This window comes from Microbacterium mcarthurae (genome assembly GCF_046064585.1).
Classification (GTDB): domain Bacteria; phylum Actinomycetota; class Actinomycetes; order Actinomycetales; family Microbacteriaceae; genus Microbacterium; species Microbacterium mcarthurae.
The window spans coordinates 57672-115342 of sequence record NZ_JAROCE010000002.1 but is presented as its reverse complement, the minus strand read 5'-3'; the positions used below and the strand labels follow the sequence as shown (position 1 = coordinate 115342).

At 68.8% G+C, this 57671-nt stretch carries 46 protein-coding genes and 2 tRNA genes (2 of these 48 cut by a window edge); 33 read left to right on the top strand and 15 right to left on the bottom strand.

Features of this window, described 5'->3' with window-relative positions:
* The 5 genes from P5G46_RS07170 to P5G46_RS07150 form a co-directional block, all read right to left on the bottom strand.
* On the bottom strand, positions 1 to 822 hold the 5' portion of the coding sequence (locus tag P5G46_RS07170) for a glycoside hydrolase family 35 protein (protein ID WP_408905336.1). The gene continues 897 nt to the left of window position 1, outside the view; 822 of the gene's 1719 nt are visible here — the first part of the coding sequence; it begins with the start codon at positions 820 to 822; its stop codon lies beyond the left edge, outside the window.
* A gap of 13 nt (positions 823 to 835) precedes the next feature.
* Positions 836 to 2353, bottom strand: a complete 1518-nt coding sequence (gene arfA / locus P5G46_RS07165; RefSeq protein ID WP_408905335.1) for an arabinosylfuranosidase ArfA — start codon at positions 2351 to 2353, stop codon at positions 836 to 838.
* A 72-nt stretch (positions 2354 to 2425) separates the two neighbouring features.
* Positions 2426 to 3766, bottom strand: a complete 1341-nt coding sequence (locus tag P5G46_RS07160; protein ID WP_408905616.1) for an ABC transporter substrate-binding protein — start codon at positions 3764 to 3766, stop codon at positions 2426 to 2428.
* Positions 3767 to 3856: 90 nt separating this feature from the next.
* On the bottom strand, positions 3857 to 4786 hold the full coding sequence (locus P5G46_RS07155) for a carbohydrate ABC transporter permease (protein ID WP_408905334.1): 930 nt from the start codon (positions 4784 to 4786) through the stop codon (positions 3857 to 3859).
* The gene (locus P5G46_RS07150; RefSeq protein ID WP_375095176.1) at positions 4783 to 5706 is read right to left on the bottom strand and encodes a carbohydrate ABC transporter permease; all 924 of its coding nucleotides are present in this window, start codon (positions 5704 to 5706) and stop codon (positions 4783 to 4785) included. Before P5G46_RS07150 ends, P5G46_RS07155 begins: the two co-directional genes overlap by 4 nt.
* A 110-nt stretch (positions 5707 to 5816) precedes the next feature.
* Between P5G46_RS07150 and P5G46_RS07145 the strand changes: the two genes are divergently transcribed.
* Both P5G46_RS07145 and P5G46_RS07140 read left to right on the top strand, forming a co-directional pair.
* Positions 5817 to 6863 carry a LacI family DNA-binding transcriptional regulator gene (locus P5G46_RS07145; protein ID WP_375095177.1) on the top strand — a complete coding sequence of 349 codons (1047 nt, stop codon included), beginning with the start codon at positions 5817 to 5819 and terminating at the stop codon, positions 6861 to 6863.
* Between the two features lie 159 nt (positions 6864 to 7022).
* Positions 7023 to 10862: a glycoside hydrolase gene (locus P5G46_RS07140; RefSeq protein WP_408905333.1), complete on the top strand. Its 3840-nt coding sequence runs from the start codon at positions 7023 to 7025 to the stop codon at positions 10860 to 10862.
* A gap of 99 nt (positions 10863 to 10961) precedes the next feature.
* Here P5G46_RS07140 and P5G46_RS07135 read toward each other — a convergent pair whose 3' ends face one another.
* Positions 10962 to 12428, bottom strand: coding sequence for an alanine/glycine:cation symporter family protein (locus P5G46_RS07135; RefSeq protein WP_239276677.1), 1467 nt, complete (start codon positions 12426 to 12428; stop codon positions 10962 to 10964).
* A 171-nt stretch (positions 12429 to 12599) separates the two neighbouring features.
* Between P5G46_RS07135 and P5G46_RS07130 the strand changes: the two genes are divergently transcribed.
* The gene (locus P5G46_RS07130) at positions 12600 to 13640 is read left to right on the top strand and encodes an NAD(P)-dependent alcohol dehydrogenase (protein WP_408905332.1); all 1041 of its coding nucleotides are present in this window, start codon (positions 12600 to 12602) and stop codon (positions 13638 to 13640) included.
* Between the two features lie 769 nt (positions 13641 to 14409).
* Here the strand turns inward: P5G46_RS07130 and pgm are convergent.
* A complete protein-coding gene (gene pgm, locus P5G46_RS07125; protein WP_408905331.1) occupies positions 14410 to 16056 on the bottom strand; it encodes a phosphoglucomutase (alpha-D-glucose-1,6-bisphosphate-dependent) in 1647 nt (548 codons plus the stop codon).
* Between the two features lie 202 nt (positions 16057 to 16258).
* Here pgm and pheA point away from each other — a divergent pair, with 202 nt between their 5' ends.
* Positions 16259 to 17221: a prephenate dehydratase gene (pheA, locus tag P5G46_RS07120; protein WP_375095182.1), complete on the top strand. Its 963-nt coding sequence runs from the start codon at positions 16259 to 16261 to the stop codon at positions 17219 to 17221.
* Between the two features lie 112 nt (positions 17222 to 17333).
* On the opposite strand, the gene P5G46_RS07115 is transcribed toward pheA, so the two are convergent.
* A complete protein-coding gene (locus P5G46_RS07115; RefSeq protein ID WP_408905330.1) occupies positions 17334 to 18395 on the bottom strand; it encodes an LLM class flavin-dependent oxidoreductase in 1062 nt (353 codons plus the stop codon).
* Positions 18396 to 18524: 129 nt separating this feature from the next.
* Between P5G46_RS07115 and P5G46_RS07110 the strand changes: the two genes are divergently transcribed.
* Complete coding sequence (locus tag P5G46_RS07110) at positions 18525 to 18770, top strand: hypothetical protein (protein WP_408905329.1); 246 nt, start codon at positions 18525 to 18527, stop codon at positions 18768 to 18770.
* A gap of 121 nt (positions 18771 to 18891) precedes the next feature.
* Positions 18892 to 19320, top strand: a complete 429-nt coding sequence (locus P5G46_RS07105; RefSeq protein WP_239276669.1) for an Asp23/Gls24 family envelope stress response protein — start codon at positions 18892 to 18894, stop codon at positions 19318 to 19320.
* Positions 19321 to 19378: 58 nt separating this feature from the next.
* Here P5G46_RS07105 and P5G46_RS07100 read toward each other — a convergent pair whose 3' ends face one another.
* Positions 19379 to 20749, bottom strand: coding sequence for a cryptochrome/photolyase family protein (locus P5G46_RS07100; protein ID WP_408905328.1), 1371 nt, complete (start codon positions 20747 to 20749; stop codon positions 19379 to 19381).
* A 105-nt stretch (positions 20750 to 20854) separates the two neighbouring features.
* A complete protein-coding gene (locus P5G46_RS07095; protein ID WP_408905327.1) occupies positions 20855 to 22141 on the bottom strand; it encodes a diacylglycerol kinase family protein in 1287 nt (428 codons plus the stop codon).
* A 117-nt stretch (positions 22142 to 22258) separates the two neighbouring features.
* On the opposite strand from P5G46_RS07095, the gene serS reads away from it, so the two are divergent.
* From serS to P5G46_RS07075, 4 genes are all read left to right on the top strand, one after another.
* The gene (serS, locus tag P5G46_RS07090; protein WP_408905326.1) at positions 22259 to 23527 is read left to right on the top strand and encodes a serine--tRNA ligase; all 1269 of its coding nucleotides are present in this window, start codon (positions 22259 to 22261) and stop codon (positions 23525 to 23527) included.
* The gene (locus P5G46_RS07085) at positions 23524 to 24423 is read left to right on the top strand and encodes an HAD family hydrolase (protein ID WP_408905325.1); all 900 of its coding nucleotides are present in this window, start codon (positions 23524 to 23526) and stop codon (positions 24421 to 24423) included. The genes serS and P5G46_RS07085 overlap by 4 nt, the downstream gene beginning before the upstream one ends.
* Positions 24424 to 24774: 351 nt before the next feature.
* Positions 24775 to 25515, top strand: coding sequence for a cohesin domain-containing protein (locus P5G46_RS07080; RefSeq protein WP_408905324.1), 741 nt, complete (start codon positions 24775 to 24777; stop codon positions 25513 to 25515).
* 41 nt (positions 25516 to 25556) lie between these two features.
* Entirely contained in the window at positions 25557 to 27377 is a 1821-nt protein-coding gene (locus P5G46_RS07075) for an amidase family protein (RefSeq protein WP_408905323.1), read from the top strand.
* A 109-nt stretch (positions 27378 to 27486) separates the two neighbouring features.
* Here the strand turns inward: P5G46_RS07075 and P5G46_RS07070 are convergent, their stop codons facing one another.
* Positions 27487 to 28737 (bottom strand): DUF2254 domain-containing protein, encoded by a 1251-nt coding sequence (locus P5G46_RS07070; RefSeq protein WP_408905322.1) that lies wholly within the window; start codon positions 28735 to 28737, stop codon positions 27487 to 27489.
* Positions 28738 to 28913: 176 nt separating this feature from the next.
* Here P5G46_RS07070 and P5G46_RS07065 point away from each other — a divergent pair.
* A tRNA-Ser gene (locus P5G46_RS07065) sits at positions 28914 to 28998 on the top strand.
* Positions 28999 to 29117: 119 nt separating this feature from the next.
* Here the strand turns inward: P5G46_RS07065 and P5G46_RS07060 are convergent.
* The 3 genes from P5G46_RS07060 to P5G46_RS07050 all read right to left on the bottom strand — a co-directional run bounded on the left by P5G46_RS07060 (position 29118) and on the right by P5G46_RS07050 (position 34063).
* A complete protein-coding gene (locus P5G46_RS07060) occupies positions 29118 to 31067 on the bottom strand; it encodes a DUF7380 domain-containing protein (RefSeq protein WP_408905321.1) in 1950 nt (649 codons plus the stop codon).
* 138 nt (positions 31068 to 31205) lie between these two features.
* On the bottom strand, positions 31206 to 32945 hold the full coding sequence (locus tag P5G46_RS07055; protein WP_408905320.1) for an ATP-dependent nuclease: 1740 nt from the start codon (positions 32943 to 32945) through the stop codon (positions 31206 to 31208).
* Between the two features lie 212 nt (positions 32946 to 33157).
* Entirely contained in the window at positions 33158 to 34063 is a 906-nt protein-coding gene (locus tag P5G46_RS07050) for a hypothetical protein (RefSeq protein ID WP_408905319.1), read from the bottom strand.
* A 401-nt stretch (positions 34064 to 34464) separates the two neighbouring features.
* Between P5G46_RS07050 and P5G46_RS07045 the strand changes: the two genes are divergently transcribed.
* Both P5G46_RS07045 and P5G46_RS07040 read left to right on the top strand, forming a co-directional pair.
* Entirely contained in the window at positions 34465 to 35733 is a 1269-nt protein-coding gene (locus tag P5G46_RS07045; protein WP_239279134.1) for an LCP family protein, read from the top strand.
* A gap of 94 nt (positions 35734 to 35827) precedes the next feature.
* Positions 35828 to 35919: transfer RNA gene (locus P5G46_RS07040), tRNA-Ser, on the top strand.
* A gap of 53 nt (positions 35920 to 35972) precedes the next feature.
* Here the strand turns inward: P5G46_RS07040 and P5G46_RS07035 are convergent.
* Positions 35973 to 36980, bottom strand: a complete 1008-nt coding sequence (locus tag P5G46_RS07035; protein ID WP_408905318.1) for a LacI family DNA-binding transcriptional regulator — start codon at positions 36978 to 36980, stop codon at positions 35973 to 35975.
* A gap of 176 nt (positions 36981 to 37156) precedes the next feature.
* On the opposite strand from P5G46_RS07035, the gene P5G46_RS07030 reads away from it, so the two are divergent.
* The 20 genes from P5G46_RS07030 to P5G46_RS06935 all read left to right on the top strand — a co-directional run.
* Positions 37157 to 38521, top strand: coding sequence for an extracellular solute-binding protein (locus tag P5G46_RS07030; protein WP_408905317.1), 1365 nt, complete (start codon positions 37157 to 37159; stop codon positions 38519 to 38521).
* 74 nt (positions 38522 to 38595) lie between these two features.
* The gene (locus tag P5G46_RS07025; RefSeq protein WP_239276415.1) at positions 38596 to 39546 is read left to right on the top strand and encodes a carbohydrate ABC transporter permease; all 951 of its coding nucleotides are present in this window, start codon (positions 38596 to 38598) and stop codon (positions 39544 to 39546) included.
* Between the two features lie 2 nt (positions 39547 to 39548).
* Positions 39549 to 40337 (top strand): carbohydrate ABC transporter permease, encoded by a 789-nt coding sequence (locus tag P5G46_RS07020; RefSeq protein WP_239276416.1) that lies wholly within the window; start codon positions 39549 to 39551, stop codon positions 40335 to 40337.
* A complete protein-coding gene (locus P5G46_RS07015; protein WP_408905316.1) occupies positions 40334 to 41083 on the top strand; it encodes an SDR family oxidoreductase in 750 nt (249 codons plus the stop codon). Before P5G46_RS07020 ends, P5G46_RS07015 begins: the two co-directional genes overlap by 4 nt.
* 45 nt (positions 41084 to 41128) lie before the next feature.
* On the top strand, positions 41129 to 42202 hold the full coding sequence (locus P5G46_RS07010; RefSeq protein WP_239276419.1) for a Gfo/Idh/MocA family protein: 1074 nt from the start codon (positions 41129 to 41131) through the stop codon (positions 42200 to 42202).
* Positions 42202 to 42582: a tautomerase family protein gene (locus P5G46_RS07005; protein WP_239276420.1), complete on the top strand. Its 381-nt coding sequence runs from the start codon at positions 42202 to 42204 to the stop codon at positions 42580 to 42582. Before P5G46_RS07010 ends, P5G46_RS07005 begins: the two co-directional genes overlap by 1 nt.
* A complete protein-coding gene (locus P5G46_RS07000; RefSeq protein ID WP_408905315.1) occupies positions 42575 to 43846 on the top strand; it encodes an endo-1,4-beta-xylanase in 1272 nt (423 codons plus the stop codon). The genes P5G46_RS07005 and P5G46_RS07000 overlap by 8 nt, the downstream gene beginning before the upstream one ends.
* On the top strand, positions 43836 to 45323 hold the full coding sequence (locus P5G46_RS06995; RefSeq protein ID WP_374204595.1) for an aldehyde dehydrogenase (NADP(+)): 1488 nt from the start codon (positions 43836 to 43838) through the stop codon (positions 45321 to 45323). The genes P5G46_RS07000 and P5G46_RS06995 overlap by 11 nt, the downstream gene beginning before the upstream one ends.
* Positions 45320 to 47047, top strand: a complete 1728-nt coding sequence (locus P5G46_RS06990; protein WP_239276423.1) for an IlvD/Edd family dehydratase — start codon at positions 45320 to 45322, stop codon at positions 47045 to 47047. Before P5G46_RS06995 ends, P5G46_RS06990 begins: the two co-directional genes overlap by 4 nt.
* A 16-nt stretch (positions 47048 to 47063) precedes the next feature.
* The gene (locus tag P5G46_RS06985; RefSeq protein WP_239276424.1) at positions 47064 to 48188 is read left to right on the top strand and encodes a zinc-binding dehydrogenase; all 1125 of its coding nucleotides are present in this window, start codon (positions 47064 to 47066) and stop codon (positions 48186 to 48188) included.
* Positions 48185 to 48937: an SDR family NAD(P)-dependent oxidoreductase gene (locus P5G46_RS06980; RefSeq protein WP_239276425.1), complete on the top strand. Its 753-nt coding sequence runs from the start codon at positions 48185 to 48187 to the stop codon at positions 48935 to 48937. Before P5G46_RS06985 ends, P5G46_RS06980 begins: the two co-directional genes overlap by 4 nt.
* On the top strand, positions 48924 to 49805 hold the full coding sequence (locus tag P5G46_RS06975) for an SMP-30/gluconolactonase/LRE family protein (RefSeq protein ID WP_239276426.1): 882 nt from the start codon (positions 48924 to 48926) through the stop codon (positions 49803 to 49805). The genes P5G46_RS06980 and P5G46_RS06975 overlap by 14 nt, the downstream gene beginning before the upstream one ends.
* Before the next feature lie 193 nt (positions 49806 to 49998).
* A complete protein-coding gene (locus P5G46_RS06970; RefSeq protein ID WP_239276427.1) occupies positions 49999 to 51048 on the top strand; it encodes a LacI family DNA-binding transcriptional regulator in 1050 nt (349 codons plus the stop codon).
* A gap of 49 nt (positions 51049 to 51097) precedes the next feature.
* Positions 51098 to 52420 (top strand): ADP-ribosylglycohydrolase family protein, encoded by a 1323-nt coding sequence (locus P5G46_RS06965; protein ID WP_239276428.1) that lies wholly within the window; start codon positions 51098 to 51100, stop codon positions 52418 to 52420.
* On the top strand, positions 52420 to 53427 hold the full coding sequence (locus P5G46_RS06960; protein WP_375095212.1) for a nucleoside hydrolase: 1008 nt from the start codon (positions 52420 to 52422) through the stop codon (positions 53425 to 53427). The genes P5G46_RS06965 and P5G46_RS06960 overlap by 1 nt, the downstream gene beginning before the upstream one ends.
* A gap of 25 nt (positions 53428 to 53452) precedes the next feature.
* The gene (locus P5G46_RS06955) at positions 53453 to 54799 is read left to right on the top strand and encodes an ABC transporter substrate-binding protein (protein ID WP_375095213.1); all 1347 of its coding nucleotides are present in this window, start codon (positions 53453 to 53455) and stop codon (positions 54797 to 54799) included.
* 55 nt (positions 54800 to 54854) lie between these two features.
* Positions 54855 to 55817 (top strand): carbohydrate ABC transporter permease, encoded by a 963-nt coding sequence (locus P5G46_RS06950; protein ID WP_408905314.1) that lies wholly within the window; start codon positions 54855 to 54857, stop codon positions 55815 to 55817.
* Positions 55814 to 56656, top strand: a complete 843-nt coding sequence (locus P5G46_RS06945; RefSeq protein WP_375095215.1) for a carbohydrate ABC transporter permease — start codon at positions 55814 to 55816, stop codon at positions 56654 to 56656. The genes P5G46_RS06950 and P5G46_RS06945 overlap by 4 nt, the downstream gene beginning before the upstream one ends.
* Positions 56653 to 57528 (top strand): ribokinase, encoded by an 876-nt coding sequence (locus tag P5G46_RS06940; RefSeq protein ID WP_408905313.1) that lies wholly within the window; start codon positions 56653 to 56655, stop codon positions 57526 to 57528. The genes P5G46_RS06945 and P5G46_RS06940 overlap by 4 nt, the downstream gene beginning before the upstream one ends.
* A 33-nt stretch (positions 57529 to 57561) precedes the next feature.
* Positions 57562 to 57671, top strand: the beginning of a protein-coding gene (locus P5G46_RS06935) for a choice-of-anchor Q domain-containing protein (RefSeq protein WP_239276434.1). The gene runs 1732 nt beyond the window's last position; 110 of the gene's 1842 nt are visible here — the first part of the coding sequence; it begins with the start codon at positions 57562 to 57564; its stop codon lies off the right edge, out of view.

The window sequence follows — 57671 nt, the reverse complement described above, 5'->3', positions numbered from 1 at the left end:
CACCATGTAGATGTTCACCGACGCTCCGGCGGCCAGCAGGACGTCGAGATCGTGGGCGGATGCCGCGGGGTCGGTCGTGTGGTGGATGCTGCCCCACCAGTCGAACCATCCGTCCCAGAACTCCGAGCACATGAGCGGACCGGTCGGCTGGTGCTCGCGCAGGGTCTCGAGGCGTTCGGCGGAGCGGGAGCCGAACGAACCGGTGAGGTGCAGCTCGGGGAGGCTGCCGTTCTCGAGCATCCACGGCATCGGCTGGTCGACGGTCGTCAGCGGCACCGTGATCCCGGCGTCGCGGGTGACGCGGACGAGCTCACGAAGGTAGTCCTTGTCAGAGCCGTACGCGCCGTACTCGTTCTCGATCTGCACGAGCACGACGGTGCCGCCGCGATCGATCTGGCGGGGCGCGACGATCTCGTACACGCGCTCCAGGTACTCCGTGACGGCGGCGAGGTACTGCGGTTCCGAACGGCGGAGACCGATCCCCGGGGTCGAGGTCAGCCAGACGGGCAGACCGCCGTTGTGCCACTCGGCGCAGATGTAGGGGCCCGGGCGCACGATGGCGTGCAGGCCTTCGGCCGCGACGAGGTCGAGGAAGCGTCCGAGGTCGTTCCAACCCGTGGCATCCCATTCGCCCCGCACCGGCTCGTGCGCGTTCCACGCGACATACGTCTCGATGGTGTTCAGGCCCATCGCTTTGGCCGTGCGGATGCGGTCCGCCCAGTGTTCGGGATGGATGCGGAAGTAGTGCAGCGTGCCGGAGATGACCTGGAAGGGTTCGCCGTCCAGCAGGAAGTCGGTCTCGCCGATGGTGAAGGTGGTCACGTTCTCTCTCGGGTCAGGAGGCCAGCTGCACGCGAACGCGCGCCCAGGCGAGCGGGGGGAGGGTGAAGCGCAGGATGCCGTCGACGACCTCCACCGCCAGAGACGCGGGGGCCACCGGCTCGGCGTCGGCGGAGTTCGTGGTGTGACGGTCGCCGCCCTCGGGGACGGTGAGCACGACGGCCTCGGCGGATGCCACTGGGCCGAGGTCCATCGCGACCTCGGTCGGGGTGTCGAGTGAGCGGTGCGCGAGGAAGACGTGGGCGATGTCGCCGTCGACGGTGGCGATGGCATCGACGGCGTCGACGTCACCGTGCCGGGAGGTGGAGATTCGCGCCCCGTCGACCTCGACGGGGACGACGTGGCCGGTCGCGGCCTCCGCGGTCAGGCGGAAGGGGTGGAACGTCGTCTGACGCCACGCAGGTCCGCCGCCGGGTTCGGTCCGGATGGGGGCGATGACGTTGACCAGTTGCGCGAGGTTCGCCATCGACACGCGGTCTGCACGGCGCAGCAGGGTGATCAGCAGCGAACCGACGACGACGGCGTCGGTGACGGTGTAGTCGTCCTCGATGAGGCGCGGCGCGACGGGCCAGTCTCCCGTGAAGACACGAGGCTTGTCGACCTCGTTCCAGCGCGTCTGGTTCCACACGTTCCACTCGTCGACGCTGATGCCGACACGTGCGCCATAGGGCGTGCGCGCGTCGACCTCGTCGATGATGTCGGCGACCTCGCCGATGTAGCGGTCGAGGGCGGCGCCGCTGGCGAGGAAGCTCTGCGGGTCGTCGGGGTCTTGCTCGTAGTACGCGTGGACCGAGATGTGATCCACGAGGCCCGCCGTGTGGCGGAGCACCGTGCGCTCCCAGTCGCCGAACGTCGGCATCTCGTGGTTGGAGCTGCCTGCGGCCACGAGTTCGATCGCGGGGTCGAGGAACCGCATCATCCGCGCGGTCTCGGCGGCGAGGCGCCCGTACTCGTCGGCGGTCTTGTGGCCGATCTGCCAGGGCCCGTCCATCTCGTTGCCCAGGCACCAGAGCCGGATGCCGAAGGGGTCGTCGCGTCCATTCGTGCGACGCCGGTCGCTCAGCGCGGTACCGGAGGGGTGGTTGGCGTACTCGAGCAGGTCGGCGGCCTCGACGACGCCGCGCGTGCCGAGGTTGACCGCCTCCATGACCTCCAGGCCCGCGGCATCCGCCCACTCGGCGAACTCGTGCAGACCCACCTGATTGGTCTCGGTGCTGTGCCACGCGGCATCCAACCGCACCGGACGCTCGGCGCGGGGACCGACCCCGTCCTCCCAGCGGTAGCCGGACACGAAATTGCCGCCGGGATAGCGCACGACCGTCGCGCCGAGTTCGCGGACGAGGGCGAGGACGTCGGCGCGAAAGCCGGATTCGTCGGCCGTGGCGTGGCCGGGCGAGTGGATGCCGTCGTAGACGCAGCGTCCCATGTGCTCGACGAACGTGCCGAACAGACGACGCGGAACCTCGGCGCCGGGGGTGCGCGGATCGATCGAGATGCGGGTGGGGGAGGTCATGCGGCTCTCCTGGAGCGGGAAGGGAAGGGGCGGGTCGCTCGCGCACGCTGCGACCCGCCCCCGATCATCGGCTTACTTGTTGACGGCGAAGCCCTGGTCGTTGCCGTACTGGACCAGCTGCTCCTGCCAGGCGGCGAGACCCTCGTTGAGGTCGCCCTGGGTGGCGTAGGCCTGACCCACGGTGTCGCCGTAGATGCTGTTCGCGTACACCTGGAACGGCAGGTAGCTCCAGCCCTCGCGGACCTCGCTCGATGCCTGCGTCAGCACCTGGTTGATCTTCTGGCCACCGAAGTACTCCGACTCCTGGTCGACGAACGCCGGGTCGCTCAGCTGCGCGGTCGTGGAGGGGAATCCACCCGACTCGGCGAAGATCTTCAGGCTCTCCTCGTCGTTGTTCAGCCACTTCAGGAAGCCCGCGGCCAGCGCCGGGTTCTTGCTCTGCTTGGTCACGGCCTGGCCACCGCCGCCGTTCTCGGCCGTGACGGGGGTGCCGTCGTACGTGGGGATCGGAGCGACGGCCCACTTGCCCGCGCCGTCGGGAACCGAGGACTCCAGCACGCCCGGCATCCAGGCGCCGATCACGAGCGAAGCGATCGAGCCGTCACCGAGGCCCTTGAACCACTCGTCGCTCCAGCTGGGGGTGTCGGAGAGCAGGCCGCCCTCGACGAGGCGGTTCCAGTTGTCGGCGAAGGTCTTCGAGCCCTCGTCCTGGAGGTCGATCGTGACGTCAGTGCCCGAGGTCTGGAACGGCGTGCCGCCGGCCTGCCAGATCATGCTGGTGGTGAAGCCGGAGTCACCGGTGTCGGCGGTGATGTACTTGGTGGGGTCGGCGGCGTGGAGCTTCTCGGCCGCGGCGACGTACTCGTCCCACGTGGTGGGGACGGCGATGCCGAACTGGTCGAAGACCTCCTTGTTGTAGAACAGGGCCATGGGGCCGGAGTCCTGCGGCAGACCGTAGATCTTGCCGTCGAACTCGACCGAGCCCCACGTTCCGGGGCTGTAGTCGCTGGCGAGGTCGCCGAAGCCGTAGGGCGCGAGGTCGAGGAGCGAATCCGACAGGGCGAACTGCGGGAAGGCGTAGTACTCGATCTGCACGACGTCGGGAGCGCCCGAGCCGGCCTTGATCGCGTTCTGGAGCTTGGTGTACTCCTCGGTGTTCGTGCCGGCGTTGACGTAGTTGACCTTCACGTTGGGGTACTTCTTCTGGAAAGCCTCGACCTGGGCCTCGGCCGACGGCGTCCACGACCAGTACGTGATCTCGCCGCCCTCCTCGAGCGCCTTCTCGATGTCGTCGGCGCTGCCGCCATTGCTGCCGCCTGCCCCGCCGCCGGAGCAGGCGGTCAGGGCGCCCACCGAGAGCGCGGTGGCGGCGAGAGCGAACACGGCCCGCCGCGCGGCGTTGCGCTTGCGCATGAATGTCATCGGGGTTCCTTCACTTCGTTGTTGTGGATGGTGTTGCGGGATTCCGGGGCGGGACGCACCGGGTTCGGGAGGGAGTCGAGGTCACTGCTTGACGCTTCCGGCGCTGAGGCCGGACTGCCAGAAGCGCTGCAGGACGAGGAAGGCCGCCACGATCGGGATGATCGAGAGCAGGGCGCCGGTGATCACGAGGTTGTAGATCGGCTGGGCGCCGACACCCGTGGCCTGCGCGTTCCATTGGTTGAGGCCGACCGTGAGGGGATACCAGGCCGGGTCGCTCAGCATGATGAGGGGCAGGAAGTAGTTGTTCCACGTCGCCACCACCGCGAACAGCAGCACCGTGACGATGCCGGGGGTGAGCAGTCGGATGGAGATCGTGAAGAACGTACGGAACTCGCCGGCGCCGTCCATTCGCGCGGCCTCGAGCAGCTCGGTGGGAATGGCATCCGTCGCGTACACCCAGATGAGGTAGAGGCCGAACGGGCTGATGAGCGACGGGATGATGATCGCCCAGGGGGTGTTCGTCAGGCCGAGCTGGCTGAACAGCAGGAAGGTCGGCACGGCCAGAGCCGTACCGGGGACGGCGATGGCGCCGAGAACGACCGCGAACACGGCCTTGCGTCCGCGGAAGTTGTACTTCGCCAGGCCGTATCCCGCGAGCGTCGCGAGCAGCGTCGCACCGCCGGCGCCGACGACGACGTAGAGCAGGGTGTTGCCGAGCCAGCGCAGGAAGATGCCGTCCCGGTAGCTGAGGGTCTGCGCGATGTTGTCGAAGAGGGCGAAGCTGTTGCCGGGTCCGAGGCCGAATGTGGTGAACAGATCGGGCTGGGTCTTGGTCGCGTTGATGACGAGCCAGAACAGCGGCACCAGGGTATAGAGCAGGTACAGACCCATCACGATGCTGAGAACGAGCGACTTCCTGCTCTGGGTCGGTGAGGTGCGCGCGAGGCCACGGCCGGAGCGCGCCGTGGTGACGGAAACGGTGTCGGTGCGGGGTGCGGTCGCGGTGGTCATCGCGCCTCCTGACGTGAGCCGCGCAGCTGCACGACGTAGGCGATGACGGCGGTGATGACGCCCATGATGATGGCGACCGTGGCCGCGTAGTTGTACTGCTGCCCCGCGAACGAGAGGTTGTAGGCGTACATGTTCGGCGTGAAGAACGTCGTGATGGTGTTGGGCGCCAGGGGCTTGAGGATGTTCGGCTCGTTGAAGAGCTGGAAGCTGCCGATGATCGAGAAAATCGTGGCGATCACGACGGCGCCGCGAACGGCGGGGATCTTGATGGAGAAGATCGTCCGCCAGGCTCCCGCGCCGTCGATGGATGCCGCCTCGTAGAGCTCACCGGGGATCGTCTTCAGCGACGAGTAGAAGATGAGCATGTTGTAGCCGACGAACTGCCACGTGACGATGTTGCCGATCGAGACGAGCATCCACTCGGGGACGAACGGCTGGATGACGGATCCGCCGAGCAGGTCGTTGAGGTTGCGCGTGAGGCCGAACTGGTCGCCGTAGATATAGCCCCACATGAGGACGGCGACGACGGCGGGAACGGCGTAGGGCAGGAAGATGACGATGCGGTAGAACCCCGCGGCGTGCAGGCGTGCGCTGTCGATCGCGAGCGCTGCCGCCAGGGCGAGCAGCAGCATGATCGGAACCTGGACGACGAGGAAGAGCGAGACGCGGCCGAACCCGTCCCAGAACTTCGGGTCGCTGAAGGCCGCGGCGTAGTTGGCGAAGCCGACGAAGGCGTTACCTCCGATGAGCTGGTCGCGGAAGAGGCTCAGGTACAGCGAGTAGGCGAGGGGGGCGAGGAAGACGAGAGCGAAAACGATCGCGAAGGGGGCGACGAACAGCCAGCCGCGGTCGTCGATACGGGCGCGCCGCCGACGGCGCGGGGTGCGCAGGGCGGGTGGGGGTGCCGCGGTGGTCGTCATCGTCCGATTGCCTCTTCGTTGGTGCGCATCTCGGTCGGGTCGCCGCGATGTTGACGTAAACATACCCAGCGACCGCTAGCATGTCAACGTCAACATCCGAGGGGGCAGACATGAGCGAGACGACGACGGTGTCGAGCCCGGCGGCAGGACGCGGGCGGCGTCGCGAGGTGTCGATGGCCGATGTGGCCGCGGCTGCCGGCGTGTCGGGGCAGACCGTGTCACGCGTCGCCAACGATCGCGCCAACGTCGATCCCGAGACCCGTCAGCGCGTGCTCGATGCCATGGCATCGCTCGGCTACCGCCCGAACAGCGCGGCGCGGGCGCTGCGTTCGGGACGCTTCCGCAGCATCGGCGTCATCATGTTCTCGCTGAGCTCGTACGGCAACACGCGCACCCTGGACGCGCTCGCGTCGGTGGCCGCGGCATCCGGATACTCCATCACCCTCATCACCGTGCAGTCGGCCTCGCAGTCCGACGTGTCGGGGGCGTTTCTGCGTCTGCGGGAGCATGCCGTCGACGGCATCGTGATCCTCATCGAGACGCACCGGCTCGGCGAGAACGAGCTGTCGATCCCCTCGGGGCTGCCGGTCGTCGTGGTCGACTCGAGCGCCGACTACCCCTACGCCGTGGTCGACAACGACCAGGCGCAGGGAGCGCGGCTGGCCACGGAGCATCTGCTCGACCTCGGTCACGAGACGGTCTGGCACGTGTCCGGACCGCCGGAGTCCTTCGCCGCGGAGCGGCGGCGCGTTGCCTGGCACGCAGCGCTGGAGGAGCGTGGATGCCGCGTGCCCCCGCCGCAGATCGGTGACTGGACCGCCGAGTCCGGGCATCGGATCGGCGCGGTGCTCGCCCAGGACCCGGAGGTGACGGCCGTCTTCGCGGCCAACGATCAGATGGCGCTCGGGGTGATCCGCGCGCTGCACGAGGCCGGGCGCGCGGTTCCCGGTGACGTGAGCGTCGTCGGCTTCGACGACATGCCCGAGTCGGCCAACTTCTGGCCTCCGCTCACCACCGTGCGGCAGAGCTTCGGCCGGGTCGGCGAGGAGGCCATGAGCGCGCTCATCGCCGACATCGAGGGGGTCGGCGGCACGCACGCGCGCACGCTGGTCCCCACGTCGCTGGTCGTGCGCCAGAGCTCCGGTCCGCGCGGCTGAGTTAGGGCCCGCGCGGCCGCGCTCGGAGGCGGGTCGAGCGGTGGTGGGGCGTTGTGCCCGGGCGCGCTCGTCCGCTAGGTTCGATGTTGACGTCAACATGTTGACGTCAACATCTCCCCTCCTCGAGGGCCGCAACGCTGCGGCCGGATCGGAATGACGATGAAGTCAGCTCGACTGCTGTCGATGACGTGCGCTGCCGCCCTGGCAGCCGGCGGGATCGCCGCCACGGCCTCGGTCGCCCCCGCCCCCGCGGAGGCGGCATCCACGGCCACCGTTCGCATCACCCCCAACCCGGCCTCCGCGGCGGAGCCGTTCGAAGGCTGGGGCACGAGCCTGGTCTGGTTCGCCAATGCCACGGGCAACTACCCCGCCGACGTGCGACAGAAGCTTTTCGACGCCGTCTTCGGCGAGGAGGGGCTGAACCTCAACATCGCGCGCTACAACATCGGCGGGGGCAACGCCTCCGACGTGCCGCCCTACCTGCGGCCCGGCGGCGCGGTCCCCGGGTTCTGGAACCCCGACCTCCCGGCGACCGACACGCAGGGCGAGATCACCTCGAACTACGCCGACCGCGCGCGGTACAAGGCCGCGTGGAACCCCGACGACCCCGCCCACTACGACTTCGACGCCGACTCCGCGCAGCGGTGGTGGCTTGACGCCCTGAAGGACAAGGTCACCCACTGGGAGGCGTTCAGCAATTCCCCGCCGTACTTCCTCACGCAGAGCGGATACGTCTCGGGCGGCATCAACAACGCCACGAGCGAGCAGCTCGCTCCCGCCGACATGGAGAAGTTCGCCGGGTACCTCGTCACGGTCGTGGATGAGCTCGAGAAAGAGCACGGCATCCAATTCGACACGATCGACCCGTTCAACGAGCCGAACACGAACTACTGGTCCACCCAGATCCCGAACGGGGCGACGTGGCCGACCGGTGGGCGCCAGGAGGGCGCGCACATCGGGCCACAGGCGCAGGATGCCATGGTCAAGGCCCTCGCGAGCCGTCTCGCGCAGCCGGGCACGACGACGGATGCCGTCATCTCGGCGATGGACGAGACGAACCCGGGCATCTTCGCCACGAACTGGAACACCTGGTCGGCGCAGTCCAAAGACCTCGTCGACCAGCTCAACGTGCACACCTACGGCACCGGCGGGCGACAGGTCGTCCGCGATATCGCCAAGGCCGCCGGCAAGCCGCTGTGGATGAGCGAGGTCGAGGGCAACTGGACGGATCAGAGCCGCGGCTTCGTCACCAACGACATCGAGAACGGTCTGGGCATGGCGCAGCACATCGTCGGCGACCTGCGCGAGCTCGAACCCGAGGCGTGGGTGTTCTGGCAGCCCGTGGAAGACCTCTACAACATGGAGAAGGTCGAGAAGCTGAACTGGGGCAGCGTCTTCATCGACTTCGACTGCAACGCCGAAGGGAACTCGCTCCGCCGCATCGCCGACGGAGACGCCGACCCGTCGTGCCAGGTGCTGACGAACGAGAAGTTCAACACGGTGCGCAACTTCACGCACTACATCCAGCCCGGCGATCGGCTGATGGCGACCGACAACGCGCAATCGACCGCTGCGCTCGAGGCCGACGGTGAGGGGGCGACCATCGTCCATGTCAACTCCGAAGCCGCCGATCGGACGATCGAGATCGACCTCCGCGATTTCGGAACCGTCGCCCCGGACGCCACCGTCACCCCGATCGTCACGACGGAGTCGACCGCGGAGCAGCCGTCCGTCAACGCGCTCCGGGAGGGCGCGAAGGTCGCTGTGAACGCGGCATCCCGGACCGCCGTCGTCACCGTGCCGGCGAAGTCCGTCACGACGTTCGTGATCGACGGCGTCTCGGGCGTCTCCGACGACGCCGCCGCGTTCCGCGACGGCGACACGGTACAGCTCACGGGCCTGCAGAGCGGCTTGGCGCTGGATGCCAGCGCGGACCTCACGATCGCCGCCCCCGCCACGACGGTCGACGCCGCACGGGCGCAGACCTGGACCGTGCGCAGCATCGACGGCGAGGGCACAAACCGCCACCGCTTCACCCTGCAGAACGGTGAGGGTGCGTTCCTCGGCACGCTCGAGGGCGGCACGAGACTGGTGAACGCCGACCCGGCCACGGCAGCGGCGGATCCCGCACTGCAGTGGATGGCGTCCACCACCGACGGCACGTACTTCTCGGTGCTCAACGTCGCGGCCGAGCGCGTGCTCGACGTCAACGGCGCCAGTACGACACCGGGCGCGTCGGTGGGGCTGTGGACCTCGAACGGCGGGGGCAACCAGCAGTGGCGGGTGGCGAGCGCCCGCATCGTGGGGACCGAGCCCGTCTCGGCGGCGACGGCCGTCGGCGTCGTTCCCACGCTGCCCGGCGACGTCACGGTGCGCTACGCCGGACGCGTGCTGCGCGACGCCGCGGTGACGTGGCAGGTCGACGGGTTCGATTGGTCGCAGCCCGGGACCGTCCAGGTGCGTGGCACCGGCACCGATCTCTTCGGCACCGCGTTCGAGGCCACGGCGACGGTCGAGATCGGGGCGTACACGGCCACTCGGCCCGCCTCGGTGACCGTGCCCGCCGGCAGTGCGGTCGACACGGTGAAGGGGCTGGCCAGCGACAGCGTGCGAGCCGAGCTGAGCCCCTCGGGCGCGGACTTCCGCATTCCCGTCGAGTGGGTCTGGGACGGTGTGACCGACGCCGCCTTCGCGCAGCCGGGTACCGTGACGGTCGCGGGTGTCGCCACCGGGCCGAGCGGGGAGCGTCTGGACGCGGAGCTGACGGTCATCGTCACCGCGGCCTCGGAGCGCAACGTCGCTCCCGAGAGCACGCCGTCAGCGACCTTCACCGAAAGTGCGCAGTACAGCGTCACCAACACCATCAACGGCAGCTCGACCGACAAGGGCTGGTCGAACTGGAGGTCGGGGAGCAAGAACGCCCAGGACACCCTGACGTACGACCTCGCCCAGCGCGAGACCGTGACCGGTGTGTCGGTGCAGTTCTACCGTGACGGCGGCAGCCTCAGCTGGCCCGAGTCGATGCGGGTGGATCACCGCGTCGAAGGCGGCGAGTGGATCGAAGGTGACGTGGTCAGCGTGCCCGCGCCCGCGACCGGGGCACCCCTAGTCGAGGTGCCGGTGGGCGCCGCGGCCGACGAGGTGCGTGTGGTCCTGAACGCCCGGTCGCAGACGCACATGATCGTGTCGGAGGTCGAGATCTTCGCTGCTTCGCCCGCGCCGGCCGGAATCGCCGACCTCGCGCGCCTGAGCGTGGGCGACGTCCCGATCGAGGACTTCGCTTCCGACGTCCTCGACTACACGGTCCCCTCGACGGGGTCCGCGTGGCCGACGCTCTACGCCCTCGCCGTCGACGAGGCTGCGAGCGTCGTGGTGACCCAGCCGGCCGAAGCCGAAGGCATCGGATCGGTGCGTGTCACCGCGCCCGACGGGACCGAGCGCACCTACACGGTGACCATCGCCCGCACGGTCGGGATCGACACGCCGGTGATCACCGGCGAGGCCCGCGTGGGGTCGACCGTGCGCGCGACCGTCGCCACGGATCCGGACGACGCCGCGCTGGCCTACGTCTGGCTGCGCGACGGAGCCCCGATCCCCGGGGCGACCACGGATGCCTATGCGCTCGCCGCCGAAGACGAGGGGCGCCGAATCGCCGTCGAAGTGACCGCCGAGGCGGACGGCTTCACCGCGAGCGCCGCGCGCTCCGGCGAGATCGTTCCCGTCGCGGCATCCGTCGACCCGGGCGATGGCACCGGAACCGGTGGCAGCGGTGGCTCGAGCGGTGGCTCGGGAGACGGTGCCGGGACCGGCGGAGGATCCTCGGCCGGCGCGGGTCCGGGATCCGGTTCCTCGAGCGGGGCGACCGGAGCGAAGTCGGGCGGTCTCGCCGTGACCGGTCTGAACGCCGGCGGCGTCGCGGCCACGTCCATCGGCGCGGTGCTCCTGATCCTCGCCGGAGGGGGGCTGGTGCTCCTGCGTCGGCGCCGTTCGCAGGCCTGAGTTCCGATCACGGGGCCGCTTCGGTCGCCTTCGGGCGATCGGGGCGGCCCCGTCGTTCGCGCTGCCGAGGGCTGGGGCGGCTGTCGAGGCCGCGGGCGGTCAGCGTCGCCGCGACGTCGGCAGATCGATCGGACCCGTGACTGCCAGCTCGTTCTCCCACACCTCGACGCCGCGAAGCCCGGGGAGCCGGGCCTGCGTGAAGACCGGGTCCAGGCCCTCCCGCCGCTGCTGCGTGTAGTCCTTCAGCAGCTTGAAGGCGACGCCCGAGAGCAGCGCGATGGCGACCAGGTTGACGATGGCCATGAAGCCCATCGCCCCGTCGGCGAAGTTCCAGACGACGTCCGCCGAGACGAGCGCCCCGACGAAGACGGCCGCGATGGCGAACAGTCGGTAGCCCAGCAGCACGGACGGGTTCGAGGTGATGAACTCGATGTTGGTCTGGCCGTAGTAGTAGTTGCCGAGGATCGAGCTGAATGCCAGCAGGAAGATGATCACGACCAGGAGGACGTTGGACCAGCTGCCGAGCGCGTCGACCACGGCCCCCTGCGTCAGCCCGATGCCGCGTTCGGCGCCCGCGAGATCGGGAACCGAGACGAGGATGAGGAACGCGGTGATCGAGCACACCAGGAACGTGTCGAAGTAGACGCCCAGGGTCTGCACGAGGCCCTGCTTCACGGGGTGGGTCACCGCCGCGCTGGCGCCGGCGTTGGGGGCCGAGCCGAGCCCCGCCTCGTTCGAGAACATGCCCCGCTTGACGCCCGTGAGGATGATGTAGCCGAGGGCGGCGCCGACGACCTCGTTCGGCCCGAACGCCGAGGTGAAGATCAATGCCACGACGCCGGGCAGCCGATCGAGGTGGATGACGACGATCACGAGACCCAGGAGCAGGTACAGCAGCGCCATGACGGGCACGAGCGTCTGCGTGACCGAGGCGATGCGTCGGACGCCGCCGAAGACGACGAGCCCCATGAGGACCGCGAGCGACGCTCCGATGACCACCGGGAGCCACCCCGCGGCATCGCCGCCGAAGCTTCCGGAGATGGTCGCCTGGATGGTGTTCGCCTGCAGGGAGCTGAAGGCGATGGGGAAGCAGACGATCAGGATCACGGCGAACAGCACGCCCATCCAGCGCGCACCGAGCCCGCGCTGCATGTAGTACGCGGGGCCGCCCAGGAAGCCGTCCTTGTCGCGCGTCTTGTAGAGCTGGGCCAGCGTCGACTCGATGAAGGCGGAGGCGCCACCCACGAACGCCATCAGCCACATCCAGAAGATCGCACCGGGGCCGCCGATCGCGATGGCCGTGCCGACCCCCGCGATGTTGCCGACGCCGACCCGGGAGGCCGCCGAGATCGTGAACGCCTGGAAGGAGGAGATCGACTGCGGCTCTCCGGTGTCGGTGCGCGGAGTCCGATCCCGCAACGTGCGGAACATCTCGGGAATCAGCCGGAACTGCACGACACCGGAGCGCACCGTGAAGTACACGCCGAGGACGACGACGATCGGAAGGACGATCCACGTCCACAGGTTGTCGCCCCAGGTCAGCAGCCAGGCGTTCACAGCATCCATCCGGACAGTCTGGTTGCCGCGGCCGTCATCCGCCACTTCGCCGACGGTCGCGCAACCGCCGCGCGACGCGTTCGCCGAGCCCGGCGGCATCCCTGTTGACCGATCTCGCCCCTCGAGCGGCGAACCAGGGAAGGATGGAGAGGTTCGACATTCCCTCCGGTGAGGAGCCTCATGCACGTCAACGCCTACGCGGCGTCATCCGCGACATCCCCCCTTGAACCGACCACGATCGAGCGGCGGCCGGTCGGTCCCGCCGACGTCCTGATCGACATCGCCTACGCCGGCATCTGCCACTCCGACATCCACACCATCCGCGGCGAGTGGGGCGAGGTGCCCTACCCGCTGACCGTCGGCCACGAGATCGTCGGAACGGTCGCCGAGGTCGGCGCTGACGTGACGAAGTACTCCGTCGGCGACCGTGTCGGCGTCGGCTGCATGGTCAACTCGTGCCGCGAGTGCGAGAACTGCCGCGCCGGCGAGGAGCAGTACTGCCTCAACGGCAACATCGGCACGTACGGCGCCGTCGACCGCGACGGCACCGTCACCCAGGGCGGCTACTCGCAGAAGATCGTCGTCGACCAGGACTTCGTGCTGCGCGTGCCGGAGTCCATCCCCTACGAGAAGGCCGCGCCCCTGCTGTGCGCCGGCATCACGACGTACTCGCCGCTGAACCACTGGAACGCCGGTCCCGGAAAGAAGGTCGCCGTCGTCGGCCTGGGCGGTCTCGGTCACATGGCGGTCAAGATCGCGCATGCCATGGGCGCCGAGGTCACGGTGCTGTCGCAGACGCTCAGCAAGAAGGACGACGGCCTCGCGATGGGCGCCGACCACTACTACGCGACCAAGGACGACGAGACCTTCACGACGCTGAAGAACCACTTCGACCTGATCGTCAACACCGTCAGCGCGCCGCTCGAGCTGAAGAAGTACCTGGGGCTGCTCACCCTGAACGGCACGATGGTCAACGTCGGCGCTCCGCCGGAGCCGCTGCCGATCCAGGTCTTCACGCTGTTCACCAACCGCCGCTCCTTCGCGGGGTCGTCGATCGGCGGCATCCGCGAGACCCAGGAGATGCTCGACTTCTGCGCCGAGAAGGGCATCGCGCCCGAGGTCGAGGTCATCTCGGCCGAGCAGATCAACGAGGCGTACGAGCGCGTGCTGAAGAGCGACGTGCGCTACCGCTTCGTGATCGACGCCGCGACCCTCGCCTGATCCCGGATGCCACGGCCCCGGCGTTCCACGGAGCGTCGGGGCCGCGGCATCCGCGCCACGGGGGCAGCGGGGTCGCGGCATCCCGACGCCCCGATTCACGCATAAACGCGATCTGCGTGCGTAAACGCGCTGTCACCGTGTTTCTGCGCGTGGATCGCGTTTATGCCTGCCGTGCCCATCGCCGAATGTGCGCCGGATCCGCGCTGCCCGGGGCCGGCGGGGCTGCGGCGGGGCTGCGGCGGGCCGGCGGCGCCGCGGCGGGCCGGGCCGCGGCATCCCGACGCCCCGGCTCACGCATAAACGCGATCTGCGTGCGTAAACGCGCTGTCCCCATGTTTCTGCGCGCGGATCGCGTTTATGCGTGCCGTGCCCATCGCGCGACATGTGCCGGATGCCGCACCGCCCGGGGCCGGCGTTCCACGGAGCTCCGGGCCGCCCGGGGCCGGCGGGCCGCGGCATCCGTACCGCCCGGGGCTGGCCATCCGCACCGCCCGACACGCATAAACGCGATCTGCGTGCGTAAACGCGCTGTCACCGTGTTTCTGCGCGCGGATGGCGTTTATGCGTGCCGTGCCCGTCGCGCGACATGCGCCGGATGCGCGTCGCCCGCGGCAGGCGGGGCCGCGGAGCGTCGGGGCCGTGGCATCCCGACGCCCCGACTCGCGTTTCTGCCTGCCGTGCCCCTCGCCGATGCGCGCGGATCGCGTTCATGCGTGCCGCGAAGAAGCGGCGCCGCTCCCGGGGGAACGGCGCCGCTTCACGGGATGCGTCAGGCCTGGCCGAGGGCGGCGGAGACGACCGCGCGGGCCTCCTCCTGCACGGCGCGCAGGTGCTCCTCGCCGCGGAGCGACTCGGCGTACAGCTTGTACACGTCCTCGGTGCCCGAGGGGCGAGCGGCGAACCACGCCGACTCGGTCTGCACCTTGAGGCCGCCGATCGCGGCGCCGTTGCCGGGCGCGTGCGAGAGCTTCGCGGTGATCGGCTCACCCGCCAGCTCGGTGGCGGTGACCGCCTCCGGCGACAGCTTCGACAGTGCCGACTTCTGCGCCGGCGAGGCGGGGGCGTCGACGCGCTGATAGGCCGACGCGCCGAACTCGGCCTCGAGCTCGGCGTACCGCTGCGACGGCGTCTTGCCGGTCACGGCCAGGATCTCGGCGGCGAGCAGGCACAGCAGGATGCCGTCCTTGTCGGTGGTCCAGACGGTGCCGTCCTTGCGGAGGAACGACGCTCCCGCCGACTCCTCCCCGCCGAACGCGACCGAGCCGTCGAGCAGGCCCGGCACGAACCACTTGAACCCGACCGGTACCTCCAGCAGCGTCTTCCCGAGAGCGGATGCCACGCGGTCGATGATCATCGACGAGACCAGGGTCTTGCCGACCGCGGCATCCGTCGGCCATCCCTCGCGGTGCGAGAAGAGGTAGTCGATCGCGACCGCGAGGTAGTGGTTGGGGTTCATCAGGCCCGCGTCGGGGGTGACGATGCCGTGCCGGTCGGCGTCGGCGTCGTTGCCGGTGAGGATGTCGTAGTCGGCGCGGGCGGCGACGAGCGAGGCCATGGCCGACGGCGACGAGGGATCCATGCGGATCTTCTCGTCCCAGTCGAGCGTCATGAACTTCCACGTCGGGTCGACCTCGGGGTTCACGACGGTGAGGTCGAGGTCGTAGACCTCGGCGATGAGCGCCCAGTACTCCACCGACGCCCCGCCGAGGGGGTCGGCGCCGATGCGGACGCCGGCGTTGCGGATCGCGTCGACGTCGATGATGGATGCCAGATCCCGCACGTACGCGTCACGGAAGTCGTACTGGCCGAGGCTGTCGAGGTCGATGTCGGCGTGGCGGGTGCGCTGCATGCCCGTGAGTCCCGCGGCGATGAGCTCGTTCGCACGGTCGGCGATCCAGCCGGTGGCGTCGGTGTCGGCGGGGCCGCCGTGCGGCGGGTTGTACTTGAAGCCACCGTCGCGGGGCGGGTTGTGGGAGGGCGTGACGACGATGCCGTCGGCGCGGCCCGGGTCATCGATCGAGCGGCCGCGGTTGTAGGTGAGGATCGCGTGGCTGAGCGCCGGGGTGGGCACCCACGAGTCGCGGGAGTCGACGCGCACGTCGACGCCGTTCGCGACGAGCACCTCGATGGCGCTGCGCTCCGCCGGCAGCGACAGGCCGTGCGTGTCGCGCCCGAGGAAGAGCGGTCCGGTGATGCCCTGCGACGCGCGATAGTCGACGATCGCTTGGGTGGTGGCGAGGATGTGGTCCTCGTTGAAGCTCGTGCTCAGCGACGAACCGCGGTGGCCGCTCGTGCCGAACGCGACGCGCTGCTCGGGCACCGCGGCATCCGGTTTGCGGTCGTAGTAGGCGGCGATCAGTTCGTCGATGTCGATGAGATCGGATGCCTCGGCGGGCTGTCCTGCGCGACTGCTCATGCCCACAGTCTGCCCGGTGCGGAGCCCCGGCGCACACGCGCCGGCCCATTCGCGGCGCAGAACATCCCAAGAATGTGCCCAGACCCGGTTCGGGGTAGCCGGCGGTGGGCCGCGGGTTCCTCGCGGCCCCGGTCGGGGCGGGCCGTGGACGGGGGCGATCCCGAGGCTTCCGCGGCGCCACCCCCGGTCTAGGCTGTACGCCGTGCTGCCCGACACCGACACCCCGCCCGCCCGCCGTACCTACAGCTACCTGGGCCCGGCGGGGACGTTCACCGAGGCGGCCCTGGCGCAGGTACCCGAGGCGCGGGACCAGATCTGGCGACCCGTGCGCAACGTCGGAGAAGCGCTCGCCGACGTCGTCGAAGGACGCTCGGATGCCGCGATGATCGCAATCGAGAACTCGGTGGACGGCGGCGTCTCGACGGCGCAGGACGCTCTGGCCACCGTGCCCGGCCTGCGGATCGTCGGCGAATACCTCGTACCGGTCAACTTCGTGCTGGTCGGGCGTCCCGGGATGACGCTCGCCGACGTCTCGCTCGTCGCCGCGCACCCCGTCGCCTACGGCCAGTGCCTCGGATGGCTCCGCGATCACGTTCCGGCCCACGCTCACCTGCCCGCGGCGAGCAATGTCGCCAGCGCGCTGGGCGTCCTCGACGGGTCGAGCGGGGCGGATGCCGCGATCGCCGCGCCCGGGATCGTCGCGCACCACGAGCTCGAGGTCCTCGCGGAGGAGATCGGCGACAACCCGAACGCGGTGACGCGGTTCGTGCTCGTCAGCCGCACGGTGGCCCCCGCGCCCCCCACCGGCGCCGACAAGACCTCGCTCATCGTGGAGCTGCCCGAGGACCACCCCGGTGCGCTTCTCGAACTCCTCGAGCAGTTCGCCACGCGGGGGATCAACCTGAGCCTGTTGGCATCCCGCCCCATCGGCGATGCGCTCGGTCGCTACCGCTTCGTGATCGACGCGGACGGGCACGTGCACGACGAGCGCATGGCCGACGCTCTGCTCGGCCTCCGTCGCTTCAGCCCGAAGGTGATCTTCCTCGGCTCCTACGCGCGCGCCGACCGCGCGATCGTGCGCTACCCGCAGCGGTACTCCGACGACGTCTTCGTCGAGGCTCGGGATTGGCTGCGGGGTCTGCTCAGCGGCGAGCCGGAGTCCTAGCGAGACCCCCGGCCGGGATCCTGCGCGGCCCGCCCGAGGAAGCGGCGCTCTGACACGCCGTGCGCTGACCCGGTGGCGAGAGACGCCTGGCGGCGCCGTGGGGCCGCCCGTCTCAGGCGGCGGTGACGGCGGACGGGGACGCCACGAGCTCGAGCGTCTGCGTCCGAGCCTCAGAGGTCTCCAGCGACTCGCCGTCGTACGCCCCGGCGACGGGAGACAGCATGATCTCGTCGACACCGTGTCGGGCTGCGAACGCCGCGAGCTGCGACCGCACGTCGTCGCCCGTTCCGACGAACCACTTCTGACGGGTGGATGCCATGATCGACTCGGCCATCGCGTCGAACGGATCGGCCTTCGCCTGCTCGACCGTCTCGAGCGGAACGAGCGGACGGTTCGTGCGCAGCCGCGCCATCATGCGCAGCTGCGGGAGAGCACGCTCCTCGGCCTCCTCGGCGGTAGGGGCGGCGACGACGTTGGCCGTGACGAAGGTGCGGGGCCCCTCACCCGACTCGTTCGGCTGGAACTGGTCGCGGTAGAGGCGCAGGGCGCGGTCGAGCCCTTCGCCGGCGAAGTGGTTCGCGAAGACATACGGCAGGCCGAAGCTCGCCGCGAGCTGCGCGGAGTAGTCGCTCGACCCCAGCAGCCACACCTGTGGCATCCCGGATGCCAGGGGTGTCGCCTTCACCTGGTACTCGGTGCCGGAGGTGAAGCGCACCGTGGCGCCCTCGGGGGAGGTCAGCGCGAGGATGTCGGTGACGTGGTCGGGGAAGCGTGAGACATCGCTCGTCGTGCCCGAGCGGTGCAGCAGCTGCGTGATGACGGGGTCGCTACCGGGAGCGCGACCGATGCCGAGGTCGATACGGCCCGGGGCGAGGGCCTCGAGCGCGGCGAACTGCTCGGCCACGATGAGCGGGGAGTGGTTGGGCAGCATGACTCCGCCCGACCCCACCCGGATGCGCGACGTGCGGGCGGCCGCCGCGGCGATCAGCACGGGCGGCGCCGTCGACGCGACCGCGGGCATGTTGTGATGCTCGGCGAACCAGTAACGGCGATACCCGAGCCGGTCGGCGCGCTCCACCAGATCGAGAGACGCGGCCACGGCCTGTGCGCTGCTCTGGCCCGAGCGCACGGGGACGAGGTCCAGGACGGAGAGGGAGGGGATCGCGTCGGTCACTCTGGAGTCAACCCTTCCGCGATGCCGGGTATTCCGATCGTGCACCCACCGCAACCCCCTCACGGCCCTTTCCCGCACGGCCCTACCGTCACGCCCATGAGTGGGGCACAGACCATGGTTCGAACCCAGATGGCCGTCAACGACGCCGTCTTCGCGCTGGCCCAGGGCCAGGACCTCGAAGATTTGAGGAGGAGGATCGAAACCGCCGTGGATCTCGGCGGGCGGTTCGTCTCGTTCATCGCCGTCGGCAACCGGCAGGTGAGCATTCTTTTCTCCCCCGGCACAAAAGTGGCGCTCTCGGTCGAGACCGTCATGTACGACGAGCGTGACGACGGCAACCTGGATGTGCCGTTCGGGGGATTCTTCGACGAGTGAGGGCCGCCCGGCGACGCTCAGGAATCTCTCAGTCGAAGACGCGTGACGAACCGCCGGCCCGGCACGTCTCCACTGTGACTTCGCGGAACATCCGGTTCCGCAGATCACGGAAGGAAGCGCAATGGCTCAGAACACCACCGCCACCACCACCCCCGTCACGCCCACGAAGGACGGCGGCTCGACCGTCATCGTGGATGCCGTGGTCGCCAAGGTCGCCGGGATCGCCGCGGCCGAGGTTCCCGGCGTGCACGCCCTCGGCGGCGGCGCGGCGCGCGTGATCGGAAACATCCGACAGGCCGTGGGCTCCAAGGACTACGCGCAGGGCGTCTCCGTCGAGGTGGGCGAGACCGAGGTCGCCGCCGACATCGCGATCCAGGTCGACTACCCGGAGCAGCTGCAGCGCGTGGCCTCGAACGTTCGCGCCGCCGTGCACCAGGCCATCACCGAGCTCGTGGGCATGAAGGTCGCCGAGATCAACGTCACCGTCGTCGACGTCTTCATCCCCGGGGACGACGACGAGGACGACGCGGCGGACTCCCGCGTCAACTGACGAATCCCGTGACAAGGGGCGCCGCCTTCGGGTGGCGCCCCTTTCCGAGTGCGGGTGATCAGCCGCCGTGCCGCACCCGGTCGTACGCGTCGAGGGCGCGCTGTCGTGTCTGCTTCAGGTCGACCATGGGCTCGGGGGCTCCGCCGTCGAGATGCTCGGGCGCCCATCGCCGGATGTACTCGTCGTGCGGGTCGAACTTCTCGCGCTGAGTCTCCGGGTTGAACACGCGGAAGTACGGCGCGGCATCCGCCCCGGACCCCGCGACCCACTGCCAGTTGAACGGGTTGCTGGCGGCATCCGCGTCGACCAGGCAGTCCCAGAACCACTGTTCACCGAGGCGCCAGTCGATCAGCAGATTCTTGGTGAGGAAGGATGCCGTGACCATGCGCACCCGGTTGTGCATGACCCCGGTGTGCCACAGCTGCTTCATCCCGGCATCCACGACCGCGATCCCGGTCTCGCCGCGCTGCCATTTCTCCAGGTGCGCGCGGTTCAGCCGAGGCCAGGGGAAGTCGTCGTACTGGCGGCGCCAGTTTACGGTCGCGAGATCGGGGGAGTGGAAAAGCACGTGCCACGCGAACTCGCGCCAGATGATCTCGGACAGGAAGCCGGTCGCCGACTCGGCGTGCTTCCCCGACCCGCGGTGCTCGAGCGTCGCGTGCCAGATCTGGTAGGGGCTGATCTCTCCCCACCGCAGTCGCGGCGACAGGTTCGATGTCGCTCCGCCGGCGAACGCGTCGCGCGAGAAGGCGTAGTCGCCGAGGTCGTCGTCGAGGAACTCGCGGAGCCGCGCGAGCGCTGCGGGCTCGCCGGGCTCCCACGTCTCCCGGAGACCACCCGCCCAGTCCGGTGTGGTGGGCAGAAGCGCCCACGCGTCCAGGTCGTCGGAGTCCGGCCTGCTCGACGGCCCCGGGATCTTCCGCGCCTCCGGGAGCGGCGCGCGCGGCGCGGGCATCTTCTCCACCGCCCGGCGGAACGGCGAGTACACGCCGTAGGGCTTGTCAGCGCCGGTGCGGACGGTCCACGGCTCGAACAGCAGGTTCGCCGCGAACGACGCGACCGTGACGTCGTCGTCGCGCAGTCTCTCCTTGATGCCCCGGTCGATCTCGCGCTCGGCCCCGCCGTAGCGGCGGTTCCAGAACACCGCACCCGCTCCGGTCTCGTCGACCACCGCGGGGAGCACGTCGGACGCGCGCCCTCGTCGCAGCATCAGGGTGGAACCCCGGTCGCCGAGGCGTTCGGCGAGGGATGCCAGCGAGTGGTGCAACCACCACTTCGCCGCCCCGCCGAGGGGACGCACCCCGTCGGACTCGTCGTCGAGGACGTACAGCCCGATGATCGGTTCGCCCCGATCGAGGGCCGCCCGCAGTGCCGGGTGATCGGTGAGCCGCAGGTCGTCGCGGAACCACACAAGAGACGGTGAACCCATCCCCCGACGCTATCCAGCCACCCCCGCCCCCCGCCGGGCTTGACACGCCCCGTCCCGCCCCGCCGCGCCGCGCGCGCCGCCGCCCGGCGGGCGGGCGTGCGGCGGTTACAGCGTGGACGTGTCGTGGCCGGCGGGAAGGGCCACTGCCAGGCCGCCCTCGATGATGCGGGTGTAGATGCGCGTCGCCTCACCGAACTCGTCGCCGTCGAGCTCGATCGGCTGGGCGGGCGCGGTGGCCAGCTCGATGCCGGTGCCGCGCAGGTAGCGCACCGACGAGTCGCGACGGCGTTCGAGCACCCTGCGCCCGGCGCGGAACCGACGCAGCACCGAGTTGTCCCACCAGATCTTGCGCCACACGCCGAGCCAGCCCAGCGGACCCGCGGGCTGGATGACGGCGACGTCGAGGACGCCGTCGGCGATCGAGGCATCCGGGATCAGCGCCACGCCGCCGGGGAGAGCGCCGCAGTTGGCGAAAAGGACGCTCTGCACCTTCGCGGAGTGCAGACGGTGGCCGTCGAGCTGGTACATGACGCGGAACGGCTTGGCGTTCACGAGCGACCGCGCGGCGCCGTCGACGTACGCGACCCACCCCACCGACTTCTTCAGCTCGGGGCGGGTGTTCTGGATCATCGCGGCATCCAGGCCCATGCCCGCCATCACGACGAACCCGTGCTCCTCGACCGTGCCGTCGGCGCGACGGATGCGGGCGATGCCCGTGTCGGTGGGGTGCACCTTGCCCTCGAAGGTCGCGCGGATCATCGTGTCGGCGTCGTCGAGCGGCAGGTTCAGGTTGCGCGCGAGGAGATTGCCCGTGCCGCTGGGCACGATCGTGAGCGGGATGCCGGTGGAGGTCAGCGCCTCGGCCACGGCGCGGACGGTGCCGTCGCCACCGGCCACGAGCACGGCATCCACTTCTTCTTCGAGGGCGGCGCGGGTTGCGTCGTCACCGAGGTCGTCGACGGTGGTCTCGTAGAACAGCGGCTCGGCCCAGTCAGCCTCGGCGGCGAGCTCGCTGACCCGGGGGCGCAGCACCTCGGGGGCCACCTTCGTGGGGTTGTAGATGAGCGCTGCGCGCTTCTTCGTCGTCGGCTCGGCGTCCATGGGCGCGTCGTCGCCGTCGGGCGAGACGCGCTTGGCCTCTCCGGACTCGGCCTCGGAGGAGTCGGGCTCGACGTCCTCCGGCTCGCGGATGACGTCGTCGGGTTCGGCCGCGCTCTTGGGGTCGGGGTTGTCCGAGACGGTGTCGCCGTCGTCCTCGCCCTTCAGGCTCGCGTCATGGAAGTCTTCTTCCGATCCCTCGGAGGCCGCCTTGTCCTGCGCGGCCTCTCCCGAGACGGCGGAGTCCTGCTGGGGGGCGTCCGCGTCGTCACGCGGTTCTTCGGGGTCGGCCATGGCATCCACCATAGGACCGGAACCGCCCGCGAACCCGGTCGATCGGGCGGGGTTGACGCGTGGGCCCTCCAGCGGCACGGCGCCGGATGCCGCGGGGCGCGACCGTAGGATGGACGCGTGATCGACCTGACTCTGCTGCGTGAAGATCCCGAGCTGGTGAAGCGCTCCCAGATCGCCCGCGGGGAGTCGCCCGACTCCGTCGACGCCGCGATCGACGCCGACCGGGAGCGCCGCAAGCGCATCACCGAGTTCGAGGAGCTCCGCGCGGCGCAGAACGCGCACGGCAAGAAGGTCGCGCAGGCCCCGAAGGAGGACAAGCCCGCGCTCGTGGCCGAGGCCAAAGAGCTCAGCGAGAAGGTCAAGGCCGCACAGCATGCGGTGACCGCCGCCGAGGAAGCAGCGGAAGAGGCCCTCGCGAAGATCGAGAACATCGTGCTCGAGGGCGTTCCCGCCGGCGGCGAGGAGGACTTCCTCACGCTCCGCACCCACGGCGACGTGCCGACATTCGACTTCGAGCCGCTCGACCACCTCGCCCTGGGCGAGAAGCTCGGCGCCATCGACATGGAGCGCGGCACCAAGGTCTCGGGCAGTCGCTTCTACTTCCTCACCGGCATCGGGGCCCGCCTCGAGCTCGCGCTCATGACGCTCGCGCTCGACCGGGCGCTCCAGGCCGGGTTCACACCGATGATCCCGCCGACGCTCGTGCGGCCCGAGGTCATGCGCGGGACCGGCTTCCTCGGCCAGCACGCCGACGAGGTCTACCACCTCGACGAGGAAGACCTGTACCTCGTCGGTACGAGCGAGGTGCCCCTCGCCGGCTACCACATGGACGAGATCCTCGACCTCGGGCGCGGCGCCAAGCGGTACGCCGGGTGGTCGACGTGCTACCGCAGCGAGGCCGGCTCGTACGGCAAGGACACCCGCGGCATCATCCGCGTCCACCAGTTCAACAAGCTCGAGATGTTCGTCTACACCGACCCCGCGGATGCCGAGGCCGAGCACGACCGTCTCGTCGCGATGCAGGAGGGCATGCTGCAGGACCTCGGCCTGTCCTACCGCGTGATCGACGTCGCCGCGGGCGACCTCGGCTCCAGCGCCGCGCGGAAGTTCGACATCGAGGCCTGGGTGCCGACCCAGGGCGCGTACCGCGAGCTCACGAGCACCTCGAACTGCACCACGTATCAGGCGCGCCGCCTCGACACGCGGTTCCGACCGGCCGACGGCGGCAAGACGCAGCCGGTCGCGACGCTCAACGGCACGCTCGCGACCACCCGGTGGATCGTCGCCCTGCTCGAGACGCACCAGCGCGCCGACGGATCGGTGACGGTGCCCGAGGTGCTCCGCCCGTACCTCGGCGGACTCGAGGTCATGGAGCCCATCGCGTGACCGACGAGGCCGCCCTGCCGCGGATCGGTGACGTCGACGCGTCACCTCAGCACGAGGCGGCCGACGTCGTCGCCGAGCTCGCCGAGGATGCCCCGGTCGGGCGCATGCTCATCGCCCTCGACATCGACGGCACCGTGCTGCTCGAGGACGACTCGTTCAGCCCCGGGGTCGTGGATGCCGTGCGCGCCGCGCAGGACGCGGGGCACGAGGTCATGCTCGCCACCGGTCGCAGTTGGGACAGCACCCGCACGGTCATGGAGCGCCTCGGTATCCATCCCGAATACGCGGTCTGCTCAAACGGCGCCATCGTGATGCGGCGCGTGGGCGGACCGGATGCCACCGACTACGAGCGCGCCCACGTCGAGACGTTCGATCCGACGGAGGTGCTGACGCTCCTGGGCGAGCATCTGGCCGACGCGCACTTCCTCGTCGAACTGCCGGACGGTCAGCGCCTGTTCACCGACTACCTGGACGACTGGAACCTGCAGGGCGGCAACAAGGTCTCGTTCGCCGAACTGTCGGATCAGCCCGTGTGCCGCGTGGTCGTCGTCGCGCCCGAGAAGACCGACCAGGACTTCCTCCAGCTCGTGGAGCGCATCGGCCTCAGCCAAGTGTCGTACGCGATCGGCTGGACGGCGTGGCTCGACATCGCCCCGCAGGGGGTGAACAAGTCCACCGCGCTCGAGCTCGTGCGCGCGTGGCTCGACATCGCCCCCGAGAACGTGCTCGTCATGGGCGACGGTCGCAACGACATCGAGATGATGCAGTGGGCGGTGTCGCACGGCGGGCGCGCGATCGCGATGCAGCAGGGCCCGCCCGAGGTGCACGAGGCCGCCGGCGAGGTGGGCCTGTCGGTCACCGAGGGCGGCGTCGCCGCGGTGCTGCGCGCGCTTTAGGTCCCGCCCACCCACCGGGCACGGCTTCCCCGCCTGTCAGCGCCGATCGTGTGCTTTTGCGGGGCGTGGGCGCGTGGCTGGGCAGACTCGCACCGTCTTCGTGAGCATGCCGGCCTCCGGTAAAGGACGTCTCGACGCATGCACCCGCTCCGGTTCGGTCGAGACGCGCGTCCCAGCGGCCGTCTGACACCGTTGTCCCCGCGTGTCGTCGCCGCCGACACGCTCCGGAAACGCCGCGTAACTTGTCTGACATGCTGACCTGCCATGGTCGGGGCACCCCAGCGATCCCGAGCCGAAGACCCGTGCGGCTTGCGGTCGCGCTCGCCCTATGCCGAGGAGCTCGAATCGCGCATGTCTGCACACGTCCCCGCTTCACCCCCGAAAGCGGCTCGCCGCCTGAGGGTCGCACTGATCGCGGCCCTGGCCCTCTTCGGGCCGCTCGCGGCCGCACCCGCGGCGCACGCCGCTCCGCCCGCCGCGACGTTCACGTTGGAAGTGACTCCCACCGATGCGACGGAGGGGGACACCCTCATCGCCACCGTCATCGGCACGGGCGTCAGCGATGTCTACGCGTTCGACCTGGTGTTCGCCGTGACCGAGGGCGTGCTCGCGTCGGCGAGTGAGACGCCGGCCGGGCCGGCCGGTGGGTTCACCTCGGCGGTGGACGGCCCCGGCACGATCACCGTGTCGCACACCCGACTGGGAACCTCACCGGGGTTGTCCGGTGAGGTCGTTCTGGCGACGGTGCCGTTGCGCGCGACGGGCTCCGGCGCTGCGCGTGTCGAGCTGACGTCGGTGCGCCTGGTCTCATCGACGAGCGAAACCGTGACTCAGACCGCTGTGGCGTCTGAAACCGTCGACATCGTCGCCCTCCCCACACCGACGCCGACGCCCACGCCGTCCGCGACGCCCACGGCATCGGCCACCGCCTCGCCGTCCGCGTCGAGCGCGCCCGCCGCGAGCGGTCCGGACGACCTCGCGACCACCGGTGTCGACGCCACCCCATTGCTCATCTCGGGTGCCGCCGGCGTCGCCCTCATCGCCGCGGGTGCCGTCTTCGTCGCTCGCCGCCGACAGGGGGTGCGCGAATGATCTCGCTCGTCCCGTCTGCCACGACTCGTGAAGGAACGCTCATGACCCCGCTGTCTCGCCGTGCACTGGCCATCGCCGCGACCGTCGGCGTGGTCGCCGCCGGGGCGTTCGTCGCTCCGGCTGCTGTGGCCGCTCCGGCCCCCGCGCCGACGGCGGCTCCCTTCCTAGCGCCGTACTACACCGAGCTCGACGTGACGAGCGACTCCCAGGTCACCACCGCTGACCTCGAGGTGCTCGCCGGTGAGATCGGTGAGACCTCCGGCGGCGCCAGCTGGGCCGAGGTCGCGCATCTCGACCTCGACGATGACGCCGCGATCACGGCATCCGATCTGGCCCTGCTCTCGGAGCGGATCATCTACGACGACGGCCCCTTCGAAATCGTCGAGGCCGACACGGTGGGGATGCAGGCCGCGATGAACGCGGGTGTGCTGACCTCGGTTCAGCTCACGCAGCAGTATCTCGACCGCATCGCCGCGTACGACAAGGTCGTGCGGCAGGAAGGCGGCCGTGCGCTGAACTCGATCATCACGACGAGCGACGTGGCTCTGAAGGCCGCACAAGCGGCCGACGCGATCCGCGCCGAAAAGGGCATGACGAGCATGCTTCTCGGCATCCCGGTGGCGCTGAAGGACAACTACAACACCGTCGACATGCCGACCACGGCCGGTTGCGGCTGCTGGAACGAGAACCAGACGACGACGGATGCCACCATGGTGAAGGGTCTGCGCGCCGACGGCGCTGTCATCGTCGCCAAGGCCAGCATGGACGAGTTCGCCATCAACCTCTCGTCGCAGTGGTCGGCGTTCCAGCCCGCCGGTACCGCCCTGACCGTGTCGAGCCCGTACGACACGACGAAGAGTTCGGGCGGATCCAGCGGGGGCACGGGTGCTGCAATCGCGGCCAACCTCGCCGGCATCGGTTTCGGAACCGACACCGGTGGCTCGATTCGGATCCCCTCGACCTACAACCAGCTCGTGGGTGTCCGCCCGACCGTGGGTCTGGCCAGCCGCGACGGCATCGTGCCGCTCGCGCTGTCGCAGGACACCGGGGGGCCCATGGCTCGGTCGGTCCTCGACGCGGCGGTTGCCCTCGACGCCGTCGTGGGCGAAGACGCGGGCGACCCGGTCACAGCGCGTTCGGCAGGGAAGATCCCCGAGACCTACACGGCGTTCCTCGACGCGGACTCGCTGAAGGGGAAGAAGATCGGGTACATCTCGTCGATGGTCGGGACGAACCCCATCACCCAGCGGCTCTTCGCCGAGGCGCGCGAGACGTTCGAGGCGCAGGGCGCCACACTCGTCGAGGTTGCTGCGCCGGACGGATTCGCGGCGATCGTCGGTGAGGGCAGCGGAAGCGGACCCGAGTTCCGCCACGACCTCCAGGACTACATCGCGAAGTACCTCAACCCGGCGGTGACCACGAACAGCCTGCTGGCGATCTCGCAGTCCCCGAACATCGTGCCGGGCCGCGCGACCAACCCGTACGGCACGCGCGCCGCTGTGACCGAGGAGGCATATCAGGCCTGGGCGGGTCCGCAGGGTTCGCACACGCTCCAGTTGGCGAAGGGGAAGGAGATCATGACTGCTCTCCTGAACGACCAGGGTCTGGACGCCCTCGTATATCCGACGGCCAACCCGTACGGCACGATCGGCACCAACATGCGCCTGAGCCCGAACACCGGTCTGCCTGCGGTCACCGTCCCGATGGGGCAGGGAACCATCGATGAAGGTTCGACCGGGGGCGTAAACCTGGAGTTCCTCGGTCGAGACTTCGCGGAGGGGTCGCTTCTCGGCCTGGCGTACGGCTTCGAGCAGGCGTCCCACGCCCGCACCACGCCGGCAGCCTACGGTCCACTCGGCTGATCGTGACGCGGCGGCGGCTCCGGACTCACGGGTTCGGAGCCGCCGCTGTCTGCGTGTGGGCGGGAGGGCTCGTCTCGCGCTGCACCGTCGCCGCGGTGCTGCGCGCGCTCTAGATTCCCGCCCACGCTTCCCGGATCGCCGCCTTCAGCGTGCTCGTGTCCGTCCGGTCGAGGTCGCGCCGACTGCGCTCGAACGCCGCGCGGGCGGCATCCCGGAAGACCTCCGCGTGCCGGGGAGCGGATGCCGCGAGCGAGGCGAGGCACTTCTGCAAGCGCACCTGCACCTCGATGTGCGGCGCCCCGTCGCGGGCGAGCGGACGGAAGGCGTCGGCCGCGAGGTCGCGCAGCTCGGCAGGCGCGATGAAGACGCGCGCGTAGCGCACCTCGGTGTCGGGTTCGATGGCGATCGCGCGTGTCAGCACGCGCTGCAGTGCCGCGATCACCTCGATCGCGGTGCCGGGGTCGTTCGTCGACGGAGACAGCGCGCGGCTGCCGATCTCGGTCAGCGCGATGACGCCGAAGCGGGGGTCCTGCTCGAAGGTGCGGTGATTCTCGATCCGGAAGGCGGCGCGTACCGCGGTGGTGAGGTCGTCGTCGACCGCCCCCGAGACGCGGGCGAGCGGGATGCGCGCGTCGGCGACCCGGCCGGGTGTGGCCTCGACGTAGATGCGCACGTCGCGGTCCTCTGCCACCCGGTTGAGCGCGGCGACGTCGAGGTAGGTGACGTAGCCGACCCGGTCGGCGTGCACGGCTCGGGCTCCCACGGGCACGGCGCGCAAGACCTGCGCGCCGAGCGCGGGCGAGGTGGCGTGGATCTCGAGAGCCGCGCTCGCCGCTTTCTCGACGCGGTCGATCACGTCGGCCATCCGTCCGAAAGTCGACAGGTGCGAGATCCACCGCAGCAGCGTGACCACGACGATGGCGATCACGACGAGCGTCCCGACGAACAGGATCGTCCGCCCCTGCTCGGTGTAGTACGGGGTGGACAGCGCCACGATGCCCACGAGCGAGTAGGTGAACGCTCCGACGAAGGTGGACACCGCGTTCTGCGAGGTGGTGTCGGTAATCAGCAGGGGAGTGGACCGCGGTGTCGCGGTCGTGGTGGCGGACGAGAACGCGGTGACCATCGCCGTCACGGAGAACGTGCTCACGGTGAGCATCGCCGTGGCGATGATCTGCAGGAGCGAGCCGACGGCGTTCTGGCCGAGGTCGATCGTGACGCTGAACGGCAGGAGCGGCCCGACGAATCCGGCTACCAGGGCGACGGCGATCCCGATGAGCGTGAACAGCGCTGCCCGCACCCACACCTTCTTGCCGAGCCGGAGGAAGAAGGATGCCACGGACCCGCGGTGCGTCGTCATCCCCCGACGCTAGCCGTCCCGCCGCGCGTGGGCGCACGGTTGCGAACGGCTCCCGTCTCGGAGAAGCGCCCGCAGGTCCCGCTGCGGTATCGGCCCGCCGGGAGCGCGGTCGGCTCCGACGCCGGAGTCGGCACGCGCCGTGCTTCGAGCCGCGGCTGGGTAGACTCGCACGGTCGGGAGGGTTGTCCGAGCGGCCGATGGACCTGGTCTTGAAAACCAGTGGGCAGAAATGTCCCGTGGGTTCGAATCCCACACCCTCCGCAAAATGAAGGTACGCGACGGCATTCGAACCCTACGAAGGCGATGAGGCCGCGCGTGCGCGTTCTCCGTGCCGCGTCCGATCCGGCTCTCAGAGTCGCTGGCCGTGATTGCTGAGTAGTCTAGGCCGGCCCGGTAGCGTCGTCGGAAGGCTCTGCGGGTTTTGACGCCGCCGTTGTTCCTGTGTCGTGGCTCCGGTTCCAGAACTGCAGAAAGACGATCCGGAGCGCGAGCCACCACGTGTATAGCGATTCCGCCCCTTCGCCGGTCCCGTCGCTGAGCAGACCGTGGGCGACTTCGTTGCGGAGGTTTGGGCCGGCGGCATCGAGGTAAAGGACGCGAAGCTCGTAAGCAAGATCAGCACCGAAGATCTCGTCAACCTTCTCACTCTCAAGCAAGCTTGACAGTCCCTTCTCGTTCTCGACGCCCTCCTCCGTGCGCGTGGTCGTGAGTACGCCTGAGTTCTGCAGATGGTGACGAACGAAGTGCTCGATCTGAAGTGTGAGGAGTTGGGCGGCGGTGGAGAAGTCTCCGGTGTAGCCGTAATACAGCCCGCGCGCGAACTGTCTGACGTGATCGAGTGGCACGGTCGAAGATCCCGCCGTGACGGCGATGAAGTCGCCGACGGTCAGGTGATGTTCGTTGGTCAGCGTCTCGAAGGCAGGCCAGAGTCGTCCCGCTGCGAGCAGTTGTATGCGGAGGACATGCGCCTGGACCATCTGTCGCCATACCGCTGGGTCAACGCCGAAGACCGGCGTGCCACCTGAGCCGGCGGAGCGCTTCACGACCCGGCCGTCTGCTGAGTAGGTCGTCAGCGAGAATAGGGCTGTGAAGGGGTGCCGCTTTAGGCGTTCTTCTGCGTCGGCTCGATTGTGCGAGAACGATGCAAAGTCGTGTAGCAGCGCAAACATCAGCAGCGCCTTCTCGGGTTCGAGGCCAGAGACCTGCCTTCTCGCTTCCCGTGCAGCTTCGCTTAGGTCCACCGGGTCCGACTCGTACCGGTGCATGCTGCCGAGTCCGGCCACGCCTACCTCGCGGATCCGGCGGCGCAACATAGATGCGGTGTCACTGAGGCCGAGCTTGTCGCGATCGGCGCGAGGGATCTTACGAAGATCGCGAAGCGCGCGCTCCAGCAGATAGCCCGCACGGGCCAAGTTCCCGTCCTTCTCACCTGCGAGCGCTTCCGCCTCCGCAATGTAGGACTGAATGACCGTCGCGTATGCCGCTCCGCCGGCGTCCATGTCGCCGTCGGCACCGAACCAGTCCCCGGCGCCCTCGTAGTAAATCCGTGCCTTGTCTGCGTCATCCGCAAATGAATCTCCGATGTCCTGGAGACGGCGAGCGATGTCTTTGGCTCGTGAACGGCCGAGGCCGTGCCTCGAAAGAGCGTCCGCCAACTGTACTTGAAAGTAGTCCTCGATCGGCTCATCGAGGAGATTGCGCAGGAGTTCCTTCTGGAAACCTGCAAGCTCCGTGCTCGTGGACTTACCAAAGCGCTTCGCCGTCTCTATCGCACGGTCCCACATGTCGCGTTCACCAAACCACCGCTCGGAAGCGATACCGACACGAAGCAGCAGGTGGAGGTGGGCGTGGATGTGATCCATTCGGGCGCGGCCACCGACGCGAATGGCCAAAACGTCATGCACGCGAGCGCGAAGGAGGTCGTGAGGCACGTGTTCTACGACGTCCTCCAGCAAGGACACGCTCTCGTCGGTCAGGTCGGTGGGTACGAATGTCCGGCCTTCCCCGGATTGGTACATAGGGCCGTAGCCACGGTTCCAGTCATCTGGAATGACGTAGAGCGAGGCGATGGCGCTCAGTGCCTCCAAGGCCTCCTTGGCGAGCGCGTCTCCTTCGGACGCTGCCGCCTCGCGCAGGGGGAACGTCAGCAGAGTGACGCCGTTGCGTTCGGCCTCGAAGGATTCAAGTAGGGCTGGCGACTTGAACAGGAGGTCCCAGTTGGGTCGAGCCGCTTCGTCGACGTTCGATTCATCGTCCTTCGCGCTTCCCTGCATCCTGTCGTCATCCTCCTTGGCCACACATTCGCTCTGATCCAGCGCCAGTTCAGCCACGCCATCCGTTGAGGATTGATAGTCTTGAAATGGCAGCGCATTGATGCTTGCGGGCAGATGCTCCTTCGCTCGTTCGGGGAGCGACGCGTTATTCTGGTTGCCCGGCGGATCGGCTCGTTGCCGGGGTTTCGGAGCAGTCTACGGCTGCCAGATCGAAGATCGAAGCGCTTCAAATCCGACCATAGCCGTCGCTTTTGCAGGGTTGGATACCGCCGCTCGAACGGCCTTCGAAACGGCAATCTTCGCGCTCTTGAGGTTTTCGCTCTGGTCGCCCGCGACACCGAGTGCGTCAGCTGCTTTGGTGAATTTGTCGCCCCATTTTCTTTTAGGGTCAGCAAAATGAGAGGCCTTGAAGGTTCGACCAAACAGTGAGCTGATCTCATCAAGATAGACGCCTGGGTCAATTAGGTCCTCGATCTCGGAAGGCTTGTGACCGGCGTTGCGCAGGATGAAAACACTTTTCTGGTCCAGAAACCCCTGGCTGATGAGGAGTGCCGCTTCGTCTTCTCCCGCCTTGTCGTTGTCAAGGACAACTATGATTCGGCAGCCAGTCGACTTCTCGCGCTGGAGGTGTGAGCGAAGCTTCCCGGCGCCGGTGGTTGGCTTGAACACAATCCTGCCTGTCAACAAGTCCTCCTGAGTGGTGCTCTGCACATGCTTCAGTACGGAAGGAATGATCTCTGCGTCAGTCACTCCCTCAGTGAGTACAACGATTTCAGCGGAGTCGAGATTATCTGCGAGCTGGATTCCAAGCGTGTCTCTAATAGTGCTAACGGACCTCGCGGGGGAGGCGGCATTCTTCTGGACGAGGATGTTCGCCTCCACAACCTCGCGGTTCACGAAGACTGAATTGTGGGTAGCGAGAATAACCTGCTGGCGCTGTGACAATTTTGTGAACAATAGTTGGAGATCGTGTACTGCCTTTGAATGTAGATGAGCCTCCGGCTCGTCCACCAACAGAATAAAACTATCTTTCGCATCGTCGAGTCGCTCTCGTGCGAGACGCTGTATCAGTGCGAGGGCGAAGAGGCTTTTGACGCCGTCTCCCTTCTGTGAAAGAAGAGTGGCGGAGCCGTCGTCGATCAGTATGTCGCCGATTGAGTCGGATTGAAGAAAATTGCGTGTCGTGATCTCCACGGAGTCTATGGTGGGGAGGTAGGTCGAAATGGAACTTTGAAGGTCTTTCTGCACATCTTGCACTGCCGCCTTGCGAAGCTCATTCACCTGCTGGATGGCCAACTTATATTCGTTGGATTCCGCTAAAGCGGACAAGCGAATGTTGGCAAGCTCATTGAGGATGTTGCGCACCTGCTCCATAGTCCGAACGGCAGGAACCAGTACGTGAGTAACTCGTTGGGCAATGAAGGTTGCTATTTTATGAGCATTCGCCTGGTACTTGGAACCGCTCGGCCCCTGTTTGAGTATTCCTATGGACGTGCTGGTGCGGGAGAGCTGTAGGACGATCGGAAGGTCGCCATTGATTTGGAGTCCAGTTTGCGCCTTAAATTCTTCGCGTTCAGTTTCGTCCAGGACAAACTTCATCCGTATTTCTGTCGGTCGTGTTGACCGCGAGCTTTGTTTGCTGAGCGGATAATCTTGCTGCCAGTTGAATGGGAGGTCGACATCTGGGTCTCCGCGCTCTATGCGGGGATTGACTCCATATATCAACGTGACGCGCTGACCCGACAGTTCACCGCTCTGCGCCAAATCTTCCGGTAGTTGACTCCAGGAGCGAATTATGCGCATTCCTAGGGCCAGGGCGCGGAGGAGGTTAGATTTCCCCTCGTTATTAGGGCCGATGAGCGTGGTCAAATCGTGCACGTGGAACGTAGTCATGATGGACCGATAGTTGGCGACGGATACTTCTTCGAGCCGCATGCTTCCCCCTGTAGGCGCCCGGATCTCGCCATCGTATGCCCGACTCCGACCCTCCTGTATGCGGAAGACGTGGGTGCTCGACGAACCGCGCGGTTGAGGCTGGACGACAGGGATCGGCGTTGACATCGGACCGCACCCGCGACGCTGTCGGGCGTCGCGCAGCCTCGTGTGTCACGCGGACTGCCCTTGCTGGCCCAATCGAACACGCACGCCTATGTTTCGGTTGACGGGAACTGCATCAAACGAAGCATGAGCGACGCCGCGGTGTTGAGAGCGAGCTGAGCGTCCGCCCGCGTCGCCGAGGACGCCCCGTGGGCATTCCCGCGCGCGGAGCGATTGGCGGTGAGCCAGCTCAGCAGGTTCTTGATCGCTTGAAGCAATTGCGAGTCCGCGTTGCTGAGAAAACCACTGTCTTTCGCCGACGCAAAAAGCGCACTCAGATCGTTCCCCTTGGCGCCGAGCGATTGCAGAGCTTCCTGCACCGCGGAGTATGTCAGCGAGACCGCAGAGCCGTAGTTCCCCTGGGCGAGATTGTTGGTGGCCTCACCATATGCCCGCTCAGCCGCGTCGAACCGTGGGTCCGCACTCAGTAGGGCCTCTAGGGGCTGCACGACATCGACGTGAAGAGGCTGGCTCTCGCGCCTTCGGAATCGGTCGTGCAGGTAGAGCCAGCCGACTCGCTCCTCGAGAAGGACGTCATTCGCACCCGTGAAGTACGGCTCCAGGTCGGACAATAGTTCGCCTGCAGAATCGACCATGCCCTGTGCTGACCACTTGCGATCGATGGCCGCGAGAGCGATTGGAATGGCGGCGAGCCAGTCCGCAATCTCCGCGACGGTGACGTACGGGTTCGTGAGCGCCTCGGCGAGCGTATCGGCGCGGGGTGGTATGCGCGAGTGGCGCCGGATCAGGGCGAGAACTTTCTCGTCGAGTTCGCCACTTAGGTAGCCGCCATGTGCTTCCTCGATGACGTCCTCACTAAGCGCCGCCAACTTACGGCGCACTACCTCCGAAAATTCCTCAGTCCAACGGATGCCGCGTTCGTTCTCATACTCCGTGCGGATCCGCACATAGTCGGCGTGAGACGGAAGCCAGTCGCCAGGGTCGAGCTGCACCATGCGGGTGACTATCCCACCGCAGGCTGGCGCGGCTGCGCGGGCCCAGCGCGTGGTCTGCGCAGCCATAGACCTAGAACAACCCGGGATTCCATCTGATGACGTGAGCTACCCAAACCGCGAAGCGATCCAGTCGAGCAGCCGCTGTGTCTCCCAAGAGGGGTTCGAAAGCCATCGCGCAGGCTCCGCCAATGTGATGGACGGGCCCGCGGGTCCGTCCATCACCGCTTTCGGCATCCTCCCGCTCTGCGGTTCCGCGCGGACCCGTCACCGGCTCCCGTCCACACGCCGCGCCCGTTCTTCACGCCATTCACAGGACGTGGTCCCTAAACTGTGTCCGACCTGCGCTTCGTCGAGGTCTCGTGGTGCCGCGCCGCGGCATCCGTCCTCCCGAAAGGACCCGAGTGAGCAAGACCACGACCCCGCGCGGGCGTCGCACGATCGCACGCCACGGGCGCCTGCGTTCGGCCGGACCGCTGAGCCAGTTGTTCCGTGGCCTCGCTGTCGCCCTCGCGGTGCTGCTCGTGTCCGGCGCCGCGGTCACGGCGTACGCCGTCTACGACCTGTCGTCGAGCTTCACGGCCGACGCCGTGGAGCTGAAGAACCAGCCGGCTGTGCCGCCGGACCTCGGCGAGCTCAAGGGCGGTGTCAACCTGCTGATGGTCGGCACCGACGAGTGCGAGCCCGAGTTCGCGGATTACTTCGGCGACCGGTGCACGGGGCCGGATGCCGAGGGCAACCTGAACGACGTGAACATGCTCGTTCACATCTCGGACGCCCCGCGCCGCGTAACGGTGATCTCGTTCCCGCGTGACCTCATGGTGCCGATCCCGTCGTGCACCGACGCCGACGGCAACGAGACCTCGGCGATGTGGAAGCAGCAGATCAACAGCGCCTTCATGTACGGCGGACTGTCGTGCGTGGTCTCGACGATCTCCGAGCTCAGTGGTCAGGACATCCCCTTCGCCGCGAAGGTCAGCTTCGGCGGCGTCATCAACATCACGGATGCCATCGGCGGGGTCGACGTCTGCATCGCCAACGGCATCCAGGACCCGTACACCGGTATCGACTGGCCCGCGGGCATGCGGACGGTCAAGGGACTCGATGCCCTCCAGTTCCTCCGCACCCGTCACGGTGTCGGTGACGGCGGCGATCTCGGCCGCATCTCGAACCAGCAGCAGTACATGTCGCGTCTGACGACGAAGCTCCGCAGCGAGGAGGTGCTCTCGAACCCGGCGACGCTGTACAAGCTGGCCTCGACGGCCCTGCGCAACGTCAGCCCCTCCACGTCTCTGACCAACCCGCTGACGCTCGTGCAGATCGCGATGGCCGTGAAGGACGTGCCCTTCGACGAGATCGTGTTCGTGCAGTACCCCACCTACCCCGACCCGGACGACCCCAACCGCGTGGTTCCCGACGAAGAGGCGGCTGAAGCGCTGTGGGCCGCGCTCGCGGCCAATCAGCCCATCCAGCTGTCCGGCGAGCTCAGTGGCGGCGACGGTGTGATCGTCGACGAGAGCGCCACGCCGGCGCCCGTCGAGTCCGAGGCGCCCGCGCCGAGCGACAGCGCGGCTCCCACCCCGGAGCCGTCCTCCACGGCGATCACGCTGCCGTCGGAGATCGCCGGCCAGACCGCCGCGCAGGCCACCTGCTCGAACGGAAACGCCCGCTGACGCGCGGGGTGTGGCATCCCGATCCCGGATTCGGATGCCACGCCCCGAGCGGCTACTATGGACCGGTGTGCTCGCGCTTCGGCGTCGATCACCTGGAGACGTCGCATAGTCAGGCCTAGTGCACCACCCTGCTAAGGTGGAGTCCCCGTAAGGGGACCGAGGGTTCAAATCCCTCCGTCTCCGCCACGAAAAGCCCCGGTTCTCCGGGGCTTTCGTCGTTCGTGGTGCGCTCGCCGCGACTACGCGGGAGGCGGCGGTGCCGTCGACTCGCGGACGACGAGCTCGGCCGACAGCTGAACCCGTCGGTGGGCGATCGTCTCGCCGCGCGACATGGCCAGCGCCAGGCGGGCGGCCTCGGATGCCATGCCCGCGAGCGGCTGGTGCACGGTCGTCAGCTGCGGGTTGACCCAGCGGCACAGGTCGACGTCGTCGAAGCCGACGACCGAGAGGTCTTCGGGAACCCGGAGTCCCCGTTCCCGCGCGGCGAGGTAGATGCCGTACGCCTGCTCGTCGGAGCCGCTGATGATCGCGGTGGGCCGCTCGGGGGCGTCGAGGAGCTTCCCGCCGTAGGTGATGCCGCCGGAGATGAGCGAGTCGCCCACCTGGACGAGCGCGGGGTCGGGGGTGATGCCGCGACGTCCGAGTGCGGACATGTAGCCGTCGAGGCGGTCCTGGTGGCACTCCAGGTTGAGCGGACCGGTGACGAATCCGATGCGCGTGTGCCCGAGATCGAGCAGATGGTCGGTGGCATCCCGGGCTCCGGACCAGTCGGCGGCGGACACCGTGACGAACGACTCGGTGTCGGTGCCAACGGGGTCGACGAGAACCACGGGCACGTTCAAGCGCGCGAGCTCTTCACGACCGACCGGATCGATCTCGGAGACGACGATGACGATTCCGTCGGTGCCCCGCCCGGCGACGCGCTGCAGCCATTCGGGGGTACCGGCCGGCGAGCCCTCGGTCGCGGTGACGACGAGATCCGCTCCCGCCCGGGCGGCTTCGGCCTGCGCTCCGCGCAGGAGCTCGGTGGCCCACTGGGTTTCCAGGCTCACGATCACGAAATCGAGAAGGGATGTTTCGCGTCGCGCCTTGCGTCGCTCGTACCCCCGCTCCTCGAGGAGCTTCTCGATTTCTTCGCGTTTCGGGGCGGAGATGCCCGGGCGCCCGTTGAGCACACGAGACACCGTCGGCACGGAGACCCCGGCGACGCGGGCGATCTCCGCCAGCGTGGCGGTGCGCTGCGACATGGGTTTCCTTCCCCCCGGAGCCCGCACTCTTGACCGCGGGCGGCGACGGATCTACTATAGCAACCACGCAAGTTGCGTAACAAGTTGTTCCTTACTTCGTTAAAACTTGCGATGCAAGATCATGCGGCTCGCGATGCTGCGAGCTCGCCTCACCTGCAGCACAAGAGGAGAAATCCATGTCGAAGAAGACATCGTCCTGGCGCCGTGCCGGCGCGACGGCGGTCGCCGGTCTCACCCTGCTGTCACTCGTGGCCTGCTCGGGAGGCGGATCGGGAGGCGACGACTCCGGGTCCGCCACCGAGGGGAATCTCGTGTGGTGGGGCTGGACCCCCGACAAGCCCGTCGCCGACCAGCTGATCGCCGCGTTCAACGAGGAGTACCCCGACATCGCCGTCGAGTTCGTCTCGAAGCCGATCGACAACTACGACTCGGTCATGGGTCCCGCCATCACGTCCGCCGACGGGCCCGACATCTTCAACGTCGCCCCGGGCTCGGCGAACGGCGGCGTCGAGACCTTCCAGGCGGGCGCGATCGACCTCGCCCCCGTCGTCGAAGAGGCCCTGGGCTCCGACTGGCGCGACAAGCTGTCGGCATCCGGGGTCGAGGGACTGGTCGTCGACGACAAGGTCGTCGGGCTGTCGGCCGGGTCGGTCTACTCGGGGAGCCTGTGGATCAACAAGGACATGTTCGACGCCCAGGGCCTCACGCCCCCGACGACCCTGGAGGAGTGGAAGCAGGTCTGCGCCGCGTTCCAGGCCGCCGGTCAGGGTTGCTTCGTGCAGGGCGCGGGACAGTGGGCGTTCGACATGGACACCTTCGAGGCGATCATGGAGAACGTCGAGCCCGGGGCCTACATCGAGGCTTCGCTCGGCGAACGTCCCTACACCGACCCCGCGTTCGTCGAGGGGATGGAGATCTGGAAGTCGCTGTTCGACGACGGCATCATGCAGGACGGCGCCGTGGGGCTCCAGCAGTACCCCGACGCCAGCAACGCCTTCATGTCGGGCCAGTACGCGATGGTCATGATGGGCACCTGGTACACCCAGTACACCGTCCGCGACACGATGATCGGAGCGATGGAGGCCGCGGGCGTCTCCAACCCCGAGCCGTTCACCATGATCCCGATCCAGTTCCCGGATGTCGCCGGCACCGGCGAGACGGGCAACATGTTCGGTGACGCCGACTACGGCCTGGCGATCAGCGCGCAGTCCGACCAGCAGGCCGCCGCCAAGACGTTCGTCACGTGGCTGACCACGACCGAGGCCGGGCAGCAGACCGTTGCCAACACCCTCAACGACATCCCGTCGCTCCTGGGCATCCAGCCCCAGTGGGACGACATCGACCTGGTCAACCCCGAGGTCCAGCTCGACGCCCTGAAGGAGTACACCGACGTCGCGGCGTCGTCGACGCAGCCGCGGTTCGCGACGGTCTCCGCCGACCTCAACAGCGCCTTCCGTGACGCCCTCATCGGCGTCGCCACCGGTGACGTCACCATCGACGACGCCCTCGCGGGCCTGCAGTCCGTCGTGGACGCGCAGTAGCCCCGCGCCGAATCCCTCCGTGGGCGGGTCCACTCCCGCCCACGGAGGATCCCGCCCCACTCAAGGAAGAGCACATGAGCACCCTTACCGAAGCCGTTGTGACCGCGGGGCGGTCGCGACGCACCCCGGGCCGCGGTCCACGCCGTGCCGGACAGAGGTCCCCGTACCCGGGCGGCCTCGCGTGGATCCTTCCGGCGCTCGCGCTGGTCGTCGGGATGATCTACTTCTCCATCGGCTACACCGGCTACGTCTCGACCCTCGACTGGAACGGGTTCATCCTCAGCCCGTCGGAGCCGGTCGGCGGCGACAACTACGCCGCGATGTTCGCCGACCCGATCTTCTGGCGCGCCATCGGGCACACCGCGATCTTCTTCGTGGTGACGTTCACGGCACAGACGGTGATCGGGTTCGTCTTCGCGGCGATCATGCACTCGCGGATCCACCTGGCTCCGGTGTACAAGGTCATCATCTTCGTCCCGACGGTCCTCGCGCCCGCCACGATGGCTCCGGTCTTCCGCCTGATCTTCGATGCGAACGGCTCGTTCAACGGCATCCTGTCGGCGATCGGACTGGGGTCGCTCACCCAACCGTGGCTGGCGGGCAACGTCACGGCGATGGTCGTCGTCATGCTCGTGACCATCTGGCAGTGGACGGGGCTGACGTTCATCCTCTTCTACGCCGCGATGAGTCAGATCGAGCCCGAGATCCTCGAGGCGGCTCGCGTCGACGGCTCGGGCAACATCCGCACCCTCTGGTCGATCGTGTGGCCGATGTGCCGCGGCACCGCTGTCGCCCTCGCCGTGCTCGGCGTCATCGGCGCGCTGAAGACGTTCGACGTCCCGTACCTCGTGACACGGGCGGGACCCAACCACGCGACCGAGTTCCTCGGCACCTACATCTTCCAGACCATGGTCCAGGAGAAGCACTTCGGCTATGCCGCCGCGATCTCGGTCGCCCTTCTCGTGCTCGCGATCGGTGCGGGGCTGCTGATGAACCGGATCAACCGACAGTCCGAGAGGAGCTGACCATGTTCGACGTCCGATCCCGCGCCTCGCGGTGGGGCCTGCAGCTCCTCGCGACGCTCATCGTCGTGCCCTACCTGTTCCCGCTGGTCGCCATGGTGCAGGGTTCCCTCGCCGGTCAGGGTCTCGGCAACTACGCCAAGGTCTTCGCCACCGGCATCGTCCACACCTACTTTCTGAACAGCATCATCATCGCGGCGTCCACGATCGCCCTCGTCTACGTGTGCACGATGCTCGCGGCGTTCGGCTTCGCCAAGCTCCGCATCGCGGGCAAGGAGATCTGGTTCTGGCTCCTGCTCGTGGCGTTGACGATGCCCGAGGCGGTGCTGCTCACACCGCTGTTCGTCACGGCGTCGACCTTCGACATGTACAACGAGCTCATCGCCGTGATCCTGCCGCTCGCGGCGCTGCAGGTGCCGTTCACCGTGCTCCTGGCGCGCAGCTTCTTCAACGGCATCCCGAACGAGCTCATGGAGGCGGGACGCATCGACGGCGCGAGCGTCGTGCGCGTGTTCTGGCACATCGTGCTCCCGCTCACCCGTCCGATCGCGGGGGCCATCGTCGTGCTGACCCTCATCAACAGCTGGAACGCGTACCTGCTGCCGCTGCTCATGCTCAACGACCCGAGCAAGCAGGTGGTGACGCTGCTTCCCACGTTCTTCATGAGTCAGTACACCAATGACCAGACCGGTGTGCTGGCGGCGGCGGTCATCACGGCCGTGCCGGTGATCGCGGCCTATCTGCTCTTGCAGCGCTCCTTCGAGCGCGGCCTCGCCGCGGGAGCGCTGAAGTGACCGGCGGACTGCTCGCGGGCCAGTTCGCCGTGGTGACGGCGGGCACCTCCGGCATCGGTCGCGCCGTGGTCGAACGCTTCCTCGCCGAGGGGGCGGAGGTGCTCACGACGGGCATGACCGCGGCCCGAATCGACGAGGCGCGGAACACGTGGGGCGATCGCGTCCACGTGCTGCGGGCGGATGCCTCCCGACTCGACGGTCTCGACGAGCTCGCCGCCGCGGTGCGGGCGACGGGTCGTGGGGTGGACGTCCTGGTCGCGAACGCCGGGCGCGACGTCGACTCGACCCCGGTCGCGGAGACGGATGCCACGGCCTTCGACCACGTCAGCGATCTCAATTTCCGCGGCACGTTCTTCACGGTGCAGCGTCTGGTGCCCCTGCTCAACGACCACGGCCGGATCGTCCTGGTCTCGTCGATCGCCGGCTCGAACGGCGGTCCGGGCCACGCGGTCTACAACGCCACCAAGGCCGCGGTCCGCTCGCTCGCCCGCACTCTCACGGCGGAGCTGGGCGGACGCGGCATCCGTGCCAACTCGGTGAGCCCCGGTCCGACCGCGACGGCCGGATTCGATCAGTTCACCGGCGGCTCCGAGACCGTTGCTGCCGCGGTGGCCGAGATGGTCCCCCTGCGGCGGATCGGCCGACCGGAGGAGGTCGCCGCCGCCGTGGCGTTCCTCGCCACCGCCGAGTCCAGCTTCATCGCGGGCGTCGATCTCGTCGTCGACGGCGGCATGAGCCAGGTCTGACCGCACCCGCCCCTTTTCCCATCCCCCGAGAAGAAAGACCCCCTCTTGAGCACTCCTCTGACCTTCGCCGTCGTCGGTACCGGCTGGCGATCCGACTTCCACATCCGCATGGCCGCGGCCGCGCCCGATCGGCTGGAGGCCGTCGGCGTCCTCGCCCGCAGCGACGAGGCCGCCGAGCGCATGGCCCAGCGATGGGGGATCCCTGTCGTCCGCACGATCGAGGAGATCGTGGCGCTCAAGCCCGACTTCGTCATCGCCTCGGTGTCGTGGCCCTCGATGCCCGGTGTCGTGACCGAGCTCGTCGAGCACGGGGTGATGGTGCTGGCCGAGACCCCGCCGGCCCCGACGGCCGACGGCCTGCGCGAGCTGTGGGCGGCGGTGGGAGCGTCGGGACGCGTCCAGGTCGCCGAGCAGTACATGCTCATGCCGGGTCACGCGGCGCGGCTCGAGGTCGTGCGGTCGGGGGCCATCGGCCAGCCGACGGCGGTCGAGGTGGCCTCGACGCACCTGTACCACGCGACCTCGATCATGCGGTCGTATCTCGGCGCGGGAATGGCGGATGCCGTGGTCTCGGCGCGCACGTTCACGGCGCCGCTCGTGGACCCCCTGACCTTCGACGGCTGGGTCGAGAATCCGCAGCCGCAGCCGCGCACCACCACGATCGGCACGATCGACTTCGGCGACGGCCGCATGGGCCTGTACGACTTCGTCGACAACCAGTGGTGGAATCCGCTGCTGGCTCGGCGTCTCGTCGTCCGCGGCTCGCTCGGCGAGATCGTCGACGACGCCGTCACGCGCCTGTCGGGCGAGGGCGTGCTGACCTCGCCCATCACCTACCGGCGCACGGGCATCGACATGAACCTCGAGGGGAACGAGGTCGTCTCGGCCGCTTTCGAGGGGCGCATCGTCTACCGGAACCCCTGGGTGGGCACACGCCTGTCGGAGGACGACATCGCCGTCGCCTCATTCCTGGAGCTCACCGGTCGCTGGGCGCGCGGTGAGGCCGACGGCCCCTACTCTCTGGCCGACGCCTGCCAGGACCATCTGCTCGGACTCGCCATCGAGGAGTCCGCCCGCAACCGCGCCGACGTGCGCGTCACCAAGGAGGTGTGGGCCTGATGCCCCTCATCACGATTGAAGTCTCCGAGACCGTCCCCGTCGCGCAGCGCTTGGCCTATGCCGAGGCGGTGCACCAGGGTCTCGCCGAGGGCCTGGGCATGGACATCGAGGACCGTTTTCAGGTCATTCACCCGCTCCCAGCCGACCACATCATCGCCGACCCGCACTACCTGGGTGGTGAGCGTCGCGACGTGCTGTACGTCCGCATCCTGATGGTGCGCATGTACGACGACGAGACCAAAGCGCGCGCTTTCCGTGCCGTCGCGCGGCGCCTGGAGGCCGAGGGCGTACGCCCCGACGACGTCTTCCTCGCGGTGACCGAGAACACCATCCAGGACTGGTACCCGGGGGCACGAGGGGAGTCCACCGACGATGTCTGATCTGTCGCAGCGCCGTGTCGGCGGACGTGTGCGCCTCGTCGACCCGACCGGGCGCCCCCTCGCGGGGGCCCGGGCGCGGGTCGAGCAGACGGCGCACGCGTTCGGGTTCGGCAACATCGGGTTCGACTTCATCGAGTGGATCGCCGGTGCGCCCGACATCGAGGGCGCGCGCGAACTCGAGCACTTCGGCGGGGCCCTGGCCCTGGATCCCGAACGGCTCGCAGCCGATTACCTCGAGCTCTTCAACGCGGTCACGCTGCCGTTCTACTGGCGCGGCTACGAGCCCCGCCGCGGTCAGACCGACGAGGCGCGCCTGAAGCGGACCGCCGAGTGGTTCGCCGCGCGCGACGTCCAGATCAAGGGCCACCCGCTGGTCTGGCACACCCTCACGCCGTCGTGGCTGCTCGATCTCAGCGACACCGAGGTCGAGGACGTCCTGCGCGATCGCGTGCACACCACGGTGGCGAACTTCGCCGGGGTGATCGACCTGTGGGATGCCATCAACGAAGCGGTGATCCTGCCCGTGTTCACCGCCGAGGAGAACGCCGTCACGCGGCTGGCGCAGTCCAAGGGACGCGTCGAGATGGTCAAGCTCGCGTTCGAGTCCGCCCGCGAGGCGAACCCCGACGCCCGCCTCGTGCTCAACGACTTCGATCTGTCGGCGGACTACGAGCGCCTCATCGCGGACTGCCTGGATGCCGGCATCCAGATCGACGCGCTCGGGGTGCAGACCCACATGCACCAGGGCTTCCGCGGCGAGGAGCAGATCGCACACATCCTCGAGCGCTTCGCGGCCTTCGGCCTGCCGCTGCAGATGACCGAGACCACGCTGCTCTCGGGCGAGATCATGCCCCCGGAGATCGTCGACCTCAACGACTACATCGTCGACGAATGGCCGAGCACCCCCGAGGGGGAGGCGCGGCAGGCCGACGAGATCGTGCGCCACTACCGCACGGTCCTCGCCCACCCTGCGGTCGAGTCGCTCACCTACTGGGGCATCACCGACCACGGCGCGTGGCTCGGAGCGCCCGCCGGTCTTCTCCGGGCGGACGGCTCGCGCAAGCCCGCGTACGACGCGCTGCATTCGCTCATCCGCGGCGAGTGGTGGGTGGGTCCGACCGACCTGACCGCCGACGCCGACGGCATCGTCGCGATCGACGGGTTCGCGGGCCGGTATCGCGTCGACAGCGGCGCGGCATCCGCGGTCGTCGAGCTGACGGATGCCACCCCGGTCGAGATCGTGGTGGACCCCGATGCGCGGTGAGGCGGCCGAACTCGCACGCGTCGGCGGCAGGGTGAGCGACGTCGTCGCCCTCGCCGCCGACGCGGCCGCGGCCGTGCGTGCGGCGAGCCGCGAGGTCCGGGCCGGGTGGCTGCGCGCGATCGCAAAGGCGGTGGATGCCGCGGCGGACGCGCTCGTCGAGATCGCCGACCGTGAGACGCACCTGGGCGCCGAGCGCCTGCGCGGTGAGGTCGCCCGCACCACCGGGCAGCTGCGGCTGTTCGCCGGAGTCCTCGAGGAGGGCTCGTACCTCGAGGCCATCGTCGACGCCGCCGACCCCGCCGCCGTTCCGCCGCGGCCCGAGCTGCGCCGCCTGCTCCGCCCCCTCGGCACGGTCGCCGTCTTCTCGGCGTCGAACTTCCCCTTCGCGTTCTCGGTCGCCGGCGGCGACACCGCCGCGGCCCTGGCGGCGGGATGCCCCGTCGTGGTGAAGGGGCACTCCGGTCACCCCGAGCTGTCGCGGGCGACCGCGCGGATCGTGACCGACGCGCTCGCCGCCGCCGGCGCGCCGACCGGCGCCTTCGGTCTCGTCGAGGGTCGCCAGGCGGGTCTGGATCTCGTGCGGGCACCGGTCGTCCGCGCCGCGGCCTTCACCGGGTCGCTCGCCGGGGCGCAGGGCCTGATGGACGAGATCGCCCGGCGTCCCGACCCGATCCCGTTCTTCGGCGAGCTCGGGAGCACGAACCCGGTCGTCGTCACCCCCGGCGCGATCGCCGCCCGGGGCGACGCGATCCTCGACGGGCTCGTCGCCTCCTTCACCCTCGGCGGGGGACAGTTCTGCACCAAGCCGGGACTGGTCTTCGTGCCGCGCGGGGTCGCGGACGACCGACGCCTGCACGAGCGCGTGGCCGAGCGCCCCGCGTTCACTCTGCTCACCGATCGCATCACCGAGGCGTTCGCGCCCGGGGTCGCGCGTTTGCGCGACGACGGAGCGGCACGGGTCGTCGCGGGGCACGCCTCCGAGGCATCCGGTCCCGTCCGCGCGATGGTCGTCGCCACCGACATCGGCACGTTCCTCGGACGCTCCGACGTGCTCCTGGAGGAGTGCTTCGGGCCCGTCACGGTGCTCGTGGAGTACGACAGCGTCGCCGAGGTGCCCGCGGCGCTGTCCCGCGTCGCCGGATCGCTCACCGGAACACTGCACGCGCAGCCGGACGAAGCGATCGACGACATCGTGGCGGCTCTCGAGGAGCGCGTCGGACGCGTCGTGTTCGACGGGTGGCCCACCGGCGTCGCCGTGACGTGGAGCCAACACCACGGCGGACCGTGGCCCGCGACCACGAGCGCGTTCACCTCGGTGGGCGCGACCTCGATCCGCCGCTTCCTACGCCCCGTCGCCTACCAGCAGGCACCCGCCGCGGCGCTCCCCGCCGACCTGCGCGACGAGGCTCTCGCCGGCATCCCGCATCGCCGCGACGGCGAGCTCGTGCTCCCGTCGAAGACGGAAGGAACGTCATGACCGGCCCGGAGGGCGGCGCACGCAGCGCCCAGTTCTACGGCGGCGAGGACCGCAACGCCTATCTTCACCGCGCGTGGATGCGCCGGGGCATGCCCGATCACGCGTTCGACGGACGGCCCCACATCGCAATCGCCAACACCGCGTCCGAGCTCACCCCGTGCAACTCCCATCTCGACGAGGTGGCGCAGAGCGTGAAGAACGGGGTCTACGAGGCCGGCGGCATCCCTCACAATCTGCCGATGGTCTCCATCGGCGAGACGACCGTCCGCACGACCGCGATGCTGTGGCGGAACATGGCCGCGATGGCGGCGGAGGAACTCCTCCGCGCCAACCCGGTGGATGCCGTGGTGCTGCTCGGCGGATGCGACAAGACCATCCCCGCCCTCCTCATGGCCGCCGCCTCCGTCGGCATCCCGGCGATCGTCGTTCCCGGCGGGCCGATGCTCAACGGCACCTTCCGTGGACAGCCCCTCGGCTGCGGAACCGACGTCTGGAAGCTCAGCGAGGAGGTGCGCGCGGGAGGCCTCGCGAGCGACGTCTTCCGCTCGACCGAGTCGTCGATGATCCGCAGCCGGGGGCACTGCAACACGATGGGCACCGCCTCGACGATGGCCTTCATGGCCGAGGCCCTCGGCATGACGCTGCCCGGGATCGCCGGCATCCCGGCGCCCGACAGCCGGTTGCTGGAGTACTCGCACGCGACCGGCCGGCGCATCGTCGAGCTCGCCCGCGAGGGACTGACTCCCGCGGATGTCCTGACGAAGGCGTCGTTCCACAACGCGATCGTCGCGCTCGCCGCGATCGGCGGCTCGACCAACGCCGTCGTGCACCTGCTCGCGATCGCGGGACGCGTGGGCGTCGACCTCACGCTCGACGACTTCGACGCGATCGGGGACGGCGTGCCGCTGCTGGTCAATCTCCAGCCCGCGGGCGCGTTCCTCATGGAAGACCTGTTCCGCGCTGGAGGCTACCTCGCGGTGCTGCGCGAAGTGCGCGAGCGGCTCGATCCCACGGCGATCACCGTCGCGGGACGGCCGCTGGTCGACGAGCTCGACGCGCACGAGGTCTGGGATCGTGCGGTGATCCGCACGGCGGACGAACCGCTGCTCCCGGATGCCGGAATCGTCGTGCTGCGGGGAAACCTCGCTCCGTCGGGAGCGATCATCAAACCCGCCGCGGCGACGCCCGCGCTGCTGCGGCACCGCGGACCGGCTGTCGTCTTCGACTCCGTCGAGGACCTGCGGGCACGCATCGACGACCCCGACCTCGACGTCGACGAGAACTCCGTGCTCGTGCTGCGCGGGTGCGGGCCGCGGGGTTATCCCGGCATGCCCGAGGTGGCGAACATGCCTCTTCCGCGGAAGCTCCTCGAGCGGGGGGTGCGCGACATGGTCCGCATCTGCGACGGACGCATGAGCGGAACCGCGTACGGCACCGTCGTGCTGCACGTCGCGCCCGAGGCTGCCGCGGGCGGACCGCTCGCCCTCGTGCGCGACGGCGACCTGATCGAGCTCGACGTGGCCAGCCGGAGCCTGACCATGCTCGTCCCCGACGAGGAGCTGCGCGCCCGGAAGCCGGCGCCGGCCGCCACCGCTGCGTACGCCTCGCCGCGGCGCGGGTGGGAGCAGCTCTACGTCCAGCACGTCCAACAGGCCGACACCGGCGCCGACCTCGACTTCCTGGTCGGGGCGACGGGACCGGCCGTGATGCGGGAGTCGCATTGACCGTGAAGGAGCTTCCATGCCGTCCCTGATCCACGCCGCCGTGCTGCGGCAGACCGGTGAGCCCCCGCGGATCGAGCAGATCGAACTCGCCGACCCCGGCCCCGAGGAGATCCTCGTCGAGATCGAGGCGGCGGGGGTCTGCCACTCCGACCTGCACTACCTCCGGGGAGAGTTGCGGTGCCCCCTCCCCGTCGTTCCGGGTCATGAAGGTGCCGGCCGCGTGCGAGCGGTCGGCGAACGCACGAGCGGTGCGATCCGCGTCGGCGACCGGGTGGCCCTGTTGTGGCGCCCCAACTGCGGGCGATGCCGCCAGTGCATGGTCGGGGCCCCGATCCTGTGTGAGATGGGCGCCGTCCAGGCCCAGTCCGGTGGGCTGTTGGACGGAACGACGCGCATGCGCGACACCGACGGGCCCGTGCACCACCTGCTCGGAGCGTCGAGCTTCGCCGAGCGGGTCGTGGTCCACGAGCGCAGCGTTGTGCCCGTGCCCGACGACATTCCCGCCGAGATCGCCGCGATCGCCGGCTGCGCCGTGATCACCGGGGTCGGCGTCGCGCGCAACGTCATCGGCCGCTGCCTCGGCGAGCCCGTCGTCGTGATCGGCGCGGGCGGTGTGGGCCTTGCGGCGGTCATGGGGGCGAAGCTCTCCGGGGCCCACCCGCTCATCGCGGTCGATGTCGACGAGGACAAGCTCGCCCTCGCCCGCCGTCTCGGAGCGACGCACACCGTGCTCGCCGGGGACGGCGACCCGGTCGACGACGTGCTCGCGCTGGCGCCGGGCGGCGCGGCATGGGTCGTCGAAGCCGTCGGGCGCCCGCAGACCCTCACCACCGCGGTCCGGATGCTGCGGCCCCTGGGCACCGCGGTCGCGGTCGGTCTCGGTGCCGTCGGGCAGACGTTCGACGTCCCCATCAACGAGCTGGTGCAGCGGCAGAAGAAGATCGTCGGGTCGCTGTACGGGTCCTCGGTCCCGGCGCTCGACCTCCCCGCGATCTTCGAGCTCTACCGGGCCGGACTCCTGCCGCTCGACGAGCTCATCGGCACCCGCTACCGGCTCGACGGCGTCAACGAGGCGTTCGCCGCTCTCGCCGCCGGCGCCGTCGGGCGCGCGGTGATCGTCCCGGGAGGTGTGCCGGCATGACGTACGCGAACTATCCGAGCCTGGCGGGACGCGTCGCCGTCGTGAGCGGCGGCGCGACCGGCCTCGGTGAAGAGATCGTCCGCCACCTCGTCGCGCAGGGCGCTCGCGTGGGGTTCGTCGACATCGACGTCCCCGCAGCGGAGGCGCTCGCCGCCGAGCTCGGCGAGGCCGCGCGCTTCCTTCCGTGCGATGTGCGCGACATTCCCGCGCTCGAGGACGCCATCGCGCGTTTCGGTGCCGAGCTGGGTCCCGTGCGGATCCTCGTCAACAACGCCGCGCACGACCTGCGCCACACGATCGACGAGCTCGACGTGGCGTACTGGGACGATCGCCAGGCGGTGAACCTCCGCCACCACTTCTTCGCCGCGCGCGCTGTCGCCCCGATGATGCGGGCCGCGGGCGGGGGCTCGATCATCAACATGGGCTCGATCAGCGCGCACATCGATCTGCAGGATCTCGTCGGCTACATCACGGCCAAGGCGGGGATCGAGGGTCTCACGCGCACGCTCGCCCGCGAGCTCGGTCCCGACCGGATTCGCGTCAACTGCGTCATCCCCGGGTGGGTGATGACGGCGCGCCAGATGCGCGACTGGGTGACGCCCGAAGCGGAGGAGCACATTCGCCGGAGTCAGAGCCTGGCCGACAAGGTGTACCCGGCGGATGTCGCGCGGATGGTGCTGTGGCTGGCCGCCGATGACTCGGCGATGTGCACCGCGCAGAAGTGGGTGGTCGACGGTGGCTGGCTCTGAGCCCCCGACGACGTCTGCGGCCCGCTGGATCGGCGATCCCGCGGTCGACCACGGCGAGGGAGCCTTCTGGGACCCCGTGACCCGGACCCTGCGCCACGTCGACATGCTCGCCGGCGACCTCATCACCGTCGCCGGGGAGCCGGCATCCGTCGACCGAGCTCACGTCGCGGACGTGCTGAGCGTGATCCGGCGTCGCCGCGGTGGGGGCTTCGTCGCCGCGGTCGAGCGCGGGTTCGCACTGCTCGACGACGACCTCGCCGTCGTGGGGCGGATCCCGGTGTTCGATGACCCCGCGGTGCGCATGAACGAGGGCGCGTGCGACGCGGCGGGACGTTTCTTCTGCGGCTCGATGGCCTACGACGTGCGACCGGGCGGCGGGCGCCTGTACCGTCTCGACCCCGATCTCTCCGTCCACGTCGCGCTCGAGGGGGTGTCGATCCCGAATGGACTCGTGTGGACGGATGCCGGCACCACGGCGCTGCACGCCGACACCCTGACCCGCGAGATCCGCGCCTACGACTACGGCCCCGATCGCGGCGAGTTCGGCGCCTCGCGGGTGTTCGCGCGCGCGAGCGCCGACGACGCGGGGTCACCCGACGGCATGGCCCTCGACGCCGAAGGTGGTGTGTGGGTCGCGATGTGGGGTGGTGCCGCGGTGCACCGCTACGACGCCGAGGGGCGGCTCGACCACGTCATTCCGCTGCCGGTCACGAATCCCACCTCATGCGCGTTCGGCGGTGACGACCCGGTCCTCTACGTCACGACCTCGCGTCAGGGCGTCGCCGCGGGGGAGGAGCCCCTCGCCGGTCGCGTGGTGGCGGTGCCCGTCGGGGTAGCCGGGGCTCCGGTCTTCGACTTCGGGGGCTGAGGAGCGCGGACGGCGCCCCCGGAAAGATCCCGGGGGCGCCGTCCTGCGTACCCGGGGCTACGCCGGCCGGTTGATTCTGCACGGGATCTTGACGCTCCATCCCCGCACGTATACTCTCGCATTACGCAAACTAGTTTGCAAACAGTTTGCACTGATTCCACGATCTTGTGAAGTCGTCATGCGGAGGTTATGAATGAGCGCGCGTAAAACCGGTTTGGACGCGACGGGAGATGCGCGGCCCGCCGCCGCCCCGGTCACCATCCAGGCGGTCGCCGCGGCTGCGGGTGTGAGCAAGACCACGGTGTCGCACGTGCTCTCGGGCAATCGGCCGGTCTCTGCTGAGACCCGCCGGCGCGTCGAGAAGGTCATGGACGACCTCGGCTTCAGCCCGAACTTCTTCGCGCAGGCACTGAACCGCAACCGGAGCAACACGATCGCCCTGATCGCACAGGACATCACCAACCCGTTCTACCCGGCTCTGGCGAGGGGTCTGCAGGCCGCGGTCTCGAACCAGGATCAGGTCGTCATGCTCTTCGACGCGGGCGCGGGTGAAGGGGCGCTCACGCACGCCTTCGTGGCCGACGCGATTCAAAGGCGCGCCGATGGCGTGGTGATCGCCGTCAGCGATGTCGATGACGACATCGCGCGCCTCCGCGAAGCCGGCATCCCGGTCGTCGCGGTGGGGTCGGGCGCGTCGAAGCTCCCGATCGATTGGGTCACCGCCGACGACGAGCGGATCGCGGCGGACGCCGTGATGCACCTCCACCTGCTCGGACACCGCCGGATCGCGACCATCACGGGGCCCCTCAACCACACACCCGGGAAGCCGCGATACCTGGGGTATCTGCGCGCCATGCAGGACCTCGACCTCCCGGTCGAGCCGGAGATGATCGAGCACGGCGAATGGACGCGTGAGAGCGGATTCGACGCCATGGCCAGGCTCGCCGCCCGGCACGACCGGCCGAGCGCGGTCTTCTGCGCCAACGACATGATGGCCATCGGGGCGCTGGATGCCGCGCGACGCAGCGGCCTGGCCGTCCCGGAGGATGTGGCCCTCATCGGCGTCGACGACATCGACGCCGCCTCCCTCGTCCGCCCGGCCCTGACGACGGTGCGCATCCCGGCCGAGGAGATTGGCCGCGCGGCCGGAGAGCTCCTGCTCCACCGCATCGCCGAGGGGATGACCACCACCCACCGTCACGTGTTGGTTCAGCACGTGCTCATGACCCGCGAAACATCCTGACGCGCCCCCGGCCGTCACGACCACGCCCTCCCGGGAGAAGGAAGTCCCCGTGCACTCAGCGCTCGACCCCCGCGACCTCGTCCCCGACGAAGCGGAACAGCTCGCCCATTCCGGGTACGTCACCGGCGATCTGACGACGCGAGCGCGTGCCGCGGCGGCCGCATCGGATCTGGATGCACTCGCGCGCATCCGAGAAGAGCTCGCTGGCGCTCCGATGCGAGCGGACTGGTCCTTCGACGAGCCGAGCGACCCGGTGACGCTGGGGCTGCTGGGTTCGGACGTCGCCGCCCGGGCGGTCGACCCCGACGAGCTGCCCGGGCGCCTTCGCGGCGCCTGGCTCGGGCGGACCGTCGGAAACACGCTCGGGAAGCCGATCGAGGGGTTGTCGCGCGGCGAAGTGGAAGCCTACCTGCGCGCCGCGGGACAGTGGCCGCAAACCGGATACGTCGCGCTGCTGGAGCCGCTCCCGAACGGGGTCTCGCACCTGCACGAATCCGCGCCGGTCGCCTCGGCCGGACTGTTCACGGACGTGCCCCGGGACGACGACATCGACTGGACCATCCTCGGTCTGCACCTCATCGAGCGGTACGGCCGTGACCTCACGACCGACGACATCGCCACGGAGTGGCTCGACAGGATCCCGTTCACCCAGACGTTCACAGCCGAGCGGGCCGCCTACCGCAATCTCATCCACGGCTTGCACGCGCCCCAGACGGCGGTCGTGGACAATCCGTATCGCGAATGGATCGGCGCGCTCATCCGGGCCGACATCTTCGGGTACGTTCAGCCGGGCGATCCCGCTGCGGCCGTTCGGCTCGCCCTCATCGACGCCCGCCTCACGCACGTCAAGAATGGCATCTACGGAGAGATGTGGGCCGCCGCGCTGGTGGCGACGGCGTTCTCCACCGACAGTGCGGAGGAAGCGCTCGCCGTCGCGCGTCGGTTCGTGCCCGACGGCTCCCGCCTCGCGGCTACCCTCGACGGCATCCGGGAGCTCCACCGGAGCGGCGCGAACGAGGTCGATGCGCTCGACTGGATCGACCGCGAGCTGGGCCATTACAACTGGGTGCACACCCTCCACAACGCCGCCGCAATCGCTGCGGGCCTCCTCTGGGGGAAGGGCTTCACCGATTCCGTCGCCCTCACCATCGCGGCGGGACGCGACACGGATTCGTCCGCCGCGACGACGGGGAGCGTGTACGGAGCGCTGCACGGCGACGAGGCGATCCCGGCGGAGCTCGTCGGCACGACCCACCACCACGTGCGCAGCAGCATTCGCGACTTCGACCGGGTCACGATCGACGAGCTCGCCGCGCGAACTCTCGCCGTGGCGCACGTGGCGCTGCCGACCGCATGCAAGGCGGTTCTGTGATGAGCCGGCGGAAAGTCATCATCGATACCGACCCGGGACTCGGCGAGCCCGGCAGCGATATCGATGACGGTCTCGCCATCGCCCTCGCCATCCGCGCGCCGGAGCTCGAGGTGCTCGGCCTGACCATCGTGAACGGCAACGTGACCCTCTCCACCGGGGTGCATGTGGCCCGCAACCTCGTCGATCGCCTGGGAGTGACCGACCTTCCCGTCCTCGCGGGAGCCGACGCGCCCTTGACCCGTGACATGGCCTCCGTTCGGGCTCTGTTCGACGCCGTCCCCGGGCACGGCGGGCCGCGCGACCCGGGAGAGTTGCGCGGTCCGACAGCCGAGTCGGATGCCGCCGACTGGATGATCGAGCAGGCAGAGCGCTACCCGGGCGAGATCACCGTGTTGGCCATCGGTCCCATGACCAACCTCGCCGTGGCGATCCGTCGCTCGCCCGCATTCGCGGCGAACGTGCGGGAGTTCGTCCTCATGGCGGGAAGCGCCACCACCTACGCCCAGAACATCACCGTCGTCGGCGACTTCAACGCGTACGTCGACCCCGAGGCGCTCGACGTCGTCCTGCGTAGCGGGGGCCGCATCACCATGGTCGGCCTCGACCAGACGTCGCGGGTCCTGCTCACGCGCGACGACGCGGATCAGATGCTGGCGTCCGTGGATCCCTTCTCGAAATGGGTCGGGGAGTGCACTCACGCGTGGATCGACTACCTCGCACGTGCCTTCCCGAAGCGTGCGGAACACGAGTTCGGCTGCTTCCTGCACGACCCCCTCGTCATCGCCGCGCACCTCGACCCCGGTATCTGCCAGTGGGACACCGCGCACGTGGAGGTCGAACTGATCAGTGACTTGGCTCGCGGCCTGGTCGTCGCAGACCGCGGCCTCTCGCTCACCGTCCCCGCACCGTCGAACGCAACGGTCGCCGTGGACACCGACGTCGACGCCTTCCGCCGACTGTTCCTCGACCGTATCGCCCTCACACCGGCGCCCGATCCGGGCATCTGAAAGAAACAGCAAGGAGTAACCCGACATGCGAACTCACAACGACGTGACCCGCTGGCTTGCCGCCGGTGCCGGAGCCGCCCTCGCGCTCGCGGCGCTGACGGCGTGCAGCGGATCAGGGGGCCCGGGAACGATCGACGGCGTGGCGCCGTCGAGTCTGACCGAGCCGACGGAGCCGATCACGATCACGTACGCGGGCGCCGCCTACGACGCCAAGCAGATTCAGCCGGTGCTGGACGCGTTCCAGGCGGCGCACCCCAACATCACCGTCAACTACGAGGCCGTGCCGTTCGATGACTTCAACAGCGTGCTGGCGGCACGCTTGACGTCGTCGCAGGACGCCATCGACGTCTTCGACGTCGACATGCCGCGAACCGCCGCGTACGCGGCCCGAGGCTGGCTGACCGACCTGACGGACACATTCCCCGACCTCGCCTCCGCCGTCGACCCGGGGAGCCTGGAGGCGGCGACCGTGGACGGCAAGGTCGTGACGATGCCGTACCAGACCTCGACCAACATCATGTACTACAACAAGGCGCTCCTTGCCGCCGCGGGGATCAGCGCGCCCGGCGCCACCCCCGACGACCGCGAGACGTGGGAGCAGATCACCGAGGACGCCAAGAAGGCGCAGGACGCCGGTGCGCAGTACGGTCTGCTGTTCGATCAGATCGACCGCTATTACCAGCTGCAGCCATTGGCGGAGAGCGCCGGCGGCGGCCCCGGTGGGACCGGAGAGGGAAACCTGACGCCGGACGTGACCAACGACGGCTGGGAGAAGGCGTTCAGCTGGTACGGCTCGATCTTCGCCGACGGGCTCTCGCCGCGCGGGGTTGCCGTCGCGGACACGCCCAACCTGTTCGCCGCGGGCAAGGTCGCGTATTACGTGGGTGGACCGTGGTGGGGAACGCAGTTCGTCGGCGAGGCTGGGCTCGACTTCGGCATCGCGCCCTTCCCCGCGTTCGCGGGTGGTGAGGCGGCGACGCCCACGGGGGGCTGGTCCCTCGGGATGAACCCCCAGGCGACCGCGGACAAAGCCAACGCCAGCGCGATCTTCCTGAAGTTCATGGGCATCGACGACGGAGGCTACGCGCAGTACCTCTCCGCGCTGGCGGTCCCCCCGTCGAACCTCGAGGGCTCGGCGAAGTTCTACGACGCCGAGGTGTTCACGGACCCGCGGTTCACGGGGGTGGTCGATCTCATGAAGAGCGAGCTGGCCACCACAGCCACGTTGCGCCTGCAGACCGTCGGGTACGTCGAGTTCGAGGACATCATGACGAAGACGTTCGACGACATCATCAACGGCACGGATGCCAAGACGGCTCTCGCTTCGGCGACTACCCAACTCGACGACGCCTGGGCGAAGTACCGCCAGTAGTCCGCCCCGCCGGTACCGGGGCTCGCCCCCGGTGCCGGCCGTCTGGAGACACACGATGACCTTGGCTACACATCAGCTCGATCACGCCGATCGAGTCGCCGCCCCCACGGCCGACCCCCCACCCGTTCGGCGCGGACGTCACCGGACCGTGCGTCGCGACCTGCTCGCGGCGGTGTGCTTCCTCCTGCCGACCGTGGTCCTCATCCTGGTCCTGCGCATCTGGCCGACGATCGTGGCCCTGGTCAACGCGACGCGCAGCGGTCTTCCCGGCAGTCTCGCCGAACCGGAGTTCGTCGGCCTCGACCTGTTCGCCCAGATGTTCTCCAGCCCCGCCTTCTGGAACAGTGTCGTCCAGACATTGATCTTCAACGTCATCGTCAATCCGCTGCAGATCCTCCTCGCGCTACTCCTGGCGGTGCTCTTGACGCAGAACCTGCCCGGTTCTGGGCTCTGGCGCACGCTGATCTTCCTTCCCGCCGCGGTTCCGCTCGCCGGCAGCACGATCGTGTGGGGCATCGCGCTGCGCCCGGACGGTCCGGTCAACGGACTGCTGGAGCTGTTCGGCCTGCCGGCGCAGCCGTGGTTCACCAGCCCCGATCAGGTGCTGCTGTCCATCATCGTGCTCGCCAGTTGGATCGGCATCGGGTACTGGATGATGTTCCTCATCGCGGGACTCAACGACATCCCGCCCGTCTACTACGAGGCGGCGCGCATCGACGGGGCCGGCCCGCTGCGCACCTTCTTCTCGGTCACGCTGCCGATGCTGAAGCGCCCGTTGCTATTCGTCCTGGTGGCCGACACCGTGTCGAATTTCGTGCTGTTCGCGCCCGTACAGATCCTCACCGGGGGAGGGCCCGAGGGTCGGAGCAACTTCTTGATGTACGACATCTTCCATCGCAGCTTCGAGCTGAGCGACCCCTATCAGGCGTCGGCCCAGCTCGTCGTGCTCCTCCTGCTCATGATCGCCATCGTCGCGGTCCAGTTCCGGTTGCTGGGGAACGGAGCGACCGAAGAATGAACGCACATGCCCGCCCGCTGTCCCGGGCGATCCTCACAGCCCTGGCGGTGATGATCTCCCTCGCTTTCCTCGCGCCCGTGCTCTGGCTCCTCGCGAGCACGTTCCGCTCGGCGACAGAGACCTTCGCCTCGAGTTCCCCCTTGAGCTGGCACGTGCTCTGGCCACAGGAGTGGACTCTGGACAATCTCCGCTCGGCCGTCGACAGCGGGTTCCTCACCGCACTCGGCAACAGTCTGGTTGTGGCGGCGGCCACGGTCGCTCTCGGACTTCTCGTGAGCTCAGCGGCCGCATTCGCGCTGGCGGTGATCCCGTTCCGTGGTCGTGGTGCCGTTTTCACCGTGGTCGTGCTCAGCTTCCTCATCCCCTTCGAGGCGATCGCGATCCCTCTGTCGCGCACGGTCTCGGACTGGGGTCTGGCCAACACTCTCATCGCCCTGATCCTGCCGGGGTTGGGCAACGGTCTGGCCGTCTTCACGCTGCGACAGTTCTTCTTGGGCATCCCCCGCTCCCTGTCGGAGGCTGCACACCTCGACGGAGCGGGATGGTTCCGGATCTACCGGTCCATCTATCTCCCGCTGACGCGACCGGCGCTGATCGGGGCGGGACTCATCCTGTTCCTGTTCCAGTGGCAGGCCTACCTCTGGCCGATCCTGATCACCTCCACGCAGGCAATGGATCTGGCGCCGGTGGCGATCGCCAAATCCTTCGGGGCTTTCTCCACCGACTACGGGCGCGTCTTCGCCGAGACCGCGATTCTGGCGGTGATCCCCGCAGTGATCCTGCTGGCACTGCAGCGCTACTTCGTCACGTCGGTCGCGAGCACCGGGAGCAAGGAGTGAACGCGGGGCGAGGCGACTCCCCCGTGGAAGTGGCGGTGGTGGGGTCGGTGAACCTCGACATCGTGATCAGTTGTGATCGGCGACCCGGGCCAGGGGAGACCGTCGCGGGGCGGACGGTCGACGAAGTCATCGGCGGCAAGGGCGCTAACCAGGCCATCGCCGCAGCCTCCGCCGCGCGGTGCGCTCTCATCGCCGCCGTGGGCAACGACGCGGCAGCCCAAGCGGCGCGGACCGCGCTGGAACAGGCGGGCGTCATGCTCGACGCGCTGGACGTGTCCGCCCTTCCCACGGGGCGGGCGTACATCACCGTCACGCCCGACGGGGAGAACAGCATCGTCGTCGTCCCGATGGCCAACGCCGACCTCACGGCCGATCGAGTCTTCGCCTCGCTCGAGCGTAAGCGCCCACGCGTCGTCCTCTCCCAGTTAGAGGTTCCGCTCGAGGCGGTGTACCGCGCGGCGGACTGGTGCGAGTCGAACGGCGCCCGATTCCTGCTGAATCCCAGCCCGATGATCGCCTTCGATCGGCGCCTGCTCGCCATGGCTGATCCTCTCGTGGTCAACCGCCACGAAGCCGAACTGCTGTGCGGGCCGCGGGGGGCGGATGTGGCAGGTCTCGCACGAGAGCTCTCGGCCTTGTGCCGTTCCGTCGTCGACACCCACGGCGCGCAGGGGGCCTATGTCGCGGTCGATGGTGCGTTCGACCTCGTGCCGGCGCCCGCTGTCACGGTCGTCGATACGACGGGCGCCGGCGACGCGTTCGCCGGTGCGATCGCCGCTCGCCTCGCTCGGGGCGACTCGGTGCGTCACGCCACGGAACACGCCGTGGCAACCGCCTCACGGATCGTTCAGCTGGCACGGTCCGACCGCTGAGACAGCCAGCGCACTCACTGCAAAGGAGCAGACATGCCATCCATTCGAGCCGGCGCGGCGTCCCTGGGCGTCCTGGCGCTTCTTGTCACGGGCATTGCGGTTGCGCCACCGGCCAGCGCTGATCCCCTGTCACCTGCGACGGG

What these genes read in the sequence shown, in the direction of transcription:
- arfA (WP_408905335.1), bottom strand. Translation starts at nt 2,353, where the DNA reads ATGACCTCCCCCACCCGCATCTCGATCGATCCGCGCACCCCCGGCGCC.
- P5G46_RS07160 (WP_408905616.1), bottom strand. Translation starts at nt 3,766, where the DNA reads ATGCGCAAGCGCAACGCCGCGCGGCGGGCCGTGTTCGCTCTCGCCGCC.
- P5G46_RS07155 (WP_408905334.1), bottom strand. Translation starts at nt 4,786, where the DNA reads ATGACCACCGCGACCGCACCCCGCACCGACACCGTTTCCGTCACCACG.
- P5G46_RS07150 (WP_375095176.1), bottom strand. Translation starts at nt 5,706, where the DNA reads ATGACGACCACCGCGGCACCCCCACCCGCCCTGCGCACCCCGCGCCGT.
- P5G46_RS07145 (WP_375095177.1), top strand. Translation starts at nt 5,817, where the DNA reads ATGAGCGAGACGACGACGGTGTCGAGCCCGGCGGCAGGACGCGGGCGG.
- P5G46_RS07140 (WP_408905333.1), top strand. Translation starts at nt 7,023, where the DNA reads ATGAAGTCAGCTCGACTGCTGTCGATGACGTGCGCTGCCGCCCTGGCA.
- P5G46_RS07135 (WP_239276677.1), bottom strand. Translation starts at nt 12,428, where the DNA reads ATGGATGCTGTGAACGCCTGGCTGCTGACCTGGGGCGACAACCTGTGG.
- P5G46_RS07130 (WP_408905332.1), top strand. Translation starts at nt 12,600, where the DNA reads ATGCACGTCAACGCCTACGCGGCGTCATCCGCGACATCCCCCCTTGAA.
- pgm (WP_408905331.1), bottom strand. Translation starts at nt 16,056, where the DNA reads ATGAGCAGTCGCGCAGGACAGCCCGCCGAGGCATCCGATCTCATCGAC.
- P5G46_RS07110 (WP_408905329.1), top strand. Translation starts at nt 18,525, where the DNA reads ATGGCCGTCAACGACGCCGTCTTCGCGCTGGCCCAGGGCCAGGACCTC.
- P5G46_RS07105 (WP_239276669.1), top strand. Translation starts at nt 18,892, where the DNA reads ATGGCTCAGAACACCACCGCCACCACCACCCCCGTCACGCCCACGAAG.
- P5G46_RS07100 (WP_408905328.1), bottom strand. Translation starts at nt 20,749, where the DNA reads ATGGGTTCACCGTCTCTTGTGTGGTTCCGCGACGACCTGCGGCTCACC.
- P5G46_RS07095 (WP_408905327.1), bottom strand. Translation starts at nt 22,141, where the DNA reads ATGGCCGACCCCGAAGAACCGCGTGACGACGCGGACGCCCCCCAGCAG.
- P5G46_RS07080 (WP_408905324.1), top strand. Translation starts at nt 24,775, where the DNA reads ATGTCTGCACACGTCCCCGCTTCACCCCCGAAAGCGGCTCGCCGCCTG.
- P5G46_RS07075 (WP_408905323.1), top strand. Translation starts at nt 25,557, where the DNA reads ATGACCCCGCTGTCTCGCCGTGCACTGGCCATCGCCGCGACCGTCGGC.
- P5G46_RS07070 (WP_408905322.1), bottom strand. Translation starts at nt 28,737, where the DNA reads ATGACGACGCACCGCGGGTCCGTGGCATCCTTCTTCCTCCGGCTCGGC.
- P5G46_RS07055 (WP_408905320.1), bottom strand. Translation starts at nt 32,945, where the DNA reads ATGCGGCTCGAAGAAGTATCCGTCGCCAACTATCGGTCCATCATGACT.
- P5G46_RS07050 (WP_408905319.1), bottom strand. Translation starts at nt 34,063, where the DNA reads ATGGTGCAGCTCGACCCTGGCGACTGGCTTCCGTCTCACGCCGACTAT.
- P5G46_RS07035 (WP_408905318.1), bottom strand. Translation starts at nt 36,980, where the DNA reads ATGTCGCAGCGCACCGCCACGCTGGCGGAGATCGCCCGCGTCGCCGGG.
- P5G46_RS07030 (WP_408905317.1), top strand. Translation starts at nt 37,157, where the DNA reads ATGTCGAAGAAGACATCGTCCTGGCGCCGTGCCGGCGCGACGGCGGTC.
- P5G46_RS07025 (WP_239276415.1), top strand. Translation starts at nt 38,596, where the DNA reads ATGAGCACCCTTACCGAAGCCGTTGTGACCGCGGGGCGGTCGCGACGC.
- P5G46_RS07020 (WP_239276416.1), top strand. Translation starts at nt 39,549, where the DNA reads ATGTTCGACGTCCGATCCCGCGCCTCGCGGTGGGGCCTGCAGCTCCTC.
- P5G46_RS07005 (WP_239276420.1), top strand. Translation starts at nt 42,202, where the DNA reads ATGCCCCTCATCACGATTGAAGTCTCCGAGACCGTCCCCGTCGCGCAG.
- P5G46_RS07000 (WP_408905315.1), top strand. Translation starts at nt 42,575, where the DNA reads ATGTCTGATCTGTCGCAGCGCCGTGTCGGCGGACGTGTGCGCCTCGTC.
- P5G46_RS06995 (WP_374204595.1), top strand. Translation starts at nt 43,836, where the DNA reads ATGCGCGGTGAGGCGGCCGAACTCGCACGCGTCGGCGGCAGGGTGAGC.
- P5G46_RS06990 (WP_239276423.1), top strand. Translation starts at nt 45,320, where the DNA reads ATGACCGGCCCGGAGGGCGGCGCACGCAGCGCCCAGTTCTACGGCGGC.
- P5G46_RS06985 (WP_239276424.1), top strand. Translation starts at nt 47,064, where the DNA reads ATGCCGTCCCTGATCCACGCCGCCGTGCTGCGGCAGACCGGTGAGCCC.
- P5G46_RS06980 (WP_239276425.1), top strand. Translation starts at nt 48,185, where the DNA reads ATGACGTACGCGAACTATCCGAGCCTGGCGGGACGCGTCGCCGTCGTG.
- P5G46_RS06970 (WP_239276427.1), top strand. Translation starts at nt 49,999, where the DNA reads ATGAGCGCGCGTAAAACCGGTTTGGACGCGACGGGAGATGCGCGGCCC.
- P5G46_RS06960 (WP_375095212.1), top strand. Translation starts at nt 52,420, where the DNA reads ATGAGCCGGCGGAAAGTCATCATCGATACCGACCCGGGACTCGGCGAG.
- P5G46_RS06955 (WP_375095213.1), top strand. Translation starts at nt 53,453, where the DNA reads ATGCGAACTCACAACGACGTGACCCGCTGGCTTGCCGCCGGTGCCGGA.
- P5G46_RS06950 (WP_408905314.1), top strand. Translation starts at nt 54,855, where the DNA reads ATGACCTTGGCTACACATCAGCTCGATCACGCCGATCGAGTCGCCGCC.
- P5G46_RS06945 (WP_375095215.1), top strand. Translation starts at nt 55,814, where the DNA reads ATGAACGCACATGCCCGCCCGCTGTCCCGGGCGATCCTCACAGCCCTG.